The sequence below is a fragment of the Teichococcus aestuarii genome (assembly GCF_042651065.1).
Lineage (GTDB): Bacteria > Pseudomonadota > Alphaproteobacteria > Acetobacterales > Acetobacteraceae > Pseudoroseomonas > Pseudoroseomonas aestuarii.
Genome location: NZ_JBHSCH010000040.1, coordinates 1 through 42,720, shown reverse-complemented (window position 1 = coordinate 42,720; position 42,720 = coordinate 1). Strand labels below are relative to the sequence as shown.

The 42,720-nt window shown below is 72.1% G+C and carries 37 protein-coding genes and 2 tRNA genes; 28 read left to right on the top strand and 11 right to left on the bottom strand.

All coding sequences use genetic code 11. The features are described from left to right. The first annotated feature begins 95 nt into the window (after positions 1-95). The 3 genes from hflC to ACFOY6_RS15230 all read left to right on the top strand — a co-directional run bounded on the left by hflC (position 96) and on the right by ACFOY6_RS15230 (position 3,037). Positions 96-1,094, top strand: a complete 999-nt coding sequence (hflC, locus tag ACFOY6_RS15240; RefSeq protein WP_379651585.1) for a protease modulator HflC — start codon at positions 96-98, stop codon at positions 1,092-1,094. A gap of 13 nt (positions 1,095-1,107) precedes the next feature. Continuing rightward, complete coding sequence (locus ACFOY6_RS15235) at positions 1,108-1,302, top strand: DUF2065 domain-containing protein (protein WP_219929655.1); 195 nt, start codon at positions 1,108-1,110, stop codon at positions 1,300-1,302. A gap of 193 nt (positions 1,303-1,495) precedes the next feature. Beyond that, on the top strand, positions 1,496-3,037 hold the full coding sequence (locus tag ACFOY6_RS15230) for a DegQ family serine endoprotease (protein WP_379634871.1): 1,542 nt from the start codon (positions 1,496-1,498) through the stop codon (positions 3,035-3,037). Between the two features lie 79 nt (positions 3,038-3,116). On the opposite strand, the gene serB is transcribed toward ACFOY6_RS15230, so the two are convergent. Beyond that, positions 3,117-4,007: a phosphoserine phosphatase SerB gene (gene serB / locus ACFOY6_RS15225; RefSeq protein ID WP_379634870.1), complete on the bottom strand. Its 891-nt coding sequence runs from the start codon at positions 4,005-4,007 to the stop codon at positions 3,117-3,119. Positions 4,008-4,033: 26 nt separating this feature from the next. Between serB and miaA the strand changes: the two genes are divergently transcribed. From miaA to ACFOY6_RS15180, 9 genes are all read left to right on the top strand, one after another. Beyond that, entirely contained in the window at positions 4,034-5,065 is a 1,032-nt protein-coding gene (miaA, locus tag ACFOY6_RS15220; RefSeq protein WP_379651584.1) for a tRNA (adenosine(37)-N6)-dimethylallyltransferase MiaA, read from the top strand. A gap of 59 nt (positions 5,066-5,124) precedes the next feature. Next, positions 5,125-6,921: an acetolactate synthase 3 large subunit gene (locus tag ACFOY6_RS15215; RefSeq protein WP_379634868.1), complete on the top strand. Its 1,797-nt coding sequence runs from the start codon at positions 5,125-5,127 to the stop codon at positions 6,919-6,921. A 62-nt stretch (positions 6,922-6,983) separates the two neighbouring features. Beyond that, on the top strand, positions 6,984-7,508 hold the full coding sequence (gene ilvN / locus ACFOY6_RS15210) for an acetolactate synthase small subunit (protein WP_109515117.1): 525 nt from the start codon (positions 6,984-6,986) through the stop codon (positions 7,506-7,508). A 93-nt stretch (positions 7,509-7,601) separates the two neighbouring features. Beyond that, entirely contained in the window at positions 7,602-8,618 is a 1,017-nt protein-coding gene (ilvC, locus tag ACFOY6_RS15205) for a ketol-acid reductoisomerase (protein WP_109515118.1), read from the top strand. Between the two features lie 135 nt (positions 8,619-8,753). After that, on the top strand, positions 8,754-9,950 hold the full coding sequence (locus tag ACFOY6_RS15200) for a zinc-binding metallopeptidase family protein (protein ID WP_379651583.1): 1,197 nt from the start codon (positions 8,754-8,756) through the stop codon (positions 9,948-9,950). Positions 9,951-10,047: 97 nt separating this feature from the next. After that, positions 10,048-10,458, top strand: coding sequence for an energy transducer TonB (locus tag ACFOY6_RS15195; protein ID WP_379651582.1), 411 nt, complete (start codon positions 10,048-10,050; stop codon positions 10,456-10,458). 57 nt (positions 10,459-10,515) lie between these two features. Then, complete coding sequence (puuE, locus tag ACFOY6_RS15190) at positions 10,516-11,442, top strand: allantoinase PuuE (RefSeq protein WP_109515121.1); 927 nt, start codon at positions 10,516-10,518, stop codon at positions 11,440-11,442. Positions 11,443-11,544: 102 nt separating this feature from the next. After that, on the top strand, positions 11,545-13,860 hold the full coding sequence (locus ACFOY6_RS15185) for a methyl-accepting chemotaxis protein (RefSeq protein WP_109515122.1): 2,316 nt from the start codon (positions 11,545-11,547) through the stop codon (positions 13,858-13,860). 279 nt (positions 13,861-14,139) lie between these two features. Then, positions 14,140-15,723: a 2-isopropylmalate synthase gene (locus tag ACFOY6_RS15180; RefSeq protein WP_379634860.1), complete on the top strand. Its 1,584-nt coding sequence runs from the start codon at positions 14,140-14,142 to the stop codon at positions 15,721-15,723. 72 nt (positions 15,724-15,795) lie between these two features. Here ACFOY6_RS15180 and rocD read toward each other — a convergent pair whose 3' ends face one another. From rocD to ACFOY6_RS15160, 4 genes are all read right to left on the bottom strand, one after another. Next, complete coding sequence (rocD, locus tag ACFOY6_RS15175; protein WP_379651581.1) at positions 15,796-16,998, bottom strand: ornithine--oxo-acid transaminase; 1,203 nt, start codon at positions 16,996-16,998, stop codon at positions 15,796-15,798. Positions 16,999-17,022: 24 nt separating this feature from the next. Next, on the bottom strand, positions 17,023-17,988 hold the full coding sequence (locus ACFOY6_RS15170) for an arginase family protein (RefSeq protein WP_379651580.1): 966 nt from the start codon (positions 17,986-17,988) through the stop codon (positions 17,023-17,025). A 137-nt stretch (positions 17,989-18,125) separates the two neighbouring features. Continuing rightward, positions 18,126-18,560 carry an Lrp/AsnC family transcriptional regulator gene (locus ACFOY6_RS15165; RefSeq protein WP_109515126.1) on the bottom strand — a complete coding sequence of 145 codons (435 nt, stop codon included), beginning with the start codon at positions 18,558-18,560 and terminating at the stop codon, positions 18,126-18,128. A 318-nt stretch (positions 18,561-18,878) separates the two neighbouring features. Continuing rightward, a complete protein-coding gene (locus tag ACFOY6_RS15160; protein ID WP_109515127.1) occupies positions 18,879-19,118 on the bottom strand; it encodes a hypothetical protein in 240 nt (79 codons plus the stop codon). A 189-nt stretch (positions 19,119-19,307) separates the two neighbouring features. On the opposite strand from ACFOY6_RS15160, the gene ACFOY6_RS15155 reads away from it, so the two are divergent. From ACFOY6_RS15155 to ACFOY6_RS15125, 7 genes are all read left to right on the top strand, one after another. Further along, entirely contained in the window at positions 19,308-20,351 is a 1,044-nt protein-coding gene (locus ACFOY6_RS15155; RefSeq protein WP_109515128.1) for a rod shape-determining protein, read from the top strand. 58 nt (positions 20,352-20,409) lie between these two features. Beyond that, positions 20,410-21,273: a rod shape-determining protein MreC gene (mreC, locus tag ACFOY6_RS15150; protein WP_379634853.1), complete on the top strand. Its 864-nt coding sequence runs from the start codon at positions 20,410-20,412 to the stop codon at positions 21,271-21,273. Between the two features lie 42 nt (positions 21,274-21,315). Further along, positions 21,316-21,825 carry a rod shape-determining protein MreD gene (mreD, locus tag ACFOY6_RS15145; RefSeq protein ID WP_245906040.1) on the top strand — a complete coding sequence of 170 codons (510 nt, stop codon included), beginning with the start codon at positions 21,316-21,318 and terminating at the stop codon, positions 21,823-21,825. Position 21,826: 1 nt separating this feature from the next. Further along, positions 21,827-23,773 carry a penicillin-binding protein 2 gene (mrdA, locus tag ACFOY6_RS15140; RefSeq protein WP_379651579.1) on the top strand — a complete coding sequence of 649 codons (1,947 nt, stop codon included), beginning with the start codon at positions 21,827-21,829 and terminating at the stop codon, positions 23,771-23,773. Next, a complete protein-coding gene (gene rodA / locus ACFOY6_RS15135) occupies positions 23,773-24,918 on the top strand; it encodes a rod shape-determining protein RodA (protein WP_379636100.1) in 1,146 nt (381 codons plus the stop codon). Before mrdA ends, rodA begins: the two co-directional genes overlap by 1 nt. A 91-nt stretch (positions 24,919-25,009) precedes the next feature. Next, positions 25,010-25,085: transfer RNA gene (locus ACFOY6_RS15130), tRNA-Lys, on the top strand. 186 nt (positions 25,086-25,271) lie between these two features. Then, positions 25,272-25,347, top strand: a tRNA-Lys gene (locus ACFOY6_RS15125). Between the two features lie 84 nt (positions 25,348-25,431). Here the strand turns inward: ACFOY6_RS15125 and ACFOY6_RS15120 are convergent. The 5 genes from ACFOY6_RS15120 to ACFOY6_RS15100 form a co-directional block, all read right to left on the bottom strand. After that, a complete protein-coding gene (locus ACFOY6_RS15120) occupies positions 25,432-25,659 on the bottom strand; it encodes a hypothetical protein (RefSeq protein WP_379634851.1) in 228 nt (75 codons plus the stop codon). Between the two features lie 236 nt (positions 25,660-25,895). Continuing rightward, positions 25,896-26,969, bottom strand: a complete 1,074-nt coding sequence (gene rfbB / locus ACFOY6_RS15115) for a dTDP-glucose 4,6-dehydratase (protein WP_109515461.1) — start codon at positions 26,967-26,969, stop codon at positions 25,896-25,898. 144 nt (positions 26,970-27,113) lie between these two features. After that, a complete protein-coding gene (locus ACFOY6_RS15110; RefSeq protein WP_109515133.1) occupies positions 27,114-27,317 on the bottom strand; it encodes a hypothetical protein in 204 nt (67 codons plus the stop codon). 244 nt (positions 27,318-27,561) lie between these two features. Beyond that, positions 27,562-28,245 (bottom strand): Fe2+-dependent dioxygenase, encoded by a 684-nt coding sequence (locus ACFOY6_RS15105; protein ID WP_109515134.1) that lies wholly within the window; start codon positions 28,243-28,245, stop codon positions 27,562-27,564. Positions 28,246-28,319: 74 nt separating this feature from the next. After that, positions 28,320-30,533: a TonB-dependent receptor gene (locus tag ACFOY6_RS15100; protein ID WP_109515135.1), complete on the bottom strand. Its 2,214-nt coding sequence runs from the start codon at positions 30,531-30,533 to the stop codon at positions 28,320-28,322. Between the two features lie 137 nt (positions 30,534-30,670). On the opposite strand from ACFOY6_RS15100, the gene ACFOY6_RS15095 reads away from it, so the two are divergent. From ACFOY6_RS15095 to mdoH, 7 genes are all read left to right on the top strand, one after another. Next, positions 30,671-31,951 (top strand): imelysin family protein, encoded by a 1,281-nt coding sequence (locus ACFOY6_RS15095; RefSeq protein ID WP_379651578.1) that lies wholly within the window; start codon positions 30,671-30,673, stop codon positions 31,949-31,951. 11 nt (positions 31,952-31,962) lie between these two features. Further along, the gene (locus tag ACFOY6_RS15090; protein WP_379651577.1) at positions 31,963-33,303 is read left to right on the top strand and encodes a di-heme oxidoredictase family protein; all 1,341 of its coding nucleotides are present in this window, start codon (positions 31,963-31,965) and stop codon (positions 33,301-33,303) included. Continuing rightward, positions 33,303-34,412, top strand: coding sequence for an imelysin family protein (locus ACFOY6_RS15085; RefSeq protein ID WP_379634838.1), 1,110 nt, complete (start codon positions 33,303-33,305; stop codon positions 34,410-34,412). Before ACFOY6_RS15090 ends, ACFOY6_RS15085 begins: the two co-directional genes overlap by 1 nt. Positions 34,413-34,416: 4 nt before the next feature. Next, positions 34,417-35,514, top strand: coding sequence for a DUF1513 domain-containing protein (locus ACFOY6_RS15080; protein ID WP_379651576.1), 1,098 nt, complete (start codon positions 34,417-34,419; stop codon positions 35,512-35,514). Positions 35,515-35,599: 85 nt separating this feature from the next. Further along, the gene (locus ACFOY6_RS15075; RefSeq protein ID WP_109515140.1) at positions 35,600-36,265 is read left to right on the top strand and encodes a carbonic anhydrase; all 666 of its coding nucleotides are present in this window, start codon (positions 35,600-35,602) and stop codon (positions 36,263-36,265) included. Positions 36,266-36,409: 144 nt separating this feature from the next. Continuing rightward, entirely contained in the window at positions 36,410-37,921 is a 1,512-nt protein-coding gene (locus tag ACFOY6_RS15070; protein WP_379651586.1) for a glucan biosynthesis protein, read from the top strand. Next, on the top strand, positions 37,909-40,074 hold the full coding sequence (gene mdoH, locus ACFOY6_RS15065; protein ID WP_379651575.1) for a glucans biosynthesis glucosyltransferase MdoH: 2,166 nt from the start codon (positions 37,909-37,911) through the stop codon (positions 40,072-40,074). Before ACFOY6_RS15070 ends, mdoH begins: the two co-directional genes overlap by 13 nt. Before the next feature lie 34 nt (positions 40,075-40,108). On the opposite strand, the gene ACFOY6_RS15060 is transcribed toward mdoH, so the two are convergent. Continuing rightward, on the bottom strand, positions 40,109-40,474 hold the full coding sequence (locus ACFOY6_RS15060; protein ID WP_379634832.1) for a hypothetical protein: 366 nt from the start codon (positions 40,472-40,474) through the stop codon (positions 40,109-40,111). A gap of 187 nt (positions 40,475-40,661) precedes the next feature. Between ACFOY6_RS15060 and ACFOY6_RS15055 the strand changes: the two genes are divergently transcribed. After that, the gene (locus ACFOY6_RS15055; protein ID WP_379636096.1) at positions 40,662-42,086 is read left to right on the top strand and encodes a M20 family metallopeptidase; all 1,425 of its coding nucleotides are present in this window, start codon (positions 40,662-40,664) and stop codon (positions 42,084-42,086) included. 144 nt (positions 42,087-42,230) lie between these two features. Continuing rightward, positions 42,231-42,720: cellulose binding domain-containing protein (locus ACFOY6_RS15050; RefSeq protein ID WP_379651574.1), on the top strand; the 490-nt coding region annotated here is incomplete at its 3' end.

Here is a 42,720-nt window from a genome sequence, read left to right as displayed (position 1 = left end):
ACCTCGCCGCGCGCCGCCGCCGCCGCCGCCGCCGCGCCGCTGGCGCGCCTCGCGGTGCTGAACCCGCCGCGCGCCAACGCGCAGGGAGGCGCCCGATGAACCGCATGCTGCTGCTGGGCGGCGTGGTGCTGGTGGGCATCGCCACCGCCGCCTCCTCGCTGTTCACCGTGCACCAGACCGAGCAGGTGCTGGTGACGCAGTTCGGCGAGCCGATCCGGGTGATCAACGACCCGGGCCTGCACGCCAAGATCCCCTTCATCCAGACGGTCATCAGCTTCGACCGCCGGCTGCTCGACTACGACGCGCCGGGCGAGGAGGTGATCCTGAGCGACCAGCGCCGGCTGATCGTGGACAGCTTCACCCGCTTCCGCATCACCGACCCGCTGCTGTTCTTCCAGACGGTGGGCGCGCAGGAGGCGGGCATCCGTGCCCGGCTCTCCTCGGTGGTGGTCTCGGCGCTGCGCCGCGTGCTCGGCAACGAGCCGCTGCTGGCCGTGCTCTCCTCCGACCGCGCGCGGATCATGACGGAGATCAACCGCCAGGTGAACGAGGAGGCCCGCCGCTTCGGCGTGGCGGTGGAGGATGTGCGCATCCGCCGCGCCGACCTGCCGGAGGAGAACACCCAGGCCATCCTCAGCCGGATGCAGTCGGAGCGCGAGCGCGTGGCGCGCGAGGCGCGCGCCGAGGGCGCCGAGGTGGCGGCGCGCGTCCGCGCCGGGGCCGACCGCGAGCGGACCGTGATCCTGGCCGAGAGCCAGGCGCAGGCCGACACGCTGCGCGGCCAGGGCGAGCAGGAGGCGATCCGCATCTTCGCCGATGCCTACCAGCGGGACCCGGAGTTCTTCGGCTTCTACCGCGCCATGCAGGCCTACCGGGAGGCCTTCTCCGAGGGCGAGACCCGGCTGGTGCTGACGCCGGATTCGGAGTTCTTCCGCTATTTCCGGCAGAGCCGCCCGGGCCTTCCGGTACCGGGCGTGCGCCCGACGCCAGGGGCCGAGGCGGAGCCGAACGGCGCCGCGGCCCAGGCCGCGCCGGCGCCCGCCAGCCCGGCGCCCGCCAGCCCGGCACCCGCCAGCCCGGCACCGGCCAACTGAACCGGATAGCGGCGTGACCGCCTTCCAGGTCCTGGCCGGCATGGCGGTGGTGCTGGCGCTGGAGGGGCTGCTCTACGCGGCCTTCCCCGGCGCCATGCGCCGCGCCCTGGCCACTCTCGCCCTGCAGCCGTCGGAGCGGCTTCGGCTGGTCGGGCTTGGCGTCGCCGTGGTGGCCGTGGTGGCGGCGACGCTGCTGGTACGCGCCTGAGGCGCGGGCCAATCTTTGTGACAGGAAGGCCCGCCCCGGTTGCAACCGCAGCCGGGGCGAAGCTTTTTGTAACAGCTTTTCCATCATGCTCGGGTCCGGCTGCCCTTCCGGCGCCGCCCGCGCCGCCCCATTCTCTCCCCCATGCCGGACCGATCCCCGTCCGGGTTCTGCTTGTCGCAAGCGAGGTTTGCCGATGCGTCTCGCCACCCTGATCCTGAGTGCCACGGTCGCCGCGGTGCCGCTCGCCCAGCCGTTGCGGGCCGTGGCCCAGCCGGCGACCGTCGCGCCCAACACCCCCGCGGCGCCGGGCCCCGTCGCCACCACCCCGGAGAGCTTCGCGCCGCTGGCGCGCAAGCTGCTGCCCTCGGTGGTCAACATCCAGACCAGCCAGACGCTGCAGGCGCGCGGCAACCGGCCGGATGCGCCGGAAATGCCGCAGGCCCCGCCGGGCAGCCCCTTCGAGGAGCTGTTCCGCGAGTTCTTCGAGCGCAACCGGCCGCCGGGCGCCCGCCCCGGCCAGCCGCCGCGCCGCCAGCAGAGCCAGGGCTCGGGCTTCATCGTCGACGCCTCCGGCATCATCGTGACGAACAACCACGTCATCGACGGTGCCGACGAGATCAACGTGGTGCTGCACGACAACACCACGCTGAAGGCCGAGCTGGTGGGCACCGACAGCCGCACCGACCTCGCCGTGCTGCAGGTGAAGACGGACAAGCCGCTGCCCGTGGTGCCCTTCGGCGATTCCGACACGGCCGAGGTGGGCGACTGGGTGCTGGCCATCGGCAACCCGCTCGGCTTCGGTGGCTCGGTCACCTCGGGCATCGTCTCGGCGCGCGGCCGCAACATCAATGCCGGCCCGTATGACGACTTCATCCAGACCGACGCCGCCATCAACCGCGGCAATTCGGGCGGCCCGCTGTTCAACGTGAAGGGCGAGGTGATCGGCATCAACACCGCCATCGTCTCGCCTTCCGGCGGCTCGATCGGCATCGGCTTCGCCATTCCCTCCAACCTGGCGCGCAACATCGTCGGGCAGCTGCGGGATGGCGGCCGGGTGCGGCGCGGCTGGCTGGGCGTGAACATCCAGCAGGTGACGGACGAGATCGCCGAGAGCCTGGCCCTGCCGGGCGGCGCGCGCGGCGCCCTGGTGGCGCGCGCCCAGGAGGACGGCCCCGCCGCCAAGGGCGGCATCCAGAACGGCGACGTCATCCTGAAGTTCAACGACCAGGATGTGCGCGAGATGCGGCAGCTGCCGCGCATCGTGGCCGAGACCAAGGTCGGCACCGAGGCGCCCGTGGTGGTGTGGCGCAACGGCAAGGAGGAGACGGTGCGCGTCACCGTGGCCGAGCTGCCGGCCGAGCAGCAGGCCGCCGCCAGCGCGGCGCCGCAGCAGGCCCGCCCGGGTGCCGCCGTGGAGCTGTCCGGCCTTGGCCTGAAGGTGGCGCCGGTCTCGCCCGAGACGCGGGAGCGCTTCAGCCTGCGCGAGGATGCGCGGGGCGTGGTGATCACCGAGGTCTCGCCCGGCAGCAGCGCCGCCGAGCGTGGCCTGACGGCGGGCGACATGATCCTGGAGGTGCAGCAGAACCGCGTCTCCACCCCGCAGGAGGTGCAGGAGCAGATCGCCCGGCTGCGCAAGCAGAACCGCCCGAGCGCGCTCATGCTGATCGAGAACGGGCAGGGCCAGCGCTTCGTGCCGCTGCGCCTGCAGCCCGAGCGCAGCGGCAACCCCGGCTGAGTCTGCTGCCGGACTGACAGAAAGAAGAAGGGGGTCCGGGGGAATTCATTCCCCCGGCCTTTCTTTTATATGCGTCCCTTTACGAGACGAATTCTCCCGCGCGATACCCCTGCGCGAAGAGGAGGGCGCGCAGATCCGCATGATCGACCCGAACCCGCGCCGCCGCGGCGACCACCGGCTTGGCCCGGTAGGCCACGCCGAGGCCGGCCGCGCCGAGCATGGCGAGGTCGTTGGCGCCATCCCCCACGGCGATGCTGGCCGAGAGCGGCAGCCCCAGCTCGGCGCAGAGGCGCTTGAGGGTGGCGAGCTTGGCGTCGCGGTCGAAGATGGGCTCGGCCACGGTGCCGGTCAGCGCCTCTCCGTCATCCTCCAGCACATTGGCGTGGTGGCTGGTGAAGCCGGCCTGGGCCGCCACCCGCCCGGTGAACCAGGTGAAGCCGCCAGAGGCGAGGGCGCAATGCGCGCCATGCGCCACCATGGTGCCGACCAGCTCCGTGGCGCCCGGCATCAGCCGGGTCTCGGCCCAGGTGGCCTCCAGCGCCGAGAGGGAGAGGCCCTTCAGCATCGCCACCCGCTCGCGCAGCGCGGCGGAGAAGTCGATCTCGCCATTCATGCTGCGGCGGGTGATCTCGGCCACGCGCTCCTTCAGCCCGGCATAGGCGGCCAGCTCGTCCAGCGTCTCGCTGGTGACGATGGTGCTGTCCATGTCGGCGATCAGCAGGCGCTTGCGCCGGCCCTCGGCGGGCTGGGCGATGCAGTCCACCGCCGCGCCCTCCAGCGCGGCGCGGGCGGCGGCATCCGCCTGCTCCGGCGCGAGGCCGGCGAAGGGCAGGTCGAGCGCCTCGCCCTCGGCCAGCCATTCGGGGGTGGCGGCGTCGGCGCCGATATCGATGAGCGCGGAACGGATCCGCGCGGCGAGGGGCGCCTGCAGTTGGCCTGCGGGCGCGATCAGGGTGAGCACATGCTGCATGGGGGGCGGACCATGCCCGTTGGCCGATGACGGATCAACCTCCGGCGCGTGAACCTCTGGAGCATGGCCCGCGGGCGCTGCTGGTGGCTGGCCCCACCGCCAGCGGCAAGTCGGCCCTGGCGCTGGGACTGGCCGCGCGGCTTGGCGGCGTGGTGATCAACACCGACAGCATGCAGGTCTATGCAGGGCTCGCGGTGCTGACGGCGCAGCCCTCGGCGGCGGAACAGGCGGAGGCGCCGCACCGCCTCTATGGCGAGCGCGACCCGGCCGAGGCCGCGAGCGTGGCCTGGTGGCGGGAGCGGGCGCTGGCGGAGATGGCCGCGGCCCATGCGGCGGGGCGCCTGCCCATCCTGTGCGGCGGCACGGGGATGTATTTCCGCGCCCTGGCCGAGGGGCTGGTGGAGATCCCGCCCATCCCCGAGGCGGCACGGGAGGAGGCGCGCGGCCTGCTGGCGGCGGAAGGGCCGGCGGCGCTGCATGCCCGCCTCGCCGCGGTCGATCCCGGCACCGCCGCCCGGCTGCGCCCGACCGACAGCCAGCGCCTGGCCCGTGCCTTCGAGGTGTGGCGCGGCACCGGGCGCGGCCTCTCGGCCTGGCTGCCGGAAGGCGGCGCTGGCCCGGCGCGGCGGCCGGACGGCACGCCCTGGCGCCTCGCCGCGCTGCGGCTGGACCAGGTGCGCGAGGCGCTGCGCGAGGCGACCGCCCTGCGCTGGGAGGCGATGCTGCGCGCGGGCGCGGTGGAGGAGGTGCGCGCCCTGCTGGCGCGCGGCCTCGACCCCGCCCTGCCGGCGATGCGCGCGCATGGCGTGCCGGAACTGGCCGCCATGCTGGCCGGGCGCTGGGACCGGGCGGAGGCGGGGCGGCGCGCCTGCCTCGCCATCGGCCAGTACACCAAGCGCCAGGCCACCTGGTTCCGCCACCAGACGCTGGCGGCCCCGAGCGAGACGCATACGATCCATGCGCGTGTCACGCATCTAAAGCAATTTTCGGAAAGAGAATTGGGGGAAATTTTCGCGTTTGTTTGTTCGCGCGTTGACGCGGGGCAGCAGGGCGCGTAGATCGGGGGCCCGGGCGGAGAACGCGCCCGGCAAACAGCCACAGGAAAGCCAGAAGCATCATGTCTTCCGCCATCCTTCCCGCCGCATCCGACACCCAGTCCCTGACGGGTGCCGAGATCGTCCTGCGCGCGCTGAAGGAGCAGGGCGTAGAGGTCATCTTCGGCTATCCGGGCGGCGCCGTCCTGCCCATCTACGACGCCATCTTCCAGCAGAACGCCATCCGCCACATCCTGGTGCGGCACGAGCAGGCGGCGGTGCACGCGGCGGAAGGCTATGCCCGCTCCACCGGCAAGGTGGGCTGCGTGCTGGTCACTTCCGGCCCCGGCGCCACCAACGCCGTGACCGGGCTGGTGGACGCGCTGCTCGACAGCATCCCCATCGTCTGCCTGACCGGGCAGGTGCCGACCCACCTGATCGGCAACGACGCCTTCCAGGAGGCGGACACCACCGGCATCACCCGCCCCGCCACCAAGCACAACTACCTGGTCAAGCAGATCGACAAGCTGGCCGAGACGGTGCACGACGCCTTCTACGTGGCGCGCTCCGGCCGCCCCGGCCCGGTGGTGATCGACCTGCCGAAGGACATCCTGATCGGCAAGGGCCCCTACAAGCCGGCGCCTCAGGTGGAGCACCGCTCCTACCGCCCGCAGACCGAGCCGGACGCGGCGCAGATCGCCAAGGCCGTGGCCATGCTCAAGGGCGCCAAGCGCCCGGTGGTCTATGCCGGCGGCGGCGTGATCAATGCCGGGCCGGAAGCCTCCGAGCTGCTGACGAAGTTCGTGCGGATGGCGGGCATGCCCTGCACCAACACGCTGATGAGCCTGGGCTGCTACCCGGCGAGCGACCCGCAGTTCCTGGGCATGCTGGGCATGCACGGCACCTACGAGGCGAACCTCGCCATGCACGGGTGCGACGTGATGTTCAACATCGGCGCCCGCTTCGATGACCGCGTGACCGGGCGGCTCAACGCCTTCGCGCCGAACTCGCTGAAGATCCACGCCGACATCGACCCCTCCTCGATCAACAAGAACGTCAAGGTCGAGGTGCCGGTCGTGGGCGACGCGGCCTCCGTGCTGCGCGCGCTGATCGCCGCCTGGGAGGCGGATGGCGCGGCGCAGGACCGCGAGGCGCTGGCCGGCTGGTGGCGCCAGATCGACGAGTGGCGCGGCCGCAACTGCCTGCACTACGTGCAGGAGAGCCGCATCATCAAGCCGCAGCACGCGGTGAAGCGCCTCTACGAGCTGACGCAGCAGAGCGGCAAGGAGACCTTCATCTCCACCGAGGTCGGCCAGCACCAGATGTGGGCCGCCCAGTATTTCGGCTTCGAGAAGCCGAACCGCTGGATGACCTCGGGCGGGCTCGGCACCATGGGCTACGGCCTGCCGGCGGCGATGGGCGTGCAGGTGGCGCACCCGGACGCGCTGGTGATCGACATCGCCGGCGAGGCCTCGATCCTGATGAACATCCAAGAGATGTCGACGCTGGCGCAGTACCGCCTGCCGGTGAAGGTGTTCATCCTGAACAACCAGTACATGGGCATGGTGCGGCAGTGGCAGGAGCTGCTGCATGGCGGCCGCTATTCCGAGAGCTACTCCGAGGCGCTGCCCGATTTCGTCAGGCTGGCCGAGAGCTTCCACGGCGTGGGCCTGCGCGCCGAGAGCACGGACGACCTGGACGGGGTGATCCGCGAGATGATCGCCATCGACCGCCCGGTGATCGCCGACATCGCGGTGGACCAGAAGGAAAACGTCTTCCCGATGATCCCCTCGGGCGCCGCGCACAACGAGATGCTGCTGGCCTCGAACCAGATCAGCGGCGGCGCCGGGGTGACGGATGAGGGGACGGCGCTCGTCTGAGCGCCGGCACCCGCCCGAAACTTCCGCCTCCTCATCCCGACCGATCCTTCCCAGGACAGACCATGCCTGACCCATCCGACATGACGCACCGCGCCGCGACCATCGCGGTGCTGGTGGAGAACGAGGCCGGCGTGCTGGCCCGCGTCATCGGCCTGTTTTCCGGCCGCGGCTACAACATCGACAGCCTGACCGTGGCGCCGGTGGACGCGGAGGGGCGGCTCTCCCGCATCACCGTCGTCACCTCCGGCACGGAGATGGTGATCGAGCAGATCAAGGCGCAGCTCGACCGGCTGGTGCCCGTCCACAAGGTGGCCGACCTGACGCTGGAGGGGCCGCACCTCAACCGCGAGCTGGCGCTGATCAAGGTGGTGGGCAGCGGCTCCGCCCGGCAGGAGGCGCTGCGCCTGGCGGACGCCTTCCGCGCCCGCGTGGTGGACGCCACCACCGAGAGCTTCGTCTTCGAGATGACGGGCAATGCCGAGAAGCTGGATGCCTTCATCAACCTGATGCGGCCGATCGGGCTCGCCGAGGTCAGCCGCACCGGCGCGGTGGCCATCGCGCGGGGCACCGCCAGCCTGACCGTCTGAGCGCGGCCGGGGGGCTCCCCCGGACGAGGATGCGCGGCGGGGCAGGGGGCCCGGCCGTGGAGTGAGTGAACCTTTCGGGGGAGTGCGCCAGAGATGCGCGTGTATTACGACCGTGATGCGGATGTGAACCTGATCAAGGCCAAGAAGGTCGCGGTCATCGGCTTTGGCAGCCAGGGCCACGCCCATGCGCTGAACATGCGCGATTCCGGCGTGGCCGAGGTGGCCATCGGCCTGCGCCCCGGCCCCTCCGCGAAGAAGGCCGAGGCCGCCGGCTTCAAGGTGCTCTCGCCCGCCGAGGCGGCGAAGTGGGCCGACGTGGTGATGGTGCTGACCCCCGACGAGGGCCAGGGCGACCTCTACCGCGACCACCTGCACGCCAACATGAAGGAAGGCGCCGCGCTGGCCTTCGCGCACGGGCTGAACGTGCACTTCAACCTGATCGAGCCGCGCCCCGACATCGACGTGTTCATGATCGCGCCGAAGGGCCCCGGCCACACGGTGCGCGGCGAGTACCAGAAGGGCGGCGGCGTGCCCTGCCTGGTGGCGGTGCACCAGAACCCCTCGGGCAACGCGCTGGAGATCGCGCTCTCCTACGCCTCCGCCGTCGGCGGCGGCCGCTCGGGCATCATCGAGACGACCTTCAAGGAAGAGTGCGAGACCGACCTGTTCGGCGAGCAGGTCGTGCTCTGCGGCGGCCTGGTCGAGCTGATCAAGGCGGGCTTCGAGACGCTGGTGGAAGCCGGCTACGCCCCCGAGATGGCCTATTTCGAGTGCCTGCACGAGGTGAAGCTGATCGTCGACCTCATCTATGAGGGCGGCATCGCCAACATGAACTACTCGATCTCCAACACCGCCGAGTATGGCGAGTACGTGACCGGCCCGCGCATCATCACCGCCGAGACCAAGGCCGAGATGAAGCGCGTGCTGAACGACATCCAGTCGGGCAAGTTCACCCGCGACTGGATGCTGGAGAACAAGGTCAACCAGGCGAGCTTCAAGGCCACCCGCCGCCGCCTGGCCGAGCACCCGATCGAGGAGGTCGGCACCAAGCTGCGCTCCATGATGCCCTGGATCACCAAGGGCGCGCTGGTCGACAAGGCCAAGAACTGAACCGGGACGGGGCGCTTCGGCGCCCCTTTTCGTGTCTGCGGCTCATGGCGGCGTGTCCCGCCCGGCAACCGCGGGCGGCGCGGCCCGTTCCTGCCTCGCCCGGATGGATGGCACCGGGCGGCAAGGAACAGTGGCATGCGGCTTTTCAACTGCGAGGTCTGCGGGCAGCTCCTCTACTTCGAGAACACCCGCTGTGAATCCTGCGGCGCCACGCTGGGCTATGTGCCCGGCGTGAACCGCCTCTCCGCGCTTGACCCGGCGGAGCCCGAGGGCGGCGTGGTGCAGGCCGCCGACGGCGCCGCCTCGGCCCAGCAGGCCGCCGGGCAGGCGGCGGACGGCCCGGCGGAGAACGCGCAGGCCGAGACCTCCTCCCAGGCGGTGGGCCAGCTCTGGCGGCCGCGCGCCGATGCCGCCCGCCTGCACCGCTTCTGCGACAATGCCGCGCACGATGCCTGCAACTGGCTGGTGCCGGAGGACAGCGCGGACACCTTCTGCCTCGCCTGCCGTCACAACCGGACCATCCCCGACCTCTCCAACCCCGCGCACGCGGCGCAGTGGCGCCGGATCGAGACGGCCAAGCGCCGCGCCATGTACAGCTTCCTGCGCCTCGGCCTGCCGATGAGGACCCGGCAGGAGGACCCCGAGGAGGGCCTGGCCTTCGACTTCCTGGCCGATCCGCCGGCGGAGCAGGGGCCCATGGTGATGACCGGGCATGACAACGGCCTGATCACCCTGGCGCTGGCCGAGGCGGACGATGCCGAGCGCGTCCGGCGCCGCACCAGCATGGGCGAGCCCTACCGCACCCTGCTCGGCCATTTCCGCCACGAATCCGGCCATTACTTCTGGGACCGGCTGGTGCGCGACGGCGGCCGGCTGGAGGAGTGCCGCGCCGTGTTCGGCGACGACAGCCAGGATTACGGCGCCGCGCTGCAACGCCACTACAATGAGGGCCCACCCGAGGACTGGCAGGAGAACTTCGTCTCCACCTACGCCACCGCCCACCCCTGGGAGGATTTCGCCGAGACCTGGGCGCACTACCTGCACATCATCGACACGCTGGAGATGGCACGTGCCTTCGGCATCGGCATCGACCCGCGCGCCGACCGCACCGGCGAGATGAGCGCCGAGGTGGATTTCGACCCCTACAGGGCCACCGACATCCAGCCCGTGATGGAAGCCTGGGTGCCGCTGACGGCGGCGGTGAACAGCCTCAACCGCTGCATGGGCGCGGCCGACCTCTACCCCTTCGTGCTGTCGCCGGCGGTGGTGCGGAAGCTGGGCTTCATCCAGTCCCTCGTACACGGGGAGGTGGCGGCCTCCGGCGCGGGCTGAGCAGGGCGCCGAAGGATGGTTCCCACCAGGGCTGTTCCGCTCTAGAGCTTGAGCGGAACAGCCCGGCAGGGAGAATCGTGGCGTGGGGAAGTTGCGCATGGCGGCGCTGGGCCTGCTTCTGGGGTTGGGCCTTCTGGAGTTGGGCGCCTGCGCCACCTCCCCGGCCCTCACGCCCGAACAGCAGCGCGAGCTGGCCAGCTGGAGCGGCGAGGTCAGCCGGAAGATCCAGAGCAAGCGCTATTTCCCGCACGATCCCACCCAGGCGAGGCCCATGACATCCGGCACGGTAAGGGTGCGCTTCACCGTGGCCGAGAATGGCGGGATCTACACGCCGCAGATTGTCAGCTCCTCCCGCGAGCCCCTGTTCGACGCCGCCGCGCTCGCCATCGTGCTGTCGTCTGCGCCGCTTCCGCCGCCGCCGGCGGCGCTGGTGGCGCGGGGTGAGCCGATCTCGCTCCAGGTGCCCATCACCTTCATCCCGCCGGATGCGCCTCGCCCCAGGCTGTGACTCGTCCCGCAGCGGCCGGTTGACGCGCCGCGCGCGGCGCCGCCAAGCTTCCTTCCCATGACGATCCTCGCCCCAGAAAGCGGCTACCCCCGCGATTTCGCCGGCTACGGCCCCAACCCGCCCGACCCGCAATGGCCGGGCGGCGCGAAGCTCGCCCTCTCCTTCGTGCTGAACTACGAGGAGGGCGGCGAGAACAGCGTGCTGAACGGCGATGCCGGCAGCGAGATCTACCTGAACGAGACGCCGGGCGGGAACCCGGTGCTCGGGATGCGCGACATCGGCAAGGAGAGCCAGTTCGACTACGGCGCCCGTGCCGGCGTCTGGCGCGTGCTGCGGATGTTCGCCGAGCGCGGGCTGAAGCTGACGGTCTATGGCGTCGGCCGTGCGCTGGAGCTGAACCCGGCGGTGGGCCGCGCCTTCGCCGAGGCGGGGCACGAGGTGGCCAGCCATGGCTGGCGCTGGATCAACTACCAGGAGGTGGACGAGGCCACCGAGCGGCGGCACATCGCGCAATGCGTCGAGACCATCGCCCGCACGGTGGGGAAGCCGCCCGTGGGCTGGTACACGGGCCGCATCAGCGAGCGGACGCGCCGCCTCGTCGCCGAGCATGGCGGCTTCCTCTACGACAGCGACGCCTATGACGACGACCTGCCCTACTACGTCACCGCCGCCGGCCGGCCGCTGCTGGTCCTCCCCTACACGCTCGACAACAACGACATGAAGTTCGCGGTGCCGCCCGGCTTCACCGCGAATGACGGCTTCACCCAGCACCTGACGGACGCCTTCGACTTCCTCCGCCGGGAAGGGGAGACGGCGCCGAAGATGATGAGCGTCGGCCTGCATTGCCGGCTGGTGGGCCGGCCGGGGCGCGCCGCCGCCCTGGCGCGCTTCCTCGACCATGTCGTGGCGCAGCGCGACGTCTGGGTGGCGACGCGCGAGGAGATCGCGCGGCACTGGCTGAGGGTGCATCCGCCCCGGGGCTGAGGCGGGCGGCGCCATGGGGCGGCGACGGCCATGCGGGGCCGGTCGCCGCGTTTACCGGCGTTTCAGGAGAGTTTGCCACAAGGGGAATGACCTGGAGGCAACATGCCCGTCTTTCCCCTTTCCATGACCGTCGGCCGCAGGCTCGCCCTGGCGGCATTGGTGCCGGTCCTGCTGCTCGGCCTGATGGTGGGCGGCGTCTGGCGGAGCCTCGACACCATCCGGCTCGAGAGCGAAGCGGAGCTGGTGGCCGACGAGGTGGAGATGCAGCTCCACCTGACCGGCACAGCCATCCAGGCGGCGCGGGTGCAGCTGCGGGATGTCGTCAACGCGCAGAACCTCCAGGCGCTGGAAGCCGCCCGGAGCCAGGGCGCGCAGGAGATGGAGCGCGCCCGCGGCCATGTGCAGGAAGCCCAGCGCCAGGCGGCGGGCGGCCGGGTCAGGCAGACGCTGGACGCGGCGCTGGCCCTGTTCGGCGAATACGCCCAGGTGCGCGACGCCGTGACCGAGCGGCGCCGCGCGGTGCTGGAGACGCGCGACCGCCTCTCCGCCCTCGGCCGCGAATACGAGCGGCTGTTCGAGGTGGTGATGGGCAGCATCGAGTTCTCGCAGCCTGCGGCGCAGCGGGAGGAGACGCGCGGCAGCCTGCTCACCCTGCACCGCGCCATCACCGAGATCCGCCTCGGCCTGCAGGACTACATGCTGTCGGGCGAGGCCACGCAGATGCGCCGCGTGCGCAGCGCCATCCAGCAGTCGCGCGTCTATCTCCGCGGCGCCGCGCGGCTTGCCGCCGGCGACGCCGCGCTGCGCGACTGGATCGACCAGGCGAGGCAGGTCGGCGATGCCGGCGGTGCCATCCTGGAGGCGCTGGAGCAGATCGACCGGCTGCGCCAGGATGGGGTGGTCGCCAACCGCGAGCGACTGGAGAAGGCGCTGGACGATGCCGGCGCGCAGGTGGCCAGCGCCAGCGAGGAAGGCCGCCTGCGGCTGGAGGCGGCGATGGAGAATGCCCGCCACACGATGTTGATCCTGGGGCTGACGGCGGCGCTGCTGCTGCTGCTGCTCGGGCTGATCAACGCCCGCGCCATCGGCACTCCCCTGCGCCGTCTGGCGGCGGCGATGGCGGCGCTGGCAGCGGGCCAGACGACGGCCGGCGTTCCGGGCCTCGGGCGGCGCGACGAGATCGGCACCATCGCCCAGGCCATGCAGGCGCTGCAGGCGACGGTCGGCCGTGCCTTCGCGCAGAGCCAGATGCTGGAGCAGCTGCCGCTCGGCGTCATGACCGCCGATCCGAAGGACGGGTTCCGCATCACCTATCTGAACGAGGCGAGCCGCGAGGGGCTGCGGCCGCTGCAGCACGCGTTGCCATGCCGGGTGGAGGAACTCGCGGGGCAGAGCGTCGATCTGTTCCATCCGCCGGCGCAGCGCCAGCGTATCCGCGACATCCTGGCCGACCCGGCGCGCCTGCCCTACGCCGCCAAAATCCGCCTGGGCGACGAGGTGCTGGCGCTTCGCGTCACCGCCATCCGCGATGCGCAGGGCGGCTATGTGGGGCCGATGCTGAGCTGGTCGCTGATCACCGCGCAATCCCGCCTCGCCGCCGGCTTCGAGGCGGAGGTGGGGGCGGTGGTGAACGCCGTCGCCCGCTCGGCCGGCGCCCTGCAGGAGGCGGCGCGCGGCATGAGCGCCAGCGCCACCCGCTCCGGCCAGGAGGCGGGCGCGGTGGCGGCGGAGGGGGAGCGCGCCGGGGCCAGCGTGCAGGCGGTGGCCGCCAGCGCGGAGCAGCTCGCCGCCAGCGTGGCGGAGGTGACGCGGCAGGTGCAGAGCGGCGCCGGCGTGGCGCAGGAGGCAGCGGGCGAGACCCGCCGCGCCGATGTCACCATCCAGGCCCTGTCGGAGGCGGCGGGCCGCATCGGCGACGTGGTGCAGCTGATCCAGGACATCGCCGGGCAGACCAACCTGCTGGCGCTGAACGCCACGATCGAGGCGGCGCGGGCGGGGGAGGCCGGCAAGGGCTTCGCCGTCGTCGCCTCCGAGGTGAAGAACCTCGCCGGGCAGACCGCCCGCGCCACCGAGGAGATTGGCCAGCAGATCCAGGCCATCCAGGGCAGCACCGCCGAGGCGGTGGTCGTGCTGCGCGGCATCGGCGCCACGGTGGAGCGGATGAACGAGGTCACCTCCGCCATCGCCGCCGCGGTGGAGCAGCAGGCGGCGGCCACGCAGGAGATCGCCCGCAGCGCCGCGCAGGTATCGGACAGCGCCGGCGCCGTCAGCCGCCGCATCGCCGATGTGAGCAGCGCGGCGGAGGAGACGCGCCACGCGGCGGGCAGCGTGCTGGACTCCGCCGCCGAGCTGAGCGGGCAGGCCGTGGCGCTGCGGCAGAAATCGGATGCCTTCCTGCAGGCCGTGCAGGCGGCGTGACCGCGCGAGGGACAGGGGCGGATTCAGGGGAAGAAAGCGCTTGCGGCGGGGCGCGGGCCTGCTATCGTCTCTTCCATGAACGCCGCCGCGCGCATCCACGGCCTGACGAACGGTTCCGCCGCCGTCGCCGCGCGCGCCCTTTCCGGCCTCCTTCTCCTTCGACTTAGCCGCCCCTGGGCGTGACGCCCGGCTGACTGGCCGGCATCGCTCAGGGGGACCCCTGGGTGCCTCGCGCGCCCATGCCTGCCCGGCTCGAGTCAAGCAACGAAGGAACGCCCCATGGCCATCAACCACCCCAGCTTCGGCACCATCGACGACAAGCGCGTCATCGTCTTCGACACCACGCTGCGCGATGGCGAGCAGTCCCCCGGCTTCTCCATGAACCTGGAGGAGAAGCTGCGCATGGCCGAGGCCCTGGCCGAGCTGGGCATCGATGTCATGGAGGCGGGCTTCCCCATCGCCAGCCAGGGCGATTTCGAGAGCGTCCAGTCCATCGCGCAGCGCTTCGCCAAGGACGGTCCCGTCGTGTGCGGCCTGTCGCGCTCCGCGCCGGGCGACATCCTGCGCGCCGTCGAGGCGGTGAAGCCCGCTGCCCGCCAGCGCATCCACACCTTCCTCTCCACCTCCGACCTGCACATGCGCGTCAAGCTGCGGATGAGCCGCGAGGAAGTGCTGGAGGCCATCACCAAATCCGTCTCGCTGGCGCGCAACCACGTGGCGGATGTCGAATGGTCGGCCGAGGATGGCAGCCGCACGGACCCCGACTTCCTGTGCCGCTGCGTCGAGGCCGCCATCAAGGCCGGCGCCACCACCATCAACGTGCCGGACACGGTGGGCTATGCCATCCCGGCCGACCTCACGCGCATCTTCACCATGCTGCGCGAGCGGGTGCCGGGCGCCGATGGCGTGATCTTCTCCGCCCACAACCATGACGATCTGGGCTTGGCGGTGGCCAACACCCTGGCCTGCCTGGAGGCCGGCGCGCGGCAGGTGGAGGCCACGATCAACGGCATCGGCGAGCGGGCGGGCAATGCCAGCCTGGAGGAGGTGGCGATGGCGCTGCGCACCCGCGCCGACGCCATGCCCTACACCACCGGCATCGTCACGCAGAACATCCTCAAGACCAGCCGCCTGCTGGCCACCATCACCGGCTTCGACGTGCAGCCGAACAAGGCCATCGTCGGCCGCAACGCCTTCGCGCATGAGAGCGGCATCCACCAGGATGGCGTGCTGAAGGACAAGACCACCTACGAGATCATGACGCCGGAGAGCGTCGGCTGGGCCACCAACGCGCTGGTGATGGGCAAGCATTCCGGCCGCGCCGCCTTCCGCGACAAGCTGGCGAGCCTGGGCTACACGCTGGGCGACAACCAGCTGAACGACGCCTTCCGCCGCTTCAAGGACCTGGCCGACCGCAAGAAGAGCGTGTTCGACGAGGACATCGTCGCCCTGGTCGATGACGAGGTGGTGCGCGGCCATGACCGGCTGAAGCTGCTGGCGCTGACGGTGGCCACCGGCATGGGCACCCGCCCCACCGCCTCGCTGGCGGTGGAGATCGACGGCGAGAAGGTGGAGGCCGTGGCCGGCGGCGATGGCGCGGTGGATGCCACCTTCAACGCGCTGCAGCAGGTGGTGCCGCACAAGGCGACGCTGAAGCTCTATGCCGTGCAGTCCGTCACCGGCGGCACCGACGCGCAGGCGCGCGTGACGGTACGGCTGGAGGAAGAAGGCAAGCTGGTGGACGGCCAGGGCGCCGACACGGACACCATCATCGCATCTGCCCGCGCCTATGTGCATGCGCTGAACAAGCTGCTCTCCAAGCGCGCCCGCACCGCGCCGCCCGAGATGATGCGCACCGCCTGACCTGATGGCGGGGTCCGGGGGGATACTATCCCCCCGGCGGGGGCCGGGGGGCGGCGCCCCCTGACTCTTTTTCTAATGGCCCAACACCGCCTCGAACTGCTCCACCGCCCACTCCACCTCGCCGCGCGTGATGACGAGGGGCGGCGCGATGCGGATGGTGTGGTCGTGCGTGTCCTTGGCCAGGATGCCGCGCTCGCGCAGTGCCTCGCAGTAGCGCCGGGCGCCGCCGGCCTGGGGGTGCAGCTCCACCGCCAGCATCAGCCCCCGCCCGCGCACCGCGCGGATGAGGCCACCGCCGATGCCCTCCAGCCCGGCGCGGAAATGCGCCCCCTGGGCGGCGGCGTTGCCCACCATGCCTTCCTCCATCAGCACGCGCAGCGCCATGCGCGCCACGGCGCAGGCCAGCGGGTTGCCGCCGAAGGTGGAGCCGTGCTGCCCGGGGCGCAGCACGCCCAGCACGTCGGAGTTCGAGAGCACGGCCGAAACCGGGTAGAAACCACCCGAGAGCGCCTTGCCCACCAGCGTCACATCCGCCTCGATGCCCTCATGCTCCTCCGCCAGCAGGCGCCCGGTGCGGCCGAGGCCGGTCTGGATCTCGTCCAGCACCAGCACGACATCGTGCCGCGTGCAGAGCTCCCGCACCCGGCGGAAATAGCCGGGGGGCGGGATGATGACGCCGGCCTCGCCCTGGATCGGCTCGGCCAGCACCGCCACGGTGTGCGGCGTGATGGCCGCCTCCAGCGCCGCCGCGTCGCCGAAGGGCACCACGCGGAAGCCGGGGGCGAAGGGGCCGAACTGGCCGCGTGCCTCCGGGTCGGTCGAGAAGCCGACGATGCCGAGGGTGCGGCCGTGGAAGTTCCCGTCGCAGACGATGATCTCGGCGCGGCCCTCCGGCACGCCCTTCACCGCATAGCCCCATTTGCGGACGCATTTCAGCGCCGTCTCCACCGCCTCGGCACCGCTGTTCATCGGCAGCACCTTGTGCGCGCCGGTGAGCGCCGCGATCTCCTCGTAGAACAGCGCGAGCTGGTCGTTGCGGAAGGCGCGGGAGGTGAGGGTGAGGCGCCCCGCCTGCTCGACCATGGCGGCCAGGATGCGCGGGTGGCAATGCCCCTGGTTCACCGCCGAATAGGCGGAGAGGCAGTCGAGGTAGCGCCGCCCCTCGACATCCCACACCCAGACGCCCTGGCCGCGCGTCAGCACGACGTCGAGCGGCTTGTAGTTCTGCGCGCCGAGTTCCTGCTCGGTGCGGATCAGGCCGGGAAGCACGGACATGACGGGCTCTCCTCCATGCAGGGTTCAGGCGGCGTCGCGCAGGGCGGGGGTGGCCAGCAGCGGCGCGACGAGGGCGACGGCCCGGCGGGCGCTGGCGCCCGAGGGATCGAGGCGCGGGTTCAGCTCGACCAGGTCGAGGGCGCGGAGCAGGCCGCTCCCGCGCACCAGGGCCAGCGCCGCCGCCAGCGCCTCCTGCGAGAGGCCGCCCGGCACGGGGGTGCCGGTGCCGGGCATCAGCGTGGGGTCGAGCACGTCCACATCCAGGCTGACATGCAGCCAGCCCCCCGCCGCCACGGCCTCCTCCAGGAAGCGGCGCAGCGGGGCCAGGCCTTCCGCGCGCAACCGGTCCATGCCGAGCACGGCGGCACCGCGCGCCCGCAGCAGCCGGGCCTCGCCAGGGTCGAGGTCGCGCACCCCCAGCAGGGCAAGGCGGGAAGGCGCCACGGGCGGCGGCGCTGGCGCGCCCCACAGATCGCCAAGGCCGGGCTCGCCGCAGAGGGCGGCCAGCGCCATGCCGTGCACATTGCCGCTGGGCGAGGTGGCGGGGGTGTTGAAATCCCCATGCGCGTCCATCCAGAGCAGGTAGAGGGGCCGGCCCGCCGCGGCGGCGGCTGTGGCGCTGGCGGCCACCGAGCCCATGGGCAGGCTGTGGTCGCCGCCCAGCAGCAGCGGCCGGCGGCCGCTGGCGAGGATGGCTGCGGCCTCGGCGCGGATGGCGCGCACCCAGGCGGCGATGCGGGGCAGGTGGTGCGCCGGGCCCTCGGGCCGCAGTCGGGCCAGGGCAGAGGGGGCCAGGGCAGCGGGGACCAGGGCAGCCGGGGGCAGGGGGGTGGGGGCGGGGAGGTCTCCCCGGTCCTCGGCGGCGGTGCCGAGGGCTTCCAGCAGGCCGGCGGCGCGCAGCGCGGCAGGACCCTCAGCGGCACCGCGCCGGCCGGCGCCCCAATCCGCCGCCGCGCCGAACACCACCCAGCCTTGCCCGCCCATTGTCATGCCTTCGCCTCCGCCAGCAGCCCCGAGCGGGGCCGTGGCGGGCAGTCTGGGGACGAGGGCGGCTCAGCAAGAAGCCGGAGAAATGCGCAGAAGGGCGGGTTGATTGCGCAGAATGGCGGGCCACTTCGCGCAAACCGTCAGCCCTTGCGGCGGGCTAGCAGCAGGTTGCTCTCGGTATTGGCCACGCCCTCGATGTGCCGGATCTGCCGGAGCAGCGCGTCGAAGGCCTCGAGGCTTTCCGTCTCCACCTCCAGCACCAGGTCCCAGCGGCCATTGGTGGCGTGGACCGCCACCACCTGGGGAAGGCCCTGAAGGCGGCGTGTCACCCGGTCGGTGGCGTTGCCCTCGATCTCGACCAGGGTGATGGCGCGCACCGGCGCCCGCTCCGCCTCGTGCCGCAGCACGATGGTGAAGCCCTGGATGACGCCGCGCTCCAGCAGCCGGTCGATGCGCGCCTTCACCGTGGCGCGGGAGAGGCCGGTGGCGGCGGCGAGGCTGGTGAGCGGCTGCCGCGCATCGGCGCGCAGCAGGGCGATCAGGGAGCGGTCCGCCGCGTCGAGGGGCGGGATCATGCGCGCTGCACCGCAGGCTTCGGTGTGCCGGGGCAGGAGTTGGCAGATGGCATGGCGTGCTGGCCGGTGTCCCGGCTCCTCCTCTCCCGCAGGGGCCGCACGGTGCGGCCAGGCTGGCAGGGAAGGGATAGCCGCAGGCGGGCCGGTGGCGCCACGCCCCGGGGTGCGGCGACCGCAGGGGAAGAACGCGAAAGGCCGCGGCTCCTCGTGGTGCCGCGGCGTTCCGTCATGTCACTTGCCCGGCGCTCCGGTACGGCGCGGCCCCGGGGGCCGCTGGAAGCCGCTCAGCGCCAGAAACAGCTTGGCGCCAGAAACAGCTTAGCGCCAGACGGGGCGGCCGAGATTGACCTGGTCGCCGCGGGTCAGGGCACCGCCCGCCGCACCGGCGGCGCCGCCCAGCAGGGCACCGGTCCCGGCACTGCCGGTGAGGGAGCCCACCGCCGCGCCGGCGCCCGCGCCCAGCAGGCCGCCCGAGGCGGCACGGTCACCGGTCGAGTAGCCGCACGCGCCGAGGCCGATGCTGGCGAGGGCCAGCAGAGCGAGAGAGGACTTCCTCATGATCGTGCTCCTTGAAGGGTTCAGAGAGTCATGCGCCTGCAACGGGGCAGGGGGCGGAAGGTTGCCGCTTCGTCATCCGGAATGACGCTTGAGCGGGGCGGCGGGGGGCGGTAATCCACGGCGCCTCTCCGCGACGGATTGCCGCCGAGCGGATGCCCGCTGTCTGTCCCCCTCGGAAGGTATCCCTGGATGTTCTCCCGCTTGTTCGGCTTCCTGTCGGCCGACATGGCCATCGATCTCGGCACGGCGAACACGCTGGTCTACGTCAAGGGCCGGGGCATCGTGCTGAACGAGCCCTCCGTCGTGGCCATCGCGGACATCCGCGGCCGCAAGCAGGTGCTGGCGGTGGGCGAGGAGGCCAAGATGATGCTGGGCCGCACCCCCGGCAACATCGCCGCCATCCGGCCGCTGCGCGACGGCGTCATCGCCGATTTCGAGGTGGCGGAGGAGATGATCAAGCACTTCATCCGCAAGGTGCACAACCGGCGCTCCTTCGCCTCGCCGATGATCATCGTCTGCGTCCCCTCCGGCTCCACGGCGGTGGAGCGGCGCGCCATCCAGGAGAGCGCCGAGAGCGCCGGCGCCCGCAAGGTGCTGCTGATCGAGGAGCCGATGGCCGCGGCCATCGGCGCCGGCCTGCCGGTGACGGAGCCTTCCGGCTCGATGATCGTCGATATCGGCGGCGGCACGACGGAGGTGGCCGTCATCAGCCTGGGCGGCATCGTCTATGCCCGCAGCGTGCGCGTCGGCGGCGACAAGCTGGACGAGGCGATCATCAGCTACATCCGCCGCCACTTCAACCTGCTGATCGGCGAGAGCACGGCCGAGCGGATCAAGATGGAGATCGGCGCCGCCGCCTACCCGGACTATGGCGAGGAAGGCCCGATGACTGAGGTGAAGGGCCGCGACCTGATGAACGGGGTGCCGCGCGAGGTGGTGGTGAGCCAGCGCCAGATCGCCGAGGCGATCGCCGAGCCGGTGAGCCAGATCGTCGAGGCGGTGAAGGTGGCGCTGGAGAACACGCCGCCCGAGCTGGCGGCGGACATCGTGGACAAGGGTATCGTGCTGACCGGCGGCGGCGCGCTGCTGCAGCGGCTGGACCAGGTGCTGCGCGAGGCCACCGGCCTGCCCGTCTCCGTGGCGGAGGATGCGCTGGCCTGCGTCGCCCTGGGCACCGGGCGGGCGCTCGACGAGATGAAGCGCCTCCGCCACGTGCTCTCCTCCATGTATTAAGCGTTACCCTCCATGTATTAAGGCATAGCGCCGCCCCTCCGGGGCGGATGGAGGCCGTGTGATCCGTCTCAGCATTCCGCTGCGTCAGGCCCTGGCGCGCCTGTCCATGCCCGTCCTGGTGGCGGCCGCCTTCGGCACCATGCTGCTCGGCAAGGCCGACACGGTGCTGGTGGAGCGTGCCCGCATGACCCTGGCCGACGCCCTGGCGCCGATCTACGGCGTCATCGCCGAGCCGATGGGCACGGTGCGGGACGCGGTGCAGGAGCTGCGCTTCCTGGCGGCCATGCGGGAGGAGAATGCCCGGCTGCGCGCCGAGAACGAGCGTCTGCACCGCTGGCAGGCCGCCGCCCTGGCGCTGGAGACGGAGAACGCCCTGCTGCGACGCCAGCTCCGCTACGTGCCGGAAGGGGCGGCGAGCTTCCAGACCGCCCGGGTGGTGGCCGATGCCGGCGGCACCTATGCCCGTGCCGTTCTGCTCTCTATCCAGCCCGGCCAGACCCCGCGCAAGGGTCAGGTGGCGCTGGACGAGCGGGGCCTCGCCGGGCGCGTCAGCGAGGTGGGCAGCCGCTCGGCCCGCGTGCTGCTGGTGACCGACATGAACAGCCGCATCCCCGTGGTGCTGGAGGGCAGCCGCTCCCGCGCCCTGATGGTGGGCACCAATGGCGAGCGCCCGCGCCTGCAGCACTGGCCGGAGGGCGCGCCGCCGCAGGAAGGCGAGCGGGTGGTGACCAGCGCCGAGGCCAATGTGTTCCCCGCCGGCCTGCCGGTGGGCATGGTGCGCTGGACGGAGGGCGGCGTGGCCGAGGTGGAGCTGTTCGCCCGGCTGGACCGGCTGGATTTGCTGCGCATCTTCGAGTTCGGCCTCTCCGGCATCCTGCCGCCGGAGGCGGTGGCCCGCCCCGAGCCGCGCGCGCGGCGCTGAGCCGGGCCGGACCCCCGCATGAAAGGGCGGCCGCAGCCACCCATGGGCCTGCTGCGCCGGCTGGACGCGCTGGCGCGCGCCGCCTTCCCCGCCGTGAGCACGGCGCTGCTGATGGTGCTGGTCTCGACCCCGGTGGGCCTGCCCTCGGCGCTGCCGGCGGTGACGCTGGGCTGCGTGTTCTTCTGGTCGGTGTTCCGCCCCGGCACGATGGGGCCGCCGCTCTGCTTCCTGCTCGGGCTGCTGCAGGACCTGCTGGGCTTCGCGCCGCCCGGCATCGCCGTGCTGACGCTGCTGCTGACGCATGGGCTGGTGCTGCGCATCCGCCGCTTCCTGGCGCGGCAATCCTTCTGGGTGGTGTGGCTGGTCTATGCGGGGGTGGCGGCGGCGGCGGCGGCGCTGGGCTTCGTGCTGCAGGCCGTGCTCTCCTGGCGGCTGCCCGCCCTGGCGCCCGCCCTGGTGCAGTTCGCCCTCAGCGCCGGCTTCTACCCGGGCGTCGCGGCGCTGCTGACCGGCATGCACAAGGCGATGCGCCGGGCGGAGGATCTGGCCTGAGATGAGCAAGCGGGACGAGGAACGCCGCCGCGGCGTGTTCACCCGGCGGGCGCTGCTGCTGGGGGCGGGGCAGCTCGGGCTGTTCGGCTTCCTGGGCTACCGGCTGCAGAAGCTGCAGCTCGAGGAGGGCGAGCGCTACGCGACGCTGGCCGAGGAGAACCGCGTCTCCACCCGCCTCATCGCGCCGCCGCGCGGCCGCATCCTCGACCGCGACGGGCGGGTGGTGGCGGCCAACGACCTGAACTGGCGCGTGCTGCTGACCGCCGAGCAGACCGAGGATGTCGGCGCCACGCTGGAGACCTTCAGCCACCTCGTGCCGCTGAGCGAGGCGGAGCGCGCCCGCATCGAGCGCGACATCCGCCGCCGCCGCCGCTTCGTCCCCGTCGTGGTGCGCGAGTTCCTCTCCTGGGAGGAGATGGCCCGCATCGAGGTGAACGCGCCGGACCTGCCGGGCATCAGCGTCGATGTCGGCACCACGCGCCACTACCCCTATGCCGAGCACCTGGCGCATGTGGTGGGCTATGTGGCGCCGCCCGCCGACACGGAGGAGGACGACGACCCGCTGCTGCTGCTGCCCGGCATCCGCGTCGGCCGCAGCGGCATCGAGCGGCACCACGACCGGCTGCTGCGCGGCCGCGCCGGCACGGTGCAGATGGAGGTCAACGCCGTCGGCCGCGTCATCCGCGAGCTGGACCGGCGCGAGGGCGTGCGCGGCCAGGACCTGCAGGTCTCGATCGATGCCGAGCTGCAGAAGGCGGTGCGCAACCGGATCGAGGAGGGCACCAGCGTTGTCGTGCTTGATGCCCGAAACGGCGAGGTGCTGGCCATGGCCAGCCAGCCCTCCTTCGACCCGAACCTGTTCAGCTCCGGCATCTCCTCGGCACAGTGGCGGGAATGGACGCGCAGCCGCGCCACGCCGCTGATCAACAAGACCACCAACGGCCTCTACGCCCCCGGCTCCACCTTCAAGATGGTGGTGGGCCTCGCCGCGCTGGAGGCCAAGGTGGTGACGCCCACCGAGCGCATCTTCTGCCCCGGCCATTACGACCTGGGCGACAGCCGCTTCCATTGCTGGCAGCGGCGCGGCCACGGCAACATGGACCTGCGCGCGGCGCTGAAGAATTCCTGCGACGTCTATTTCTACGAGGTGGCGCGCCGCATGGGCATCGACCGCATCGCCGCCATGGCGAAGCGCCTCGGCCTCGGCGTCGATCTGGAGCTGGAGCTGCCCGGCACCCGCGCCGGCTTCGTGCCCACGCGCGAATGGCGCACCCGCCAGGGCAAGGCCTGGAACCTGGGCGACACGGTGGTGCATGGCATCGGCCAGGGCTTCTACCAGCTCACGCCCCTCTCGCTCGCCACCATGGCGGCGCGGCTGGCCACGGGGCGGGCGGTGCAGCCGCACCTGACCCATGCCGTCTCCGGCCGCGCCGTGCGCGGCGTGCGCGCCGAGGACTGGCCGGGCCTCGGCCTGCCGGAGCGCGACCTGCGGCTGATCCGCGAGGCGATGTGGTCGGTGGTGAACGAGGAGGGCGGCACCGCCCGCGTGGCGCGGCTGCCGGCCGCCATGGGCAGCATGGCCGGCAAGACCGGCACCACCCAGGTGCGGCGCGTCTCGCGCGAGCAGCGCGAGCGCGGATTCCGGGTGGAGAGCCTGCCGCGCGAGTGGCGGCCGCACGCGCTGTTCGTCGCCTTCGCGCCCTATGAGAACCCGCAATACGCCATCTCCGTCGTCGTCGAGCACGGCACCAGCGGCTCCGGCGCCGCCGCGCCGCTGGCGCGCGACGTGATGGTGGAGGTGATGAACCGCCTCCGCCCCGTGGTGGCCGCGGCCACGCCGCCGCCGCAGCAGGCCGCCGCCCCGCCAGATCCCCCGCCACCCGGTCCCCCGCCACCCGGTCCCCCGCCACCCGACCCCCCGCCACCCGAACGGGAGCGCCGCCGATGATGGTGTTCGAGCGCCGCCTGCTGCTGCGCGACCGCGGCACCGGCGTGCTGGAGAAGCTCTGGCTGATCCCGTGGAGCTTCGTGCTGCTGCTCTGCGCCGTGGCGGCGGTGGGCTATGTGGCGCTGTACTCGGCCGGGGGCGGCGCGCCGGAGCCCTATGCCAGCCGCCACGCGCTGCGCTTCGGCTTCGGCCTGGTGATGATGCTCTCCATCGCCATGATCGACATCCGCCTGATCGCGAGGCTCTCCTGGCTGGGCTACCTGGCGGGGGTGGGGCTGCTGGTGCTGGTGGCGCTGCACGGGCAGGTGGGCAAGGGCGCGCAGCGCTGGATCGAGCTCGGGCCGATCCAGCTGCAGCCCTCGGAGCTGATGAAGATCATGCTGGTGCTGGCGCTGGCCCACTGGTTCCACCGCGCCAGCTGGGAGCGCGCCGGCAACCCGCTCTTCCTGCTGCCGCCGATCCTGGCGACGCTGATCCCGGTCGGGCTGATCCTGAAGCAGCCCAATCTCGGCACCGGGCTGATCACGCTGATGATCGGCGGCGCGGTGTTCTGGGCCGCCGGGGTGCGCTGGTGGAAATTCGCCATCCTGATCGGCGCCGCGGCCGTCATCGCGCCGATCGCCTATGAGCATCTGCACGACTACCAGCGCGCCCGCATCAACACCTTCCTCGACCCGGAGAGCGACCCGCTGGGCGCGGGCTACAACATCATCCAGTCCAAGATCGCGCTCGGCTCGGGCGGCATCTGGGGCAAGGGCTTCCTGCAGGGCACGCAGGGCCACCTGAACTTCCTGCCGGAGAAGCAGACCGACTTCATCTTCACCATGCTGGCCGAGGAGTTCGGCCTGGTCGGCGCCATGACGACGCTGGTGCTGCTGGCCCTGGTGGTGTTCTTCGCGCTGGCCGTGGCGCTGCGCTGCCGGCACCAGTACGGGCGGCTGGTCGCGCTCGGGCTTGGCGTGAACTACTTCATGTATGTCTTCGTCAACATCGCCATGGTCACGGGCAGCATTCCCGTGGGCGGCGTGCCGCTGCCGCTGATCAGCCACGGCGGCTCGGCCATGCTCACCTCGATGCTGGGCTTCGGCCTGCTGATGTCGGTGCATGTGCATCGCGACGCCGAGTTCGGTGCCGCGCGGGAGTGAAAAAGTCACGAAAGAGGGTTGCCTTCGCGGGCGGATCGGCTAAAAGCCCGCCCACGGATGCGGCCGGCGGAGACGCCGTTTCATCCCGGTGGGGCGCATAGCTCAGTTGGTAGAGCAGCTGACTCTTAATCAGCGGGTCCTAGGTTCGAGCCCTAGTGCGCCCACCACCTTCCTCATTCCTGATGCGTGACGAAAGCCGAAGCCGCGAGGCCACGGCTTTTTCTGTTTTTCAGCGCCGGGAAGGCAGGGCGGCGCAGGCCGAAAAGGCATCCGTGGCATCTTGCCGGGGTTGGCCGGATCGGCTAGAAGCCCGCCCAAGGACGCGGTGGCGCAAGCGCCATGGCATCCCGGTGGGGCGCATAGCTCAGTTGGTAGAGCAGCTGACTCTTAATCAGCGGGTCCTAGGTTCGAGCCCTAGTGCGCCCACCATTCCCACCCTCCCTTGCGGGATCTGCGGAAGCCGGAGCCGGATGGTTGCCGGCTTTTTTCGCGTCCTTCCTCCGGGCGGTTCCGTCACGCCGTACTGCCGGACAGCGCCCGTTCCATCATCGCATCCCACTCGGCGGCGCTGCACAGCGCGTCGTGACGGGCGAGCGCGAGCGAGGAATAGGCCCGCGGGGCGGTGCCATCGACCTCCAGCGTATAAGGTCGTGGCCGCCCGATATGCAGCCGGATGCGGATAGGATAGCCGCTGAGGCAGAGGGTAAGGTCTTCGGCCTTGGGGATCCAGCCTTCGGGCATCAGGGGCGCCCTTCTCGGAAAACCGGTGACGACCGGGCCAGACAATCAACCCCGTCCGGGCGCGACAAGGCAAAACTCGTGAAGCCTTGGCAACGGTTCCGTTGCGCCTGGATGGCGGCTTGCCAGGGCGCTGCAGGACCACCCGGCAAGCCCTTGTCGAGACTAGGGGGGCGGAGCCGATCCCCGGCTGCCGCCCCTGGTCATCACGAAGCCGCGCGCCGGCGCGCGGCGCCGGATCAGCCGGCCTTGGCTCCGGTCTCCAGCAGGCCGAGGCGCTGGCCGGCATAGCGGCCCTCGCGCAGCGGCTGCCACCACCAGGCATTCTCCAGGTACCAGCGCACCGTCTTCTCGATGCCGGTGGCGAAGGTCTCCTGCGGCTGCCAGCCCAGCTCGCGCCCGATCTTCTCCGGGTTGATGGCGTAGCGGCGGTCATGCCCGGGGCGGTCGGTGACGAAGGTGATGAGGCGGCGGCGCGGGCCGGCCGGGTCCGGGCGCAGCCGGTCCAGCAGGTCGCACACCGCCTCGACCACGTCGATGTTCCGCATCTCGGCCTTGCCGCCGATGTTGTAGGTCTCGCCCGGGCGGCCCTGGCGCACCACCGTGGCCAGCGCCTTCACATGGTCCTCGACGAACAGCCAGTCCCGCACGTTGCTGCCATCGCCGTAGACGGGCAGGGGCTTGCCCTCCAGCGCGTTGAGGATGATCAGCGGGATCAGCTTCTCGGGGAAATGGTACGGCCCGTAATTGTTCGAGCAGTTGGTGACCATGGTGGGCAGGCCGTAGGTCTCGTGCCAGGCGCGCGCTAGATGGTCGGAGGAGGCCTTGGTCGCCGAATAGGGCGAGCGGGGATCGTAGGGCGTGGTCTCGCTGAAGGCGGGGTCGTTCGGCCCAAGCGAGCCATACACCTCGTCGGTGGAGACGTGCAGGAAGCGGAAGGCGGCCTTGGCCTCGCCCTCCAGCGTGTTCCAGTAGCCGCGCGCCGCCTCCAGCAGGGCGAAGGTGCCGACCACGTTGGTGTGCACGAAGGGCGCCGCACCGGCGATCGAGCGGTCCACATGGCTCTCGGCCGCCAGGTGCATTACCGCATCGGGGCGGAACGCGTCGAAGGCGGCGCGCATGGCGGCGCCGTCGGCGATGTCGGCCTCCAGGAAGGCGAAGCCCGGCTTGTCCTCGCAGGCGGCGATGGAGCGGCGGTCGCCGGCATAGGTCAGCTTGTCCACCACCAGAACGGCGGCGCCCAGATCCAGCGCCAGATGGCGCACCAGCGCCGAGCCGATGAAGCCCGCGCCGCCCGTTACAACGATACGCACCAAGTCATTCCCTCACAGACAATGGGGCCGAAAGACGCGGGCAGGAGCCGTTCCATGGAATCCCGCGTCAGCTCACGCCCCTATGGAGGGCAGAGAATGGCGGCTTCATGGCGTCGCCGCCAGAGAAGCCGGCCGGATTGCCGCTCAGCCGGCCTGGCGCACCGGCGGCAGGCCGGTTTCCTGCAGGGCGGCGCGCACGCGGCGCTGCATGGCGGCCGGGGTGGGAAAGATGATTCCCTCCGCGCCCCGTGCGGCGGGATCGATGGCGATGAAGCGCAGCGAGCCGTCCTGGGTCACCGCGACGCCGACGAAGCGGCCGTCGATTTCGACGGGCCGGGATCTGATCATGGAAGGCGGTCCTGGGTCGGCCGTTCCAGGCCGGGCTGAAGGGGTATCCGGCGGCTCAGGCCCTGCGCGCAGCCGGGCGGACCGGGTACCGCGCCCAGGGCAGTCAGAACACGCCGGCGCCCTCCATGACGGGACGTACACGGCAAAGCAACAAGCTTTTGCGTGGGGTCTGGTCTGTCAAGCAGTTGTGTGGAAAGCACGGCGCGGCAGGCTTTTCCGGCCGCGGACGTGCTGAAGGCGCGGGCTACATCTCCACCCACTGCCGCAGCAGGTTGTGGTAGGCGGCCGTCATGCCGAGCACGCCGGGGTGGTTGTCCGGCAGGTCGGCGCGGGTGCGCATGATGGCGAGGTCCATCTCGTAGAGCAGGCGGCGCTGGCCGTCATCCTTCACCATGGACTGGGTCCAGAAGAAGGAGGACCAGCGGCTGCCGCGCGTCACCGGCTCCACGCGGTGCAGGCTGGTGGCGGGGTAAAGAACCATGTCGCCGGCCGGCAGCTTCACGCTCTGCGTGCCGTAGGTGTCCTCGATCACCAGCTCTCCGCCCTCATACTCCTCGGGCGGGGTGAGGAAGAGGGTGGAGGAGACATCCGTGCGGATGCGCTGCATGGCGCCGGGGAGGAAGCGGATGGCGTTGTCCACATGGGCGTGGAAGGTCATGCCCACGTCGTAGCGGTTGAACAGCGGCGGAAACACGCGCAGCGGCAGCGCCGCCGTGGTGAAGAGCGGGTTGCGGCCGAGGGCGCGCAGGATGATGTCGCCCAGCTCGCGCGCCTGCGGCGAGTCCTCCGGCACCTGGAGGTTGTGCTTGGCCTTGCCGGATTGCTCGCCGGCGGTGACGCGGCCATCCACCCAGGCGGCGCGCTCCAGCACCTGGCGGCAATGGGCGACTTCCTCGGGGGTCAGGACCTGGGGGATGCGGACCAGCATGATGATGTCGTTTCAGCGGGAGGGTGGGGGAGGGGCGCCGCCGCGCGGCGGCGCCCCGGACGCGCCAGCGCGGCTCAGAAATCCGCCGCCAGGGTGAACAGGATGGTGCGCCCGGCCGAGGGGATCACGCGGTTGGCCCACAGCCCGTCATAGTTCAGCGCGTTGCCAAGGTTGTAGCCGTTCACCTGCACCCGCAGATTGTCGTTGATGCGGTGCGAGACCAGCGCGTCGACGGTGAGGGCGGCGGGCACCTCGGCGGTGTTGGCGGCGTTGAGGAACACCTTGTCGCGCCAGGTGACACCGCCGCCCAGGGTCAGGTTCCAGGGCGTCTGGGCGCCCAGCTCGTAGGTGGTCCAGAGCGAGGCCGCGTGGTCGGGCACGAATTGCACCTTCTTGCCCACATTGGCGGCGGTGGTGGACTTGGTGGTCTCGCTGTCCATGGCCGTGTAGCTGGCGTTGATCATCCAGGCGGGGGTGACCTGCCCGGTCAGGCCGATCTCGATGCCCTGGTTGCGCTGCTCGTCGCTGGTCTGGATGAAGGTGCTGCCGTCGCCGTTCGGGTCGGGGGTCTGCGAGTTCTTCTTGTCGATCCGGTAGAGCGAGCCGTACAGGCCGAGCCGATTCTCCAGGAAGCCGACCTTGGCGCCCACCTCGTAGAGCGTGTTCCGCTCCGGGTCGAAATTGCTGTTGAAGCCGCTGGCCGTGAAGGGCTGCGTGCTGAACAGGAAGCCCGGCGGCGTGGTCGAGGTGGAGTAGGTGGCGTAGTAGGTCTGGTTCGGCGCCGGCTCCCACACCAGCGAGGCGCGGGGGTCGACCACGGTGTGGCTGGGCTTGGCCTCGGCGCGCACGCCGGTGGAGTAGGTGACGGTGTCGTATTCCACCTCGAAGCGGCTGACGCGCACGCCGCCGATGATGGAGAATTCCGGCGTCAGCCACAGCCGGTCGCTCAGGAAGGCGGCGTAGGTGGTGTTGCTGCCGTTGCGCTGGTAGCTGGGCGCGCCGCGGTCCAGCGCGATGTCGCCCTGGCCGCCGAAGACCGACAGCGCCGGCCGGGTGCCGGTGTAGCCGTAGCCGGTGCGCTCGAAATCCTCGTACATCAGGTCGATGCCGCCCACCAGCTCGTGCCGCAGCGGGCCGGTGGTGAAGCGCGCCGTGGCGGTGGCGACGTTCTGCACCGCCCAGCTTTCCTGATGGTACGGGTTGCCGGCGCCGCTCGCCGTCACCGTGCCGCTGCGGTTGCGGAACCAGGGGGTCACGCAGCTCGCCGCCGCGCAGCTGACGATCGAGCTGGCGTAGTCGCGGTCGATGAAGCTCACCCGCGTGTCGTTGGCCAGGGTCAGCCAGTCATTCACCGTGTGGTTCAGGCGTGCGGTGAAGACGTCCGTGGTCACCTCGTCGCGGTCGCTGCTGAGGCCGTACCAGGTGCCGCGCGGCAGGCCGTACTCGGTCAGCGGACGGCCGATGGTGCTGCCGGGCGCCGTCACCACCGGGATGCCGGAATCGGTGGCGTTGTCATACTCGTAGTGCTGGTAGTGCAGCGTCAGGGTGGTGTCGGTGCCGAGGCCGAAGGCGATCGAGGGGGCGATGCCCCAGCGGCGGCTGTCCACCCCGTCGCGGCCGACCACCTCGCTCGACTGGCCCATCAGGTTCAGCCGCAGCGCGGTGGTCTCGCCGATCTGCTGGTTGATGTCGAGCGTGCCGCGGGCATAGGGGCCGCTGCCGCCGGTGGCGGTGGCCGAGTAGCTGTTGCCGAGGCGCGGCGTGCGCAGCCCGACGGCGACGGCGCCGCCCACCGTGCCATTGCCCAGCGCGAAGCCCGAGGGCCCCTTGATGACCGAGACATCCTCGTAGGTGAAGGCGTCACGCGTGTAGGCGCCGAAGTCGCGCAGACCGTCGGTGTAGATGTCGTTCTGCGCCGCGAAGCCGCGGATGCGGAACTGGTCGCCGTTCACGCCGCCATTACCCTCGCCGATCGAGGCGGTGATGCCGGGGACGTTGCGCAGCGCCTGCTCCAGCGTGGTGACGTTCTGCTGCTCCAGCACCTCGCGCGGGATGACGTTGATGACCTGCGGCGTGTCCTGCACCGAGCCGGGCAGGCGGGAGACGGGCGCGGCGCGTTGCAGCGTGTTGGCCGGCGCGGTGCCCTGCACATCGACGGTGGGGAGCACCAGCCCGCCCTCCGGCGCCGCGGCGCCCTGGGCCAGGGCCGCGCCAGGGAGGCCCATGGCGAGGCCCGCCATCCAGGCGGCATGCGATGTCGGGGGCTTGGTCCCGCTCTGGGTCGTCATCGGCGAATCCTGCGAATGAGAATGCTTCGCATTTCCTTTAGGACGTGCGGTTACTTTTCGTCAACAAGCCGTGCGGTGATTCTTGCAAGTGCGACTTGCTTGCAATACCAGCAGGGCCCGCACCCGGAGCATCGACCATGCAACGTCGCACCCTGGCCGCCGGCCTGTTCCTTGCCCCCGCCGCCCTGGCCGCGAAGATGCGCCCCGCCTTCTCCGCGGCCGCCCCCGGGCAGGCCGGCCAGCGCGCCGTGCTGCGCCACTACGCCGATCTGGGCCAGGCGATGTTCGAGGACTGCCTGGAGACGGGCCGCGCCCTGCGGCAGGCGGTGGACAGCTTCCTCGCCGCTCCCTCGGAGGAGGGGCTCGCCGCCGCGCGCCGTGCCTGGATCGCCGCCCGAGCGCCTTATGCGCAGACCGAGACGCTGCGCTTCGGCAACCCGGAGGTGGATGCGTGGGAAGGCCGCGTGAACGCCTGGCCGCTGGATGAGGGGCTCATCGACGATGTCGATGCCGGCTACGGCACGGAAAGCGACGAGAACCCGCTCTATGCCGCCAACATCATCGGCTCCCGCAGCCTGCGCCTGGGCGACGAGACGCGCGACCTCTCGGCGCTGACGGCGGAGGCCCTCGAAGCGCTGCACGAGGCGGGGGAGGTCGAGGCCAACGTCACCATCGGCTACCACGCCATCGAGTTCCTGCTCTGGGGTCAGGACCTGAACGGCACCGGCCCCGGCGCCGGCCGGCGCCCCTTCACCGACTACACCACCGCCGCCAATGCCGACCGGCGCGGGCAGTATCTGCGCATCGTCACCGGGCTGCTGGTGAAGGACCTGGAGGAGATGGTGGCGCAATGGTCGCCGGGCGGCGCCATCCGCCGGCGGCTGGCGGCGAACCCGGCGCCGGAGGGGCTGGCCGCCATGCTGGCCGGCATGGGCAGCCTCTCCTATGGCGAACTGGCGGGGGAGCGGATGAAGCTCGGGCTGCTGCTGCACGACCCGGAGGAGGAGCAGGACTGCTTCTCCGACAACACGCACAACAGCCACCGCGGCAATGTGCTGGGCATGGTGGCGGTGTGGCGCGGCGAGTATCGCCGCGCCGACGGGCGCGTGCTGCGCGGCGCCAGCCTGCGCAACCTGGTGGATGGCACGGACCGCCGCCTGCGCGAGGAGATGGACGCCCGCCTCGCCGCGACGCTGGCCGCCTTCGACGCCCTGGCGAAGCGCGCCGAGACGGTGGAGGCCTACGACCAGATGCTGGCCGAGGGCAACCGGGAGGGCAACGCCGCCATCCAGGCGGGCATCGACGCGCTGGTGGCGCAGACGCGCAGCATCGAGCGCGTGGTGGCGGTGCTGAAGCTGCCCGCCGTCTCGGTGGAAGGCTCGCAGAGCCTCGACGACCCCGCGAAGGTCTTCAAGTAGCCGCGCCGGCGGTGGCGGCGGCCCTGCCCTGGCGGCGCGGCGTGTGGCGCCGCGCCCGGCTGCTGGTGGTTCCCGCCCTGGCCGCGCTGGCCCTGCCGGCCGGGGCGGCCTTGTCCGCCGACCGGGATTTCCGCCTGGAATTCCGCCTGGGCGAGAGCGTGTTCCAGCGCCTCTGGGTGCCGGCGCCCGCCTCGGCCCGCTCGGCCGATGGGCTCGGCCCCCTCTACAACGCCCGGGCCTGCGAAAGCTGCCACCCGCGCGCCGGGCGCGGCCCTTCGCCCCCCGGCACGGGCGAGGCGCCGGCGGGGCTGGTGGCGCGCCTGTCCATCCCCGCCGCCACGCCGCCGCAGCGGGCGCTGCTGGAGGAGGGGCGCCTCGGCCTGATCCCCGACCCGCGCTATGGCGCGCAGCTGCAGCCTCTCTCCGCGCCGGGCCTGCCGGGGGAGGGGCGGCTCGCGCCGCGCTGGCAGGAGCACCGCGTCACCATGGCCGACGGGCTGGTGGTGGCGCTGCGCCAGCCGCGCCCCCGGCTGGAGGAACCTGGCCATGGCCCGCCCGATCCGGGTCTGCGCCTTTCGCTCCGGCTCTCGCCGCCTCTGCTCGGCCTCGGCCTGCTGGAGCAGGTGCCGGAGGCGGAGATCCTCGCCGCCGCCGATCCGCAGGACCGCGATGGCGACGGCATCCGCGGCCGGCCCAACCGCGTCGCCGGCGGGCGGCTCGGCCGCTTCGGGTGGAAGGCGACGGAGCCGGACCTGCCGGAACAGGCCGCCGCCGCCTTCGCGCTCGACCTTGGCCTCTCGACGCCGCCGCGCCCGGACCCCTGGGGCGACTGCACCCCGGCCCAGCCCGCCTGCCGGCAGGCGCCGCATGGCGGGGCAGCGCCCCACCAGCCCGAGGTGGCGCCGGCATTGTTCGCCCTGACCGTGTTCTATGCCCGCAACCTCGCTCCTCCGCCCCGCCGTGCCGTGGAGGCGCCCGGGGTGCGCCAGGGCGAGGCGCTGTTCGGCGCGCTGGGCTGCGCCGCCTGCCACCGCCCGCGGCTGGCGACGGCCGGCGGCGCGCCCATCGCCCCCTATACCGACCTGCTGCTGCACGACATGGGGGAAGGCCTCGCCGATGGCCACGCCGAGTGGCAGGCGGGCGGGCAGGACTGGCGCACCGCGCCGCTCTGGGGCCTTGGCCTGGCCACCGCCCGCCCCGGCGGTGCCGGGCTGCTGCATGACGGCCGCGCGCGCTCGGCGCTGGAGGCCATCCTGTGGCATGGTGGCGAGGCCCTGCAGGCCCGCGACCGGGTGCTGGGCCTTCGCGCCGAGGACCGCGCCGCCCTGCTGACCTTTCTGGATTCCCTCTGATGCCGCTCGCCCGCCGCGCCCTCCTGTCCTTCGGCATCCTGGCCGTGCCGCTGCGGCTGCTCGCCCCCGGCACGGCGCGGGCCGCGCCGGACGAGGCCGCCTTCCGCGCCCTCAACCGCGCGGCGGTGGAGCAGGTGCTGCTGCCCGCCTACCGGCGCTTCGCCGAGGCCACGGCCAACCTCGCCGCGCGGCTGGACGCGCTGGCCCGGACCCCGCAGGAGCAGCCGGCGCTGGAGGCGGCGCGGGAAGGCTTCGCCCGCGCCATGCTGGCCTGGCAGGAGATCCAGCATGTGCGGGTGGGGCCGGCGGAGCTGTTCAGCCGCCACCCGCGCATCCAGTTCTGGCCCGATCCGCGCAACGCCATCGGGCGGGACCTCTCCGCCGCCATCGCGGCGCGCGACCCGGCGGCGCTGGAGGCCCGCGCCAACGCGCTGGGGCAGGTGACGACGCAGGGCCTGCCGGCGCTGGAGCGGCTGCTCTATGGCGAGGAGGCGGTGGCGCGGCTGCGCGCCGGCGATGCCGAGGCGGCCTATAGGGGCGCCCTGCTGCGCGCCATCGGCGGCAATCTCTCCACCCTGGCGCAGGACATGCTGGCCGGCTGGACCGGCGGCGAGACCCCCTACGGCGCCGCGCTCGCCGAGCCGCGCCCGCCCTATGCCACGCCGCAGGAGGCGACGCTGGAGCTGTTCAAGGCGCTGCACGCGGCGGTGGAGATGGTGGCAGACCGCAAGCTGACGCGTGCCCTCGGCAGCTCGGCCGGCACGGCGCGGGCGCAGCTGCTGGAGGCATGGCGCAGCGGCCTTTCGGGGCAGGCGGTGCAGTCCAATCTCGCGGCGGCGCGCGCACTCTATGAGAGGGCCTTCGCCCCCGCCCTGGCGGCCGGCGGCGAGGCGGAGCTGAAAGGGCTGCTGGACCGTGCCTTCGCCCAGCTCGGCGCCTCGGCCGCGGCGATGCCGCTGCCGCTGGAGTCGGCCATCGGCGACCCGGCCCGGCGCGAGGCGGTGGCGGTGGTGCAGCGGGAGGCGGCGGCGCTGAAGGCGCTGCTGGCCCAGCGGCTGGCGCCGGCGCTCGGCATCCCGCTCGGCTTCAACGCGCTGGACGGGGACTGACCGGGTGCGCCGCCGCGACCTGCTGCTGGGCGCCCTGCTGGCCTCCGATCTCGCCTCCTGGCCGCGGCGCCCGGCGCGCGGCGCCTCGCCCCTGGTGCTGGGCGCCTGGCGCGTACCGGGGGAGGGGGACCATGCCGGCGCCTTCGCCCCCGGCAATGGCGGCGTGCCGCTCGACCTGCGGCTCACGGCCCGCGCGCATGGCTTCGCCGCGCATCCCGCCCGGCCGCTGGTGGTGGTGTTCGGCCGCCGCCCGGGCTGGGAGGCGCTGGTGGCCGACCTCGCCACGGGCACGCTGCGGCAGGGCTTCGCGCCCCCGGAGGACCGGCATTTCAACGGGCATGGCCTGTTCGCGCCGGATGGCAGGCTGCTCTACGCCACCGAGACGCGGGTGGCGGACGGCGCCGGGCTGATCGGCGTCTACGACGCCGCGGACGGCTTCCGCCGCGTGGCCGAGTTCGCGACCGGCGGGCGGGACCCGCACGACATGCGCCTCGCGCCCGGGGGCGCGGCGCTGGTGGTGGCCAATGGCGGCATCTTGACCCACCCCGATGCGCCCCGGGCGAATCTCGACCCGGCGGGCATGGACCCGTCCCTGGTGCATCTCGACCCGCGCGACGGGCGCGTGCTGTCCACGGCGCGCTTCGCGCCGGCGATGAACCGGCTTTCCATCCGCCATCTGACGCCGGTGCCGGGCGGCACGGCGGTGGCCATGCAGTTCGAGGGCGACGAGGCGGAGGCCGTGCCGCTGCTGGCGGTGCAGCGGGGCGAGGGGGCGCTGCGTCCGCTGGCGCTGCCGGAGACGCTGCGCGCCGCCTGCCGCAACTATATCGGCAGCGTCGCCACCGACTCCGCCGGGGCGGTGCTGGCGGCCACCAGCCCGCGCGGCGGCGTGGCGCTGTTCTGGGATCTGGCGGCGGGGCGCGCGCTGGGCTCGGTGCCGCTGGGCGATGTCTGCGGCGTGGCGCCCGCCGGCGCGCCGGGGCGCTTCATCCTGGCCAGCGGCCATGGCGCGCTGCTGGAGGCCGATGCCCGCAGCGGCGCCACGCGCCCGCTGCCGGGGCCGCGCGGCGCCTGGGACAACCACCTGCTGCGCGTCGGGTGAGCGGGGCGGCTGTTGACACGGGCCGTAAACCGCGCATCTCCCCGCGCGAGGAAACGGCCAATTCACCTGCCACCAGGGATGCCTCATGGAAAACCCGCCGAATCAGCCGCCCGCCGGCAAGCCGGATGACCTCGACACGCTGTTCGATGGCTACCGCCGCTTCCGCGCCGAGGTGTGGCCGGAGCGCCGCCGGCTGTTCCAGGACCTGGCGCGGGACGGGCAGAGCCCGCGGGCCCTGGTGATCGCCTGCTCCGACAGCCGCGTCGATCCGGGGATGGTGTTCAACGCCGCGCCGGGGGAGCTGTTCATCGTCCGCAACGTGGCCAACCTCGTGCCGCCCTATGAGCCGGACCGCTCCTACCACGGCACCAGCGCGGCGCTGGAATTCGGCGTCTGCGTGCTGAAGGTGCCGCGCATCATCGTGCTGGGGCATGCCATGTGCGGCGGCGTGCAGGCGCTGCTGCGCGGCTTTCCACCCGGGGCGCAGGATTTCGTCGAGCCGTGGATGACCGGCATCGCGCAGGAGGCGCGCCGCCGCACCCTGGCCTGCGAGCCGACCGACGCCGAGGCCGCCCAGGCGCAGTGCGAGCTGGAGACCGTGAAGCTCTCCCTGCGCAACCTGATGACCTTTCCGTGGGTTGCCAGCCGGGTGGCGGAAGGGACGCTGGCGCTGCATGGCGGCTCCTTCGACATCCGCACCGGCGTTCTCTCCTATCTGGCCGAGGATGGCAGCTTCACGGCGGTGGCTTGAAAAAGGCCGAATTTAACCGCATTCGCGGCGCCTGATCGGGGCCGGTCAGCGTCAGCGGGGCCGGGCGCGCAACCCGCCGCCCCCCCGCGCGTTCGCTGGTCGCCGCCGGAAAGGGAGTTGCCTGCTGTGAACCGCCGCGACGCCATGCTCGCCGCCTTGTCCCTCTCCACCGTCTTCCTGGCGGAGGAGACGACCCATCTGTCCGCGGCCCAGGCGGCAGGTCCCGACGAGACGCCCTTCGACCCCGGCACGGTGCGCGAGACGGCGCGGCGCCTGGCGCAGCAGCCCTACAAGGCGCCGCCCGACGGCCTGCCCTCGGGCCTCACCGACCTGACCTACGACCAGTACCGCGACATCCGCTACCGCCCGGCGCAGGCGCTGTGGCGCGAGGGCGGGCTGCCCTTCCAGGCGCAGATGTTCCACCGTGGCTTCCTCTACAAGTCGCGCGTGGACATGTACGAGGTGGCGGGCGGCATGGCGCGGCCCATCCGCTACAGCCCCGAGCTGTTCGACTTCCAGAACATGCCGCGCCCGGCGGCGGAGGATCTCGGCTTCGCCGGCTTCCGCCTGCACGCGCCGATCAACAGGGCGGAGTATTACGACGAGGTCTGTGCCTTCCTCGGCGCCAGCTATTTCCGCGCCGTGGCGCGCGGCCAGATCTACGGCCTCTCGGCGCGTGGCCTGGCGATCGGCACGGCCGACCCGAAGGGCGAGGAGTTCCCGCTCTTCCGCGCCTTCTGGATCGAGCGCCCGCGCGAGGGGGTGAACGCCATCACCGTCCACGCCCTGCTCGACAGCCCCTCCTGCGCCGCGGCCTTCCGCTTCGGCATCCGCCCCGGCCGCGTCACGCTGTTCGACGTGGAATCCACCATCTTCCCGCGCGTGGACATGGCGACGGCCGGCGTCGCGCCGCTGACCAGCATGTTCTGGTTCTCGCCGCTGAACCGCGCGGGGCGCGACGACTGGCGCCCGGCGGTGCATGATTCCGACGGGCTGCTGATGTTCACCGGCCGCGGCGAGCGCGTCTGGCGCCCGCTGAACAACCCGCGCGACCTGCAGCTCTCCGCCTTCGGCGACGTCAACCCGCGCGGCTTCGGCCTGATGCAGCGGCGGCGGGATTTCGACAGCTACGAGGACCTGGAGGCACGCTACGAGAAGCGCCCGAGCCTCTGGGTTGAGCCGATCGGCGACTGGGGGGAGGGCGCGGTGCAGCTGGTCGAGATCCCGACCAGCGGCGAGATCCACGACAACATCGTCGCCTTCTGGCGCCCGAAGGACCCGCTGCGCGCCAAGGGCGAGTACCGCTACACCTTCCGCCTGCACTGGTGCGACGAGGCGCCGGGCAGCCCGGAGCTGGGCCGGCTGATGTCCACCCGCTCCGGCGCCTCCTGGACACAGGGCGGGCGGCTCTTCGTCATCGACGCCACCGGCGGCGCGCTGGACAACCTGGCGCCGGATGCGAAGCCCGAGGCGCTGGTGACGGCCAGCCGCGGCGAGGTCCGCAACGTGGTGGTGCAGCGCAACCCGGAGACCCAGGGCTGGCGCATCAGCTTCGACCTGTTCCCCGGCGATGCGCGCGCCGTCGAGCTGCGCGCCGAGCTGAAGGCCGGCCCCGAGGCGGTGGCCGAGACGCTGCTATACCGATGGACGGCGTGACGCGGCCGGCTGCCGCCCCTCCGGCGCCTGGAGAGGAGGGCTGGCGGGCCCTGCCGCCGGAGGCGCCGCTGGCGATGCCGGTGCAGTCGCTCCGCGCGCGCCCCACGGTGCGGCCGGGCGGCCGCCCCTCGCAGCTGACGCTGGTCTGGCTGCGGCGGCTGCTGGTGATCGGCGCGGCGATCGCGCTCACCGCCTTCGCCGCGCGCGAGATGTGGCTGGTGCTGGGCAGCGGCAAGCCCACCGCCCTGCAGGGCATCGTGCTGGTGCTGTTCGTGGTGCTGTTCGCCTGGATCGCGCTGTCCTTCAGCAGCGCGGTGTGCGGCTTCCTGCGCCTGCTGGCGGGGCCGGACCGGCGGCTCGGCATCGCCCCCGATGGCCCGCCGCCGATGCCCGGCGTGAAGACCGCGCTGCTGATGCCGACATACAACGAGGACCCCTCCCGCGTCATGGCGGGCCTCCAGGCGATCCATGAATCGCTTGCCGCCGCCGGCGCGCTGGAGCGGTTCGACATCTTCATCCTCAGCGATACCACCCAGCCCGAGATCTGGGTGGCCGAGGAGGCCGCCTTCCTGGCCCTGCGCGAGCGCACGGGCGATGCCACCCGTATCTTCTACCGCCGCCGGCCGAAGAACACGGAGCGCAAGGCCGGCAACATCGCCGACTGGGTGCGCCGCTGGGGCGATGCCTACCCGCAGATGCTGGTGCTCGACGCCGACAGCGTCATGGAGGCCGACACCATCCTGCGCCTGGCCGACGCCATGGAGCGCCACCCGGATGTGGGGCTGATCCAGACCTTACCGATCATCGCCGGCGGCAACACGCTGTTCGCGCGGATGCAGCAATTCGCCGGCCGCGTCTATGGCCCGCTGATCGCCGAAGGCATCGCCTGGTGGCACGGGGCAGAGGGCAATTACTGGGGCCACAACGCCATCATCCGCACCCGCGCCTTCGCCGATGCGGCCGGCCTGCCGGAGCTGCACGGCCGCAAGCCCTTCGGCGGCCACATCATGAGCCACGATTTCGTCGAGGCGGCGCTGATGCGGCGCGCCGGCTGGGCCATCCACATGGTGCCCTGGCTGCGCGGCACCTATGAGGAGAGCCCGCCCTCGCTGATGGACCTCGCCATCCGCGACCGGCGCTGGTGCCAGGGCAATCTGCAGCACGCGTCGGTGCTGCCGGCGCGCGGGCTGCACTGGGTCAGCCGGCTGCACCTGCTCACCGGCATCGGCAGCTATATCACCGCGCCGATCTGGCTGCTGTTCCTGGTGATGGGCGTCGTGCTGGCCATCCAGGCGCGCTTCATCCGCCCCGAATACTTCCCCGCCGGCCCCAGCCTCTTCCCCGACTGGCCGGTGGTCGATCCGGTGCGCGCCATGTGGGTGTTCATCGGCACCATGGCGCTGCTGCTGGCGCCGAAGCTGATGGCGTGGTTCGCGCTGCTGTTCCATGCGCGGGACCGGCGCGGCAGCGGCGGCGCCATCCGCGCCTTCCTCTCGATACTGGTGGAGACGCTGGTGGCCGGCCTGCTGGCGCCGGTGACGATGCTGACCCAGTCCGTCGATGTGGTGGGCATCCTGCTCGGCCGCGACTCCGGCTGGAACGCGCAGCGGCGGGACGATGGCAGCCTGCCGCTGGGGCAGGTGGCGCGGCTCTACTGGCGGCACACGCTGTTCGGCCTGGCCTTCGGCGGCGCCGCTTGGCTGGTCTCGCCCTATCTGGCGCTGTGGATGTCGCCCGTCGTGCTGGGGCTGGCGCTGGCCATCCCGCTGGCGGCACTGACGGCGCGGCGCGACATCGGCGTCGGGCTGCGGCGCCTCGGCCTGCTGATGACGCCGGAGGAGCGGGAGACCCCCGCCGTGCTGGCCCGCGCCCGCCAGCTTCAGCAGGAGCTGACGGCGGCGGCGCCGGAGCCGGATGTGCTGCGCCTGTTCCGCGAGCCGGCGCTGCTGGAGGCGCACCGGGGCATGCTGCCGCCGCCGCGCCGCCCGCGCCTCGACCCGCTGGACACGGCGCTGCTGCTGGGCCTCGCGCGGCTGGAGGAAGCGGAGAGCCTGGCGGAGGCCACCCGCCTGCCGCGGGCCGAGCTGGCCGCCGTGCTGGCCGATGCGCGCGGCCTGCGCCGGCTGGAGGCCCTGGCGGCCGGCCAGCCCTGAGCCGGCGGTGTCCGGGAGGCGCCGGGCGAGCCGCTCATCCCAGGATGTCGATGCTTTCCTCCGCTGGTTCCTGGCTCCCCTGCTGGCCGCTCCGGTCGGCCTGGTAGCTGCGCTGGATCGTGGCGATGGCGGCGAGCGGGGCCGCCTCGCCGAGATCTCCTCCATCGGCCGGTCCTTCCAGCATCTGGAAGGCGGATTCGGCCGGGGCGCGCCGGCCGGTGCCGGCGCCCGTGTTGCCGCCGCCCGCATTGCCGCCGCCCCCATGCTCGCCATCCGTCTGCCTGGTGGCGGCGACGTGCCGGGCCGCCAGGACGCGGCGCTGCTCGGCGCGGCGCGTCTCGGCACCGGCCGCGTGGCCGGCGGCGACGAAGCCATGGGCGCGGATGACAATGTCGAACATGAGAGGGGCTCCCCGCCCTGCGGCCCTCGGGCCATCCATCTCAGAATTCAGCGTCCGCGCAGCCTATGAGAACGCGGTTAGGAAAGGATGAACGGCCGCCGGCCCGGCCCGGGCGGGCCGCGGGCCTCGACAAGCCGCCGCCCCGGACGCAGTTTGACGGCCACCAATCGGAACGAGGGGGGTGGCGATGCACAACACCGAGGAAATCTGGCGCCTGGTCGAGGCGCATCAGGACGCCTTCATCGAGCTGAGCGACCGCGTCTGGGGCATGCCGGAACTGGCCTATGCCGAGTTCCGCTCCGCCGCCGAGCACAAGGCGGCGCTGGAGGCGCATGGCTTCCGCGTCACCACCGAGCTCGCCGGCATCCCGACCGCAGTGATGGGCGAGGCGGGCGAGGAAGGCCCGGTCATCGCCATCCTCGGCGAGTATGACGCGCTGCCGGGCCTCAGCCAGGAAGCCGGCGTGGCCGAGCATCGCCCGCTGCCCGGCGACGGGGTGGGCCATGGCTGCGGCCACAACCTGCTGGGCGCCGGCGCCATGCTGGCGGCCACGGCGGTGAAGGACTACCTGGAGAAGAACGGCATCAAGGGCCGCGTGCGCTACTATGGCTGCCCGGCCGAGGAGGGCGGCGCCGCCAAGGCCTTCATGGTGCGCGAGGGCTGCTTCCGGGACGTGGACATCGCCATCTCCTGGCATCCGGCGCCCTTCGCCGCGGTGAACGAGGCGAACTCGCTGGCCAATTGCCGCATCGACTTCTCCTTCGTCGGCCGCTCCAGCCATGCCGCCGCCGCGCCGCATCTCGGGCGCTCGGCGCTTGATGCCGTCGAGCTGATGAATGTCGGCGTCAACTACATGCGCGAGCACATGCCGAGCGACGCGCGCATCCACTACGCCTATCTCGACGCCGGCGGCATCGCGCCGAACGTGGTGCAGGGCACGGCCAAGGTGCGCTACCTGATCCGCGCCACCGACCTGCCGGGGCTGCAGGCGCTGATCGCCCGCGTGCGCAAGATCGGCGACGGCGCGGCGCTGATGACCGAGACCAGCGTGACCACCAAGGTGGTCTCCGCCGTCTCCAACCTGCTGGCCAACACGCCGCTGGAGCGCGCCATGCAGGACCAGCTGGAGCATCTCGGCCCGCCGCCCTTCGACGACGAGGACCGCGCTCTGGCCGCCGAGTTCCAGAAGACCCTCTCGGACGAGGACATCGCCAGCGCCTTCAAGCGGATGGGCGTGCCGGTGCGCAAGGGCGTGCCGCTGGCCGACCAGATCATCCCGCTCGAGGCCAAGGGCGCGGCCATGGTGGGCTCCACCGATGTGGGCGACGTCTCCTGGGCGGTGCCCACCGTGCAGGCGCGCGGTGCCACCTATGCCATCGGCACGCCGGGGCATAGCTGGCAGCTCACGGCGCAGGGCAAGTCGGGCATCGCGCACAAGGGCATGGTGCATGTGGCGAAGGTGATGGCGGGCGTCGCCGTCGAGGCGCTGCGCGACCCGTCGCTGATCGCCCGCGCCAAGGCCGACCACGCCGCGCGCACCGAGGCGACCCCCTATGTCTGCCCGCTGCCGCCGGAGCTGAAGCCGCCGGTGAAGATGGCCATGCCCGGCTGAAGCCGGGCGGCGAGGTCCGGCGGCCACGCGCCGCCGGATCGCTCCAGGCGCGATAAACACGCCTCGTAATAAAATCTAGAGGTTCGATCCGGTCCTTCGCTTCGGATATGGTGGCCGCACCATTCACCGGCGGAGACGATGCCCGTGGCATCAACCCTCACCTACAGCGTGTCCAACCAGTGGAGCGGCGGCTTCATCGGCAATCTTGCGGTGCAGGGCGGGGCAGGAGGGCTGAATGGCTGGACCATCGCCTTCGATGCCGGATTCGAGATCACCAATCTCTGGGGCGCCGAGATCGTCAGCCATGTCGGCACCCGGTATGTGCTGCGCAGCCTGAGCTGGAACGCGGTGGTGCCGCCCGATGGCGCCGTCAGCCTGGGCTTCCAGGCGGCCGGCAGCGCCGCCAGCCTGCCCCAGGGCCTGAGCCTGAACGGCATGCCCACGACGGGTGGCGACACGCCGCCTACCCTCTCCATCACCGATGCCAGCGTGATGGAAGGCGGGGATGGCACGCGGGAGCTGGTCTTCACCGTGACGTTGGACCGCGCCGCCGCAACGGCGGTGACGGTGAACTACGCCACCACCGATGGCACCGCGGCCGCCGGCGTGGACTACACCGCGCTGCAAGGGCAGC

Coding starts and splice junctions, on each gene's coding strand:
- serB (WP_379634870.1), bottom strand. CDS start 4,007: ATGCAGCATGTGCTCACCCTGATCGCGCCCGCAGGCCAACTGCAGGCG.
- mreD (WP_245906040.1), top strand. CDS start 21,316: ATGGGCCTGCTGCGCCGGCTGGACGCGCTGGCGCGCGCCGCCTTCCCC.
- ACFOY6_RS15100 (WP_109515135.1), bottom strand. CDS start 30,533: ATGACGACCCAGAGCGGGACCAAGCCCCCGACATCGCATGCCGCCTGG.
- mdoH (WP_379651575.1), top strand. CDS start 37,909: ATGGACGGCGTGACGCGGCCGGCTGCCGCCCCTCCGGCGCCTGGAGAG.
- ACFOY6_RS15155 (WP_109515128.1), top strand. CDS start 19,308: ATGTTCTCCCGCTTGTTCGGCTTCCTGTCGGCCGACATGGCCATCGAT.
- ACFOY6_RS15180 (WP_379634860.1), top strand. CDS start 14,140: ATGGCCATCAACCACCCCAGCTTCGGCACCATCGACGACAAGCGCGTC.
- ACFOY6_RS15055 (WP_379636096.1), top strand. CDS start 40,662: ATGCACAACACCGAGGAAATCTGGCGCCTGGTCGAGGCGCATCAGGAC.
- ACFOY6_RS15060 (WP_379634832.1), bottom strand. CDS start 40,474: ATGTTCGACATTGTCATCCGCGCCCATGGCTTCGTCGCCGCCGGCCAC.
- ACFOY6_RS15105 (WP_109515134.1), bottom strand. CDS start 28,245: ATGCTGGTCCGCATCCCCCAGGTCCTGACCCCCGAGGAAGTCGCCCAT.
- ACFOY6_RS15185 (WP_109515122.1), top strand. CDS start 11,545: ATGCCCGTCTTTCCCCTTTCCATGACCGTCGGCCGCAGGCTCGCCCTG.
- ACFOY6_RS15110 (WP_109515133.1), bottom strand. CDS start 27,317: ATGATCAGATCCCGGCCCGTCGAAATCGACGGCCGCTTCGTCGGCGTC.
- ACFOY6_RS15230 (WP_379634871.1), top strand. CDS start 1,496: ATGCGTCTCGCCACCCTGATCCTGAGTGCCACGGTCGCCGCGGTGCCG.
- ACFOY6_RS15165 (WP_109515126.1), bottom strand. CDS start 18,560: ATGATCCCGCCCCTCGACGCGGCGGACCGCTCCCTGATCGCCCTGCTG.
- ACFOY6_RS15120 (WP_379634851.1), bottom strand. CDS start 25,659: ATGCCCGAAGGCTGGATCCCCAAGGCCGAAGACCTTACCCTCTGCCTC.
- ilvC (WP_109515118.1), top strand. CDS start 7,602: ATGCGCGTGTATTACGACCGTGATGCGGATGTGAACCTGATCAAGGCC.
- ACFOY6_RS15160 (WP_109515127.1), bottom strand. CDS start 19,118: ATGAGGAAGTCCTCTCTCGCTCTGCTGGCCCTCGCCAGCATCGGCCTC.
- hflC (WP_379651585.1), top strand. CDS start 96: ATGAACCGCATGCTGCTGCTGGGCGGCGTGGTGCTGGTGGGCATCGCC.
- puuE (WP_109515121.1), top strand. CDS start 10,516: ATGACGATCCTCGCCCCAGAAAGCGGCTACCCCCGCGATTTCGCCGGC.
- ACFOY6_RS15215 (WP_379634868.1), top strand. CDS start 5,125: ATGTCTTCCGCCATCCTTCCCGCCGCATCCGACACCCAGTCCCTGACG.
- rodA (WP_379636100.1), top strand. CDS start 23,773: ATGGTGTTCGAGCGCCGCCTGCTGCTGCGCGACCGCGGCACCGGCGTG.
- rocD (WP_379651581.1), bottom strand. CDS start 16,998: ATGTCCGTGCTTCCCGGCCTGATCCGCACCGAGCAGGAACTCGGCGCG.
- ilvN (WP_109515117.1), top strand. CDS start 6,984: ATGCCTGACCCATCCGACATGACGCACCGCGCCGCGACCATCGCGGTG.
- ACFOY6_RS15095 (WP_379651578.1), top strand. CDS start 30,671: ATGCAACGTCGCACCCTGGCCGCCGGCCTGTTCCTTGCCCCCGCCGCC.
- ACFOY6_RS15195 (WP_379651582.1), top strand. CDS start 10,048: ATGGCGGCGCTGGGCCTGCTTCTGGGGTTGGGCCTTCTGGAGTTGGGC.
- mrdA (WP_379651579.1), top strand. CDS start 21,827: ATGAGCAAGCGGGACGAGGAACGCCGCCGCGGCGTGTTCACCCGGCGG.
- ACFOY6_RS15200 (WP_379651583.1), top strand. CDS start 8,754: ATGCGGCTTTTCAACTGCGAGGTCTGCGGGCAGCTCCTCTACTTCGAG.
- ACFOY6_RS15170 (WP_379651580.1), bottom strand. CDS start 17,988: ATGACAATGGGCGGGCAAGGCTGGGTGGTGTTCGGCGCGGCGGCGGAT.
- ACFOY6_RS15070 (WP_379651586.1), top strand. CDS start 36,410: ATGCTCGCCGCCTTGTCCCTCTCCACCGTCTTCCTGGCGGAGGAGACG.
- miaA (WP_379651584.1), top strand. CDS start 4,034: ATGACGGATCAACCTCCGGCGCGTGAACCTCTGGAGCATGGCCCGCGG.
- ACFOY6_RS15075 (WP_109515140.1), top strand. CDS start 35,600: ATGGAAAACCCGCCGAATCAGCCGCCCGCCGGCAAGCCGGATGACCTC.
- ACFOY6_RS15085 (WP_379634838.1), top strand. CDS start 33,303: ATGCCGCTCGCCCGCCGCGCCCTCCTGTCCTTCGGCATCCTGGCCGTG.